General features: G+C 37.5%; 61 protein-coding genes (1 of these 61 running past the window's edge). 44 read left to right on the top strand and 17 right to left on the bottom strand.

Going from position 1 to position 57,671, the window contains the following annotated elements; genetic code table 11:
- Positions 1–190 carry the 3' end of an N-acetylglucosamine kinase gene (locus BLR86_RS19785; protein WP_090765599.1) on the top strand. It extends 764 nt beyond the left edge of the window, so 190 of the gene's 954 nt are visible here — the last part of the coding sequence; the start codon falls outside the window, past its left edge; it ends in the stop codon at positions 188–190.
- 190 nt (positions 191–380) lie between these two features.
- Here BLR86_RS19785 and BLR86_RS19780 read toward each other — a convergent pair whose 3' ends face one another.
- Together BLR86_RS19780 and BLR86_RS19775 are read right to left on the bottom strand one after the other, a co-directional pair.
- Positions 381–833, bottom strand: coding sequence for a YaiI/YqxD family protein (locus BLR86_RS19780; RefSeq protein ID WP_090765596.1), 453 nt, complete (start codon positions 831–833; stop codon positions 381–383).
- 119 nt (positions 834–952) lie between these two features.
- On the bottom strand, positions 953–1,642 hold the full coding sequence (locus BLR86_RS19775; RefSeq protein WP_090765593.1) for a glycosyltransferase family protein: 690 nt from the start codon (positions 1,640–1,642) through the stop codon (positions 953–955).
- Between the two features lie 300 nt (positions 1,643–1,942).
- Between BLR86_RS19775 and BLR86_RS19770 the strand changes: the two genes are divergently transcribed.
- Positions 1,943–2,500 carry a class I SAM-dependent methyltransferase gene (locus tag BLR86_RS19770; RefSeq protein WP_254782386.1) on the top strand — a complete coding sequence of 186 codons (558 nt, stop codon included), beginning with the start codon at positions 1,943–1,945 and terminating at the stop codon, positions 2,498–2,500.
- A 48-nt stretch (positions 2,501–2,548) separates the two neighbouring features.
- Here BLR86_RS19770 and BLR86_RS19765 read toward each other — a convergent pair whose 3' ends face one another.
- A complete protein-coding gene (locus tag BLR86_RS19765) occupies positions 2,549–3,679 on the bottom strand; it encodes an NADH-dependent flavin oxidoreductase (RefSeq protein ID WP_090765590.1) in 1,131 nt (376 codons plus the stop codon).
- Positions 3,680–4,089: 410 nt separating this feature from the next.
- On the opposite strand from BLR86_RS19765, the gene BLR86_RS19755 reads away from it, so the two are divergent.
- Positions 4,090–5,004: a VOC family protein gene (locus BLR86_RS19755; protein ID WP_090765584.1), complete on the top strand. Its 915-nt coding sequence runs from the start codon at positions 4,090–4,092 to the stop codon at positions 5,002–5,004.
- Positions 5,005–5,223: 219 nt separating this feature from the next.
- Here BLR86_RS19755 and BLR86_RS19750 read toward each other — a convergent pair whose 3' ends face one another.
- The gene (locus BLR86_RS19750; protein ID WP_217642403.1) at positions 5,224–6,066 is read right to left on the bottom strand and encodes an FkbM family methyltransferase; all 843 of its coding nucleotides are present in this window, start codon (positions 6,064–6,066) and stop codon (positions 5,224–5,226) included.
- A gap of 125 nt (positions 6,067–6,191) precedes the next feature.
- Positions 6,192–6,326: a BA3454 family stress response protein gene (locus BLR86_RS25745; protein WP_139185666.1), complete on the bottom strand. Its 135-nt coding sequence runs from the start codon at positions 6,324–6,326 to the stop codon at positions 6,192–6,194.
- A 259-nt stretch (positions 6,327–6,585) separates the two neighbouring features.
- Here BLR86_RS25745 and BLR86_RS19745 point away from each other — a divergent pair, with 259 nt between their 5' ends.
- From BLR86_RS19745 to dacB, 8 genes are all read left to right on the top strand, one after another.
- On the top strand, positions 6,586–6,780 hold the full coding sequence (locus BLR86_RS19745; protein ID WP_090765578.1) for a YbxH family protein: 195 nt from the start codon (positions 6,586–6,588) through the stop codon (positions 6,778–6,780).
- A 74-nt stretch (positions 6,781–6,854) separates the two neighbouring features.
- Positions 6,855–9,428, top strand: coding sequence for a helicase-related protein (locus BLR86_RS19740; RefSeq protein ID WP_090765575.1), 2,574 nt, complete (start codon positions 6,855–6,857; stop codon positions 9,426–9,428).
- Between the two features lie 138 nt (positions 9,429–9,566).
- Entirely contained in the window at positions 9,567–9,905 is a 339-nt protein-coding gene (locus BLR86_RS19735) for a hypothetical protein (RefSeq protein ID WP_090765572.1), read from the top strand.
- A gap of 137 nt (positions 9,906–10,042) precedes the next feature.
- Positions 10,043–11,086 carry a P-loop NTPase family protein gene (locus tag BLR86_RS19730; RefSeq protein ID WP_090765569.1) on the top strand — a complete coding sequence of 348 codons (1,044 nt, stop codon included), beginning with the start codon at positions 10,043–10,045 and terminating at the stop codon, positions 11,084–11,086.
- Positions 11,087–11,323: 237 nt separating this feature from the next.
- A complete protein-coding gene (locus BLR86_RS19725) occupies positions 11,324–12,667 on the top strand; it encodes a 3' terminal RNA ribose 2'-O-methyltransferase Hen1 (RefSeq protein WP_090765567.1) in 1,344 nt (447 codons plus the stop codon).
- On the top strand, positions 12,667–15,267 hold the full coding sequence (locus BLR86_RS19720; protein WP_090765564.1) for a polynucleotide kinase-phosphatase: 2,601 nt from the start codon (positions 12,667–12,669) through the stop codon (positions 15,265–15,267). The genes BLR86_RS19725 and BLR86_RS19720 overlap by 1 nt, the downstream gene beginning before the upstream one ends.
- Positions 15,268–15,366: 99 nt before the next feature.
- Positions 15,367–16,632: a glycosyl hydrolase family 18 protein gene (locus BLR86_RS19715; protein ID WP_090765561.1), complete on the top strand. Its 1,266-nt coding sequence runs from the start codon at positions 15,367–15,369 to the stop codon at positions 16,630–16,632.
- 188 nt (positions 16,633–16,820) lie between these two features.
- Entirely contained in the window at positions 16,821–18,275 is a 1,455-nt protein-coding gene (dacB, locus tag BLR86_RS19710) for a D-alanyl-D-alanine carboxypeptidase/D-alanyl-D-alanine endopeptidase (RefSeq protein WP_090765840.1), read from the top strand.
- A 27-nt stretch (positions 18,276–18,302) separates the two neighbouring features.
- Here the strand turns inward: dacB and BLR86_RS26215 are convergent, their stop codons facing one another.
- On the bottom strand, positions 18,303–18,461 hold the full coding sequence (locus tag BLR86_RS26215) for a hypothetical protein (protein WP_175492976.1): 159 nt from the start codon (positions 18,459–18,461) through the stop codon (positions 18,303–18,305).
- Positions 18,462–18,887: 426 nt separating this feature from the next.
- Here BLR86_RS26215 and BLR86_RS19705 point away from each other — a divergent pair, with 426 nt between their 5' ends.
- A complete protein-coding gene (locus tag BLR86_RS19705; RefSeq protein WP_090765837.1) occupies positions 18,888–20,318 on the top strand; it encodes a purine-cytosine permease family protein in 1,431 nt (476 codons plus the stop codon).
- A gap of 170 nt (positions 20,319–20,488) precedes the next feature.
- The gene (locus BLR86_RS19700; RefSeq protein WP_254782385.1) at positions 20,489–21,214 is read left to right on the top strand and encodes a CBS domain-containing protein; all 726 of its coding nucleotides are present in this window, start codon (positions 20,489–20,491) and stop codon (positions 21,212–21,214) included.
- Between the two features lie 37 nt (positions 21,215–21,251).
- Here BLR86_RS19700 and BLR86_RS19695 read toward each other — a convergent pair whose 3' ends face one another.
- From BLR86_RS19695 to BLR86_RS19685, 3 genes are all read right to left on the bottom strand, one after another.
- Positions 21,252–21,989, bottom strand: a complete 738-nt coding sequence (locus BLR86_RS19695) for a hypothetical protein (protein WP_090765558.1) — start codon at positions 21,987–21,989, stop codon at positions 21,252–21,254.
- Positions 21,990–22,154: 165 nt separating this feature from the next.
- A complete protein-coding gene (locus BLR86_RS19690) occupies positions 22,155–22,586 on the bottom strand; it encodes an acyl-CoA thioesterase (RefSeq protein WP_090765555.1) in 432 nt (143 codons plus the stop codon).
- Positions 22,587–22,601: 15 nt separating this feature from the next.
- A complete protein-coding gene (locus BLR86_RS19685; RefSeq protein ID WP_090765552.1) occupies positions 22,602–23,063 on the bottom strand; it encodes an SRPBCC family protein in 462 nt (153 codons plus the stop codon).
- A 287-nt stretch (positions 23,064–23,350) separates the two neighbouring features.
- On the opposite strand from BLR86_RS19685, the gene BLR86_RS19680 reads away from it, so the two are divergent.
- From BLR86_RS19680 to cls, 4 genes are all read left to right on the top strand, one after another.
- Positions 23,351–24,532 (top strand): multidrug effflux MFS transporter, encoded by a 1,182-nt coding sequence (locus BLR86_RS19680; RefSeq protein ID WP_090765831.1) that lies wholly within the window; start codon positions 23,351–23,353, stop codon positions 24,530–24,532.
- A 195-nt stretch (positions 24,533–24,727) separates the two neighbouring features.
- Complete coding sequence (locus tag BLR86_RS19675; protein WP_090765551.1) at positions 24,728–25,462, top strand: DsbA family oxidoreductase; 735 nt, start codon at positions 24,728–24,730, stop codon at positions 25,460–25,462.
- A gap of 95 nt (positions 25,463–25,557) precedes the next feature.
- Positions 25,558–26,202 (top strand): SDR family oxidoreductase, encoded by a 645-nt coding sequence (locus tag BLR86_RS19670; protein WP_090765549.1) that lies wholly within the window; start codon positions 25,558–25,560, stop codon positions 26,200–26,202.
- Positions 26,203–26,484: 282 nt separating this feature from the next.
- Positions 26,485–27,933: a cardiolipin synthase gene (gene cls / locus BLR86_RS19665; protein ID WP_090765546.1), complete on the top strand. Its 1,449-nt coding sequence runs from the start codon at positions 26,485–26,487 to the stop codon at positions 27,931–27,933.
- A 162-nt stretch (positions 27,934–28,095) separates the two neighbouring features.
- On the opposite strand, the gene BLR86_RS19660 is transcribed toward cls, so the two are convergent.
- A complete protein-coding gene (locus tag BLR86_RS19660) occupies positions 28,096–28,404 on the bottom strand; it encodes a hypothetical protein (protein ID WP_090765543.1) in 309 nt (102 codons plus the stop codon).
- A 288-nt stretch (positions 28,405–28,692) separates the two neighbouring features.
- Here BLR86_RS19660 and BLR86_RS19655 point away from each other — a divergent pair, with 288 nt between their 5' ends.
- The 11 genes from BLR86_RS19655 (at position 28,693) to BLR86_RS19605 (ending at position 38,683) form a co-directional block, all read left to right on the top strand.
- Complete coding sequence (locus BLR86_RS19655) at positions 28,693–29,535, top strand: pentapeptide repeat-containing protein (protein ID WP_090765540.1); 843 nt, start codon at positions 28,693–28,695, stop codon at positions 29,533–29,535.
- Positions 29,536–29,644: 109 nt separating this feature from the next.
- Positions 29,645–30,388 (top strand): type I methionyl aminopeptidase, encoded by a 744-nt coding sequence (gene map / locus BLR86_RS19650; RefSeq protein ID WP_090765537.1) that lies wholly within the window; start codon positions 29,645–29,647, stop codon positions 30,386–30,388.
- Between the two features lie 225 nt (positions 30,389–30,613).
- A complete protein-coding gene (locus BLR86_RS19645) occupies positions 30,614–31,834 on the top strand; it encodes a DUF438 domain-containing protein (RefSeq protein WP_090765535.1) in 1,221 nt (406 codons plus the stop codon).
- A gap of 97 nt (positions 31,835–31,931) precedes the next feature.
- On the top strand, positions 31,932–32,084 hold the full coding sequence (locus BLR86_RS19640; protein ID WP_090765533.1) for a YpzG family protein: 153 nt from the start codon (positions 31,932–31,934) through the stop codon (positions 32,082–32,084).
- 421 nt (positions 32,085–32,505) lie between these two features.
- Complete coding sequence (locus BLR86_RS19635; protein WP_090765530.1) at positions 32,506–33,681, top strand: ABC transporter substrate-binding protein; 1,176 nt, start codon at positions 32,506–32,508, stop codon at positions 33,679–33,681.
- Positions 33,682–33,770: 89 nt separating this feature from the next.
- Complete coding sequence (locus tag BLR86_RS19630) at positions 33,771–34,649, top strand: branched-chain amino acid ABC transporter permease (protein ID WP_090765527.1); 879 nt, start codon at positions 33,771–33,773, stop codon at positions 34,647–34,649.
- A gap of 13 nt (positions 34,650–34,662) precedes the next feature.
- Positions 34,663–35,601 carry a branched-chain amino acid ABC transporter permease gene (locus tag BLR86_RS19625; RefSeq protein WP_090765524.1) on the top strand — a complete coding sequence of 313 codons (939 nt, stop codon included), beginning with the start codon at positions 34,663–34,665 and terminating at the stop codon, positions 35,599–35,601.
- A complete protein-coding gene (locus BLR86_RS19620) occupies positions 35,597–36,385 on the top strand; it encodes an ABC transporter ATP-binding protein (protein ID WP_090765828.1) in 789 nt (262 codons plus the stop codon). Before BLR86_RS19625 ends, BLR86_RS19620 begins: the two co-directional genes overlap by 5 nt.
- Positions 36,378–37,085: an ABC transporter ATP-binding protein gene (locus BLR86_RS19615; RefSeq protein WP_090765521.1), complete on the top strand. Its 708-nt coding sequence runs from the start codon at positions 36,378–36,380 to the stop codon at positions 37,083–37,085. The genes BLR86_RS19620 and BLR86_RS19615 overlap by 8 nt, the downstream gene beginning before the upstream one ends.
- Before the next feature lie 248 nt (positions 37,086–37,333).
- Positions 37,334–38,125 (top strand): HAD family hydrolase, encoded by a 792-nt coding sequence (locus tag BLR86_RS19610; protein WP_090765518.1) that lies wholly within the window; start codon positions 37,334–37,336, stop codon positions 38,123–38,125.
- A gap of 276 nt (positions 38,126–38,401) precedes the next feature.
- The gene (locus BLR86_RS19605) at positions 38,402–38,683 is read left to right on the top strand and encodes a hypothetical protein (protein WP_090765514.1); all 282 of its coding nucleotides are present in this window, start codon (positions 38,402–38,404) and stop codon (positions 38,681–38,683) included.
- A 50-nt stretch (positions 38,684–38,733) separates the two neighbouring features.
- On the opposite strand, the gene BLR86_RS19600 is transcribed toward BLR86_RS19605, so the two are convergent.
- Positions 38,734–39,186, bottom strand: coding sequence for a S1 domain-containing RNA-binding protein (locus BLR86_RS19600; protein WP_090765511.1), 453 nt, complete (start codon positions 39,184–39,186; stop codon positions 38,734–38,736).
- Between the two features lie 170 nt (positions 39,187–39,356).
- Entirely contained in the window at positions 39,357–39,947 is a 591-nt protein-coding gene (locus BLR86_RS19595; RefSeq protein WP_090765508.1) for a guanylate kinase, read from the bottom strand.
- 366 nt (positions 39,948–40,313) lie between these two features.
- On the opposite strand from BLR86_RS19595, the gene BLR86_RS19590 reads away from it, so the two are divergent.
- The 6 genes from BLR86_RS19590 to BLR86_RS19565 all read left to right on the top strand — a co-directional run bounded on the left by BLR86_RS19590 (position 40,314) and on the right by BLR86_RS19565 (position 45,279).
- Positions 40,314–41,759, top strand: coding sequence for a DEAD/DEAH box helicase (locus tag BLR86_RS19590; protein WP_090765505.1), 1,446 nt, complete (start codon positions 40,314–40,316; stop codon positions 41,757–41,759).
- 74 nt (positions 41,760–41,833) lie between these two features.
- Positions 41,834–42,025: a hypothetical protein gene (locus BLR86_RS19585; RefSeq protein ID WP_090765502.1), complete on the top strand. Its 192-nt coding sequence runs from the start codon at positions 41,834–41,836 to the stop codon at positions 42,023–42,025.
- 26 nt (positions 42,026–42,051) lie between these two features.
- On the top strand, positions 42,052–42,984 hold the full coding sequence (locus tag BLR86_RS19580; RefSeq protein ID WP_090765499.1) for a D-2-hydroxyacid dehydrogenase: 933 nt from the start codon (positions 42,052–42,054) through the stop codon (positions 42,982–42,984).
- Positions 42,985–43,207: 223 nt separating this feature from the next.
- Positions 43,208–43,567, top strand: a complete 360-nt coding sequence (locus tag BLR86_RS19575) for a DUF3147 family protein (protein ID WP_175492975.1) — start codon at positions 43,208–43,210, stop codon at positions 43,565–43,567.
- A 17-nt stretch (positions 43,568–43,584) separates the two neighbouring features.
- Positions 43,585–43,995, top strand: coding sequence for a DUF3147 family protein (locus BLR86_RS19570; protein ID WP_090765496.1), 411 nt, complete (start codon positions 43,585–43,587; stop codon positions 43,993–43,995).
- 192 nt (positions 43,996–44,187) lie between these two features.
- On the top strand, positions 44,188–45,279 hold the full coding sequence (locus tag BLR86_RS19565; RefSeq protein ID WP_090765493.1) for an FAD-dependent monooxygenase: 1,092 nt from the start codon (positions 44,188–44,190) through the stop codon (positions 45,277–45,279).
- A 173-nt stretch (positions 45,280–45,452) separates the two neighbouring features.
- Here BLR86_RS19565 and BLR86_RS19560 read toward each other — a convergent pair whose 3' ends face one another.
- Both BLR86_RS19560 and BLR86_RS19555 read right to left on the bottom strand, forming a co-directional pair.
- Positions 45,453–45,893 carry a GNAT family N-acetyltransferase gene (locus tag BLR86_RS19560; protein ID WP_090765491.1) on the bottom strand — a complete coding sequence of 147 codons (441 nt, stop codon included), beginning with the start codon at positions 45,891–45,893 and terminating at the stop codon, positions 45,453–45,455.
- A 168-nt stretch (positions 45,894–46,061) separates the two neighbouring features.
- Positions 46,062–47,630, bottom strand: coding sequence for a hypothetical protein (locus tag BLR86_RS19555; RefSeq protein ID WP_090765488.1), 1,569 nt, complete (start codon positions 47,628–47,630; stop codon positions 46,062–46,064).
- A gap of 170 nt (positions 47,631–47,800) precedes the next feature.
- Between BLR86_RS19555 and BLR86_RS19550 the strand changes: the two genes are divergently transcribed.
- Both BLR86_RS19550 and BLR86_RS19545 read left to right on the top strand, forming a co-directional pair.
- On the top strand, positions 47,801–48,541 hold the full coding sequence (locus BLR86_RS19550; protein ID WP_090765485.1) for a DUF2161 domain-containing phosphodiesterase: 741 nt from the start codon (positions 47,801–47,803) through the stop codon (positions 48,539–48,541).
- Positions 48,542–48,705: 164 nt separating this feature from the next.
- Entirely contained in the window at positions 48,706–48,906 is a 201-nt protein-coding gene (locus BLR86_RS19545; protein WP_026568674.1) for a cold-shock protein, read from the top strand.
- Positions 48,907–49,110: 204 nt separating this feature from the next.
- On the opposite strand, the gene BLR86_RS19540 is transcribed toward BLR86_RS19545, so the two are convergent.
- Both BLR86_RS19540 and BLR86_RS26850 read right to left on the bottom strand, forming a co-directional pair.
- Positions 49,111–50,040 carry a DMT family transporter gene (locus BLR86_RS19540; RefSeq protein ID WP_090765482.1) on the bottom strand — a complete coding sequence of 310 codons (930 nt, stop codon included), beginning with the start codon at positions 50,038–50,040 and terminating at the stop codon, positions 49,111–49,113.
- Positions 50,037–50,168: a hypothetical protein gene (locus BLR86_RS26850; protein ID WP_302847232.1), complete on the bottom strand. Its 132-nt coding sequence runs from the start codon at positions 50,166–50,168 to the stop codon at positions 50,037–50,039. Before BLR86_RS26850 ends, BLR86_RS19540 begins: the two co-directional genes overlap by 4 nt.
- A 52-nt stretch (positions 50,169–50,220) precedes the next feature.
- Between BLR86_RS26850 and BLR86_RS19535 the strand changes: the two genes are divergently transcribed.
- The 5 genes from BLR86_RS19535 (at position 50,221) to BLR86_RS19520 (ending at position 54,506) form a co-directional block, all read left to right on the top strand.
- Positions 50,221–51,762, top strand: coding sequence for a spore germination protein (locus BLR86_RS19535; protein ID WP_090765479.1), 1,542 nt, complete (start codon positions 50,221–50,223; stop codon positions 51,760–51,762).
- A 6-nt stretch (positions 51,763–51,768) separates the two neighbouring features.
- Positions 51,769–52,872, top strand: a complete 1,104-nt coding sequence (locus tag BLR86_RS19530) for a GerAB/ArcD/ProY family transporter (RefSeq protein ID WP_090765476.1) — start codon at positions 51,769–51,771, stop codon at positions 52,870–52,872.
- Complete coding sequence (locus tag BLR86_RS19525; protein WP_090765473.1) at positions 52,847–54,094, top strand: Ger(x)C family spore germination protein; 1,248 nt, start codon at positions 52,847–52,849, stop codon at positions 54,092–54,094. Before BLR86_RS19530 ends, BLR86_RS19525 begins: the two co-directional genes overlap by 26 nt.
- A gap of 1 nt (position 54,095) precedes the next feature.
- Entirely contained in the window at positions 54,096–54,257 is a 162-nt protein-coding gene (locus BLR86_RS26210; RefSeq protein WP_175492974.1) for a hypothetical protein, read from the top strand.
- A gap of 72 nt (positions 54,258–54,329) precedes the next feature.
- Positions 54,330–54,506, top strand: a complete 177-nt coding sequence (locus tag BLR86_RS19520; protein WP_090765470.1) for a DUF2187 family protein — start codon at positions 54,330–54,332, stop codon at positions 54,504–54,506.
- A gap of 88 nt (positions 54,507–54,594) precedes the next feature.
- On the opposite strand, the gene BLR86_RS19515 is transcribed toward BLR86_RS19520, so the two are convergent.
- Positions 54,595–54,789, bottom strand: a complete 195-nt coding sequence (locus BLR86_RS19515) for a hypothetical protein (RefSeq protein ID WP_090765467.1) — start codon at positions 54,787–54,789, stop codon at positions 54,595–54,597.
- 152 nt (positions 54,790–54,941) lie between these two features.
- Here BLR86_RS19515 and BLR86_RS26205 point away from each other — a divergent pair, with 152 nt between their 5' ends.
- The 3 genes from BLR86_RS26205 to BLR86_RS19505 all read left to right on the top strand — a co-directional run bounded on the left by BLR86_RS26205 (position 54,942) and on the right by BLR86_RS19505 (position 57,497).
- Positions 54,942–55,097: a hypothetical protein gene (locus BLR86_RS26205; protein WP_175492973.1), complete on the top strand. Its 156-nt coding sequence runs from the start codon at positions 54,942–54,944 to the stop codon at positions 55,095–55,097.
- Between the two features lie 88 nt (positions 55,098–55,185).
- Complete coding sequence (locus BLR86_RS19510; RefSeq protein WP_090765464.1) at positions 55,186–56,295, top strand: cysteine desulfurase family protein; 1,110 nt, start codon at positions 55,186–55,188, stop codon at positions 56,293–56,295.
- A gap of 143 nt (positions 56,296–56,438) precedes the next feature.
- A complete protein-coding gene (locus tag BLR86_RS19505) occupies positions 56,439–57,497 on the top strand; it encodes an LLM class flavin-dependent oxidoreductase (RefSeq protein WP_090765461.1) in 1,059 nt (352 codons plus the stop codon).
- Positions 57,498–57,671 lie beyond the last annotated feature (174 nt).

Below are 57,671 nucleotides of genomic sequence, written 5' to 3'. Positions count from 1 at the left end.
GATTGAAAAAGCTGAAATCCAGCAGGACGAATTTGATGTGATTATTCAAGGTGGTGTTTTCCATCATAATTACTACATTAAAAATCAAGTTTGCCAAAGAATCCAAGAAAGTACGGCCAAAGTGAAAGTCAGAACTACCACCGAAGAACCGATTTGTAATATTATTAAACGTGGTTTGGTATTAAAATAACTGTCGAGAATAAAATTTAAGCATTCACCTACGATGTTTGTGGGTGTTTTTATTTTGAGTAAAAAAGCTAAAATGGTAGAATTTAGAATCAGTTAACAGAGTAGCCTTAAACAAGAGAAATTTTATAGGGAATAGGGTACACCAAGATGAAAAAAAAGCAGCTATCGTTGCTTTTCTTTCATCTATAAAATCATAGTAAACTCGTATTGGAAATTACTCTTTTAAAAAGCCCCCTAAATTGCTCCTTATCTTCTGATGTAAATGGTTTTGGTCCCTTTGTGCGCTTACCGCTTTTTCGAGCCATTGCACTCAAATAACGTGTTTGTAATAATTGGTCAATGTTTTCATTTGTATAACTATATCCAGTATGGTGTAGAACCGTACACCCTTTTGCTAAACCGAGCGAAGCAAGTCCATAATCTTGGGTTACGATAATATCTCCTTTTTGTGCTAACTTCATGATCCGATAATCCGCGGCGTCTGCACCTGAATCAACATAAACGGTTTCCACTCCTGACGGTTGTTCCGTAGTAGAAAAATGCGAAAAGCTAGTAACAAGGGTAATAGGAATTCCAGCCTTAGTACCTTCAGAGATAATAATATCTTTTACCGGACAAGCATCAGCGTCAACCAAAATTTTCATCTTTTATTCTCCCGTAAATAAGTTTGAGTTGATGATAATGGCAGATTCAGCTTTTGTCAAACGATATAGATGCTTTTAACGATGATTGCACCTCTAAAGTAAACCGTTACATAATTTTTTTATTGAACATATTCCAACCTATCGACAATTTTCACCGCTTCCTTAATGGAACCTTTATAATTAAAGTCATACACATATCCATCGCCTGTTTCCCAAGAAAAACTTGTGTATGCTTCTTGTCTCGTGCCAAGTATGCTGATATGCCCTTCAATTATGTCTTTGTTTTTTAACCAATTCACTTTTTTCATGTATTTGAACAACTCATCTGCCTGCTGATACGGCTCATCCCCGTTATCACCATCAAAATGCATTGTCCATGGTCCACGCTTTGCATAAATCAATGATCGAATCCACGGTTGGACCCATAACTTAACACCATCTTTCTTTTTATAAAAAACAAAATCATACGGACGGTCGCTCGGCATCATCGTTCCAACATAACCGGATAGTCCTCCGATACGACTAGATTCAGGAGGTTGAAATAACGCTGGATCATTTGCTCGATAAGGTTTATCTGTAGATAAAAAATAAATACTATACCTATTTTCATGAGCTGTCACCTTAACTGACGTATATTTTCTAGACTTTCTCTGATGTTCGCTCCAGTATGTTGGTAATAATACCGGAACATTCGTATTTTGAATCAGCCCTTTTGCGACAGGTTGTAAAAACGGCACGACCTCCTGTGTCTTTATTAATGCTGTGAGAAATAACAAACATGTTAAAGATAGCAGAGCTAGTTTTTTCAAATAGAACCCTCATTTAACCACATTTTTTTTATTATTCTTCACTTTAAAAATTTGAATTATTTATATATCGAAACATTTTGAAGGCTTAATTTTATTGTAGTTAAGGTTTATACTGTTGAAGAGAATTCACAAAAATTAAGAAGGGCTGGAAATTTAATTGACTTTTTACAGTTCACTAACACCTTTTTATGACGAAATTTTTCCTACTAATGTGAAAGCCGTTAACTTTTTAAAATCTAATTTTAAAGAGGGAGGATTACTGCTCGACGTTGGGGCAGGTACTGGTAATATGGCACTCACTTGTCAAAAGAAGGATTTAAAGTTACAGCCACGGAACCAGAAGAAGCAATGGCTGATCAAATTCGGGAAAAGGCAACCAATCATTCAGTAAAAGTATTTACGAAGTCAATGCAGCAACTAGAAGAATTTAAAGAAACGTTTGATGGTATTTATTGCATTGGAAACACGCTTGTTCATTTAAACAATTTAGAGGAAATCAACGAATTCCTTCAACAAGTATACAGAAGGTTAAATGAGGATGGCGTATTTATTTGCCAAATTGTTAATTTTGAGAAAGTTTTAGAAAACGAGGATTTTACATTTCCTATCATTCAAAAGGAAATATTTGAATTTAAACGCCGTTATGACCTTGCAGGAGAAAAGGTTTTATTCACTACTACATTAACATCAGCTGGACAATCCTTTTCTAACACAACTTCTTTGTATCCTGTCACGTCAAAGCGATTACTTCCTATTCTAAAAGATAATGGGTTTCAAACAATTGAAATTTACGGTAACTTTGAAAAGGGTGCTTATTCCGTAAATTCACCTGCATTAATTGTTGTTGCCAAAAAATAAAGAAGAAACTCCCAAATCCAAACACTAGGTTTTGATTTGGGAGTTATTTTAATCTTCCATTGGAAACCATCCAGGTCTATTGACAATCATTTGCCAAAGAGAATTTGGCACAACAAGACGAGATTGAGCGTCTTTTTTTAGTTTTGTTTCAATTTCAGATTCTTTTCCTAATTTAACTTTTTCAACCCAATCAGGGTCAATAATAAGCTCTCGTCCGAGTGCAATCATTGAAACACCAGTTTGAATTGCTTTTAACGCATCGTCAGCTGTATAAATGGAGCCGACACCAATCACTGGAACACTTTCCCCAACTCTCTCCTGAATCATTTCAAGACGAGAACGTGAATCTTCCGCACCGCGTCTTGGAGTTGACCAGAACTCCAATGTGGAAACATGCAGATAATCAAGCCCTTTATTTGCTAAAACATCCACTAAGGCAAGGGTATCAGCCATTGTTATTCCGGGTGTTTCAGGTTCCTCTGGGGAGAATCTATATCCAACGATGAATGGTTGTTTCGCATGTTCAGCTACTACCTTTTTCACTTCATCAATAACGGCAATTGGAAATGTTAATCTTTTTTCCAAACTGCCGCCATATTGATCTTCACGGCGGTTGGAATATGGTGAGAAGAACTGATGAATTAAATATCCATTCGCTCCATGTAATTCAACCCCATCAAATCCTGCTTGAATTGCTCGCCGGGTTGACTCGCCAAAATCACGAATAATGGATTCAATTTCTGTCTCGGTCAAAGCACGAGGAACTTGATTGGATCCTGTCCCTTGTTCTCCAGGAACAGCGCTGGCACTAACAATTTCTCCATTTGGAACTAACTCTGGTGAACACTTCCTGCCGCCATGGAAAATTTGCAGGACTGCTTTTGCTCCTTGTTCTTTAATGGCAGAAGCTAGTCGGCGTAAACCTGGAATAAAGTCATCGTGATCGCTTCCAAATCCACCATGAAATGCTTTTCCGCTAGCTGTGACATATGCACAACCTGTAACAACCATTCCGACTCCTTGTGATCGGCGGCTATAGTAGGCTACTTCTTCATCTGAAACGGTGTAATCATCATTACTCGACCAAGTCGTCATGGGTGCCATAACGATACGATTATCTAATTGAATTCCGCTGCGCAAGATAATGGGCTGGAATAGTGCTGTATATTTGAGATCCATAAGTATTTACCTCCATATCTTAGTGAACCCTTTTATCTTACTTTTATGATGTAAAAAAAGCATTAAAAATGCTTGATAATAGAAAGTCCCCGAATAACTTCTTTAGTTATTGAGCTAACTATTTTTCAACAAAATCAGTTAAATATTGGATAATTGTGTTAAGGCACGTTATTATACTAAATAGAGAAATAGATGCGGATGGCGAGAAATACTGGCGGATAGGGGAAAATAGTTGCGTATGGCGAGAAATAGTTGCGTATGGCGAGAAATAGTTGCGGATGGGGGAAAATACTGGCGTATAGCGAGAAATACTGGCGGATCACGAAAAATACTGGCGTATAGCAAGAATACTTACATAAAAGCAACTGTCTCAATCATAAATGTTAAAGAAAATTTAGGAGGAATACACAATGTCAAAAAAAAATCAAAAAATTGTTCCGCATTTATGGTATGACAAGGAGGCAAAAGAAGCAGCTGAGTTTTACACCTCCATATTCCCAGATTCAAAAATTACAAATATAACATCTATCCATGACACGCCCTCTGGGGACTCTGACATCGTCTCTTTTGAGCTATGGGGGCAGAAGTTCATGGCAATCAGCGCAGGACCATATTTTAAAATCAATCCATCGGAATCTTTCATCGTTAATTTTGATCCATCGCGAGAAAAAAATGCGAGTGAAAAAATAATTGAGGTTTGGAACAAATTATCCGAAGGTGGAACAGCTTTAATGCCACTTGATAAGTATCCGTTCAGTGAAAAATATGGCTGGATTCAGGATAAATATGGATTGTCTTGGCAGTTAATGCTTACTAATCCAGAAGGTGAAGAGCGTCCCGCAATCGTGCCCTCACTTTTGTTTGTCGGCGATCAGTGCGGCAACGCGGAAGAGGCGGTTAATTTTTATATATCTGTATTTAAGAACGCAAAGCGGGGGCATATCGCCCGTTACCCGAATGGCATGGAGCCTGACAAAGAAGGAACCATCATGTTCTCAGATTTTAGCTTAGAAAATCAATGGTTTGTCGCAATGGATAGTGCGCACGAGCATAAATTTAGTTTTAACGAGGCAATCTCATTTATGGTGTACTGTGATAGCCAAGAAGAGATTGATTACTACTGGGAGAAGCTCTCTGCCGTTCCTGAAGCCGAGCAATGCGGTTGGCTGAAAGATCAGTTTGGTGTATCTTGGCAAATTGTGCCAAGTGAAATGGACGAGATGATGAGCAAGAGTACACCTGAGCAACGTGCACGTGTAACACAAGCATTTCTAAAAATGAAGAAATTTGACCTTGTGGAATTGAGGAAAGCATACGAGGGATGAATATCGAAGAGACGGCAAACTTCAAGAAAAACAATAAAGCATTTTAAAAAGTAAAAATTTTTAAACCAAAAAGGAAAAAGAACATTACTAACATGGCGTTTCTACAATAAGTGGAGACGCTTTTTTTATCCCGAGTGCGTGTCTCTTAATTATTATGCAAATAACCACACTGACCATAAAAGCCAAAATAAGCACCCATAACCAGTGCTCATTCTAACACTATGAGGCTGAAGCAAGCTGGAAAATATCTATTTGCTTCTTTATATTTTTCACCAATATCATATCTGTATGTACATAATTTGACCCAAATAGTTTGTGTAAATCGGAGAGAGAGAATTGACTTCCATTTACAAGCTCATTTTTGTAATAGATGTAAATGGAGAAATTTTGTTGTAACAAGCGCAAAAAGTCATTTAAATCTACTCCGGATTTAACCATATACTCACTATTAAACTCAATAAAACCTAAAGCAGAACCACTTTTCAGAATGAGTTCAGCCATTCCTCTTAAAACAAATGCTTCATATCCCTCAACATCAATTTTAAATAATATATTTTTATTCATAACATTCTCTTCGATGATTGAATCAATCGTAACAGAACTAACTTTTGTTTGTTCTATCATTTCGTGTGCTGGACGATAGGCTGCAGAAGATGTACCAGACCAATGTTTATCAACATAGAATGTTTTTTCTTCTTCTTTATCTGACGCAAAAACATTTAAGATCTTCATTTGGGCTTTATTTGGGTGAACCTCTCTTGATTGATGAATATACGTTAACAAATCTCGATTCGCTTCGATTCCATAAATTTTTGTGTGGTTTGGATAATTGGTCGAGAAAATACATTCTCCATAGTTTACGCCTACATCGATTACCAAATCGGGTGAATAATCATTCACAGCTTTCGTCCAAAAACTTGTCAAACGCTTCTGAGTCATACCATTGCTGATCAACAACGCTCTACCACGATTTTCTTCTGAATTGATAAAAATCGCATTAGAGGAAGGAAGCACAATTTTATTTGGAATTTTACTAGTATTCAAGGTCTTGTATTTAAGCATTACCCCTAAATCAATGAAAAACTTCCACGTCCTAGGGTAATTTTCCCACATTTTTAAAAAGAAAGTCTTTCCCACAAATGCTCTTTTGATCATTTTTCAGCTCCCTAATCAAATTACGACATTGTTTAATTTGCCCATTGTTTCAGAACTTGTTCTTTTGCTATTTGGTAAATTTCTTCTTCGGATTGGTTTTTATTCGCAATTACTTTGGTTTGATATTTTTTTCCATTGAATGGTACATAAATAGTATATTCCCACATTTTGATCTTTCTCCTTTCTGTATAGTAATGAGCTACAGTTATATTGTAAAAGCCTTTCTTTAAGTTTTGATGGATTTTATGTAAAGATTTATTATGATTTTCCCTACTATCATGTAAATTTAGGTTAGAATCGAAGTGACGACGACCATTAGTATAACGAAATAAAGTTTGATTTTATTATGAGATGGGGACTCTTTTTTGAGGTTAACGATGGATTTATGGTAAATACTAAAAAAAACTTTTAAAAAGGGGATTCATCATGGGAGCGATTGAACGAAACGGGTTTCGGTTTGTACCAGAATTCAGTGTCAGCCACCAAAACGGAGCTATTCATGTTTATAATAATAAAGAGCGTTTCATTGAAGAAATCAAGTTTGAGTTTTCAGGGGATTTTCCTGGACTGGATCAAATAGAGGATTTAGTGAATGAGTACTGCAATCAGAAACAAATCTAGAGACCGAATATTTGTTCGGTTTCTTGTTTTTTGTTATACTTAAATTAAATAGTTTTGGATAAGGAGGGAAGAAGATGAATAAATTAACCGCCGTATACCCTCAAGCTGTTGAACACACAAGGAATAAAGTAATCGAAGACATGAACCACTATTTAGAGACAAAAGATAGTTTGCCGTCCTTTAGCGAATATTTACGTGACCGTGGTCACTATCTCGAGCAAATTTGGATCAATGTTTGGTTAAATAAAGTCACGAATGACGTCTCGAAAAATGAAAAAAAAGAGTTTTTACATGAAAAAGGGTTTGAAGTCCAAGGAGTGGACCGCAAGCTGATTAATAAACTTTTTCGCGACGAAATGAGAGAATATCAGCCATTTAATGTAAGCGAATGGACGAAAGAAACATTTACTGGCAAAGAGGAGGAATGGGAACAAAGATATCAACAGGCCAAAGCTGATTTTGTAAAAAGACAGGAAATAACCCGGCTTAAAGAAGAACGCCAACATATTCGTGACACCATTGAAGAAACTGCGAGTGATATGCTCGAAAAGGATTATGCCCAGTTTTTTCTATATGTTCGCCATTTTACCGCCATTCAATTAGCAGCAGACCTCAAGAACAATGTGAAATTTCAATCGGTCGATACCTTTGCACTTGAAGAAAAATTGGTCGATGAGGGACATTTTAATCCAGCCTGCTACACTACGGTTGCAACATTTTTTGAAGAATTAACAGGTGATATTCACAAAACGGTGAATTGGGGCCGGAGTTTGTATGAGTATCAAACGTATTTTTTTGTATATGAAAGCTTAATCTCTGATTACCTGTCAGAGCTGATTCCACAAAAAGTTGTCGAGAAGCTTCCATTCGAGATAAAGGAGCAGTTCCAGGAAACTTTTAGTGAAAAGCTGACTCCGTCTTTTATTAAGGGCAGTATTCAGGAGCTCCTTTATGAAGTGGAAGACTATTTTATTGAAGATATTCAAGAGGAATACTTGTCAGATTTATTGAAAATTGCTGAAATTCCTTTTGACCTTTCCGTCCATCAGAAAATTTTCAAAAAGGTTTTTGCTAATAGAGAGCAAAAAAGGGCGGAAGAAGAAGCTGAATTACAACGAAAAAGAGAAGAAGAAGAGCGGATGATGGAGGATATTTTCGGTCAGGAATACAATCCAACGTTTGGGAGACGCGTCCGTTATGTTCTTCATATTGGTGAAACGAATACTGGGAAAACACACCATGCACTCGAGCAAATGAAGCAAGCAAACAGCGGCTTATATCTAGCTCCTCTAAGATTATTAGCATTAGAGGTTTATGATAAATTAAATGCGGAAGGAACACCATGTTCTTTAAAAACAGGGGAAGAAGAAAAAATTGTTCTCGGTGCCAAACATTTCTCATGTACAGTAGAAATGTTTCATGAGAAAGAAAACTATGAGGTAGTCGTCATTGATGAGGCACAAATGATCACCGATAAAGACCGTGGCTTTTCCTGGTATAAAGCAATCACGAAAGCGAATGCACGTGAAGTACATATTATCGGCAGCCGAAATTCAAAGCCCATGCTATTGCAGCTGTTAGGTGAATCCAATATCGTAATCCACGAGTACAGCCGTGAGATCCCACTCGAAGTGGAATCGAAGGAATTTCATATTAAACATGTGAAAAAAGGGGACGCATTAATTTGTTTTTCAAGGAGACGGGTGCTTGAAACGGCTTCTAGACTGCAAAATGATGGTCATTCTGTCAGTATGATTTACGGCAGCATGCCGCCAGAAACAAGAAAAAAGCAAATTGAACAATTTAACAGCGGACAAACAAAGGTAGTAGTAGCAACCGATGCGATTGGAATGGGTTTAAATCTGCCAATTCGCCGGATTGTTTTTTTAGAAAATGAGAAATTCGATGGAACGAGAAGACGGCTGTTAACTTCACAGGAAGTGAAACAAATCGCTGGGCGTGCAGGCAGGAAAGGGATTTATGATGTTGGAAAGGTTGCCTTCACAAAGGATATTCGAATGATGAAGCGATTGCTAAATCAAGAGGATGAGCCTGTTCATACATTTGCGATTGCCCCAACGAATTCTGTTTTTGAACGCTTCCAACGTTATTACCGTGATTTAGGTACGTTCTTTGAGCTTTGGGGGAAGTTTAACAGTCCACCTGGAACAAAGAAAGCCTCACTCGCAGAAGAACGCTCACTTTATCATTTAATTGCAGGTACGGAAATTGAAGCCCGATTATCTTTAATGGACCTTTATGGGTTTTTACACCTTCCTTTTTCAAAAAATGAATCTACCTTAACAAGGCAATGGGAAGAAACGATGTATGCGATTATCCAAGGCACTCCACTTCCGGAACCTCCTTACAAGGAACGAAGTTTAGAGGATCTCGAATTGGCTTACAAGGCACTAGGTTTGCATTTACTCTTTTTGTATCGGTTAGGTGAACGGACCGAGGCGATTTATTGGGAGCGGCAACGTGAGGAAATGAGTGACAAGGTACAGGATAAATTAAAAACCGATAATAAAAAGTTCGTCAAGAAATGCAAAAACTGTGGAAAGAATCTTCCCTGGGATCACTCGTTTCCAACTTGTGACGCCTGTCATCATGCTAAATATAGAAGACGCTTTGCAGAAGATTTCTAAAAGTACCAATAAAGGTTCAAATCACTCATGATTTGAACCTTTTTTTTTCTTAAAAAAAGAATAGGAAATTCTTACAGAGAATTCACGTTAAATGAGATATAATTTTCCTAAAGGAATATAGAAATAAATGGGGGTACTATGAGGAGAATTATTTGGTCGGTTATTACATTAGGTCTCATTCTTTTTGCGAATTGGGGGATAGCAAAACTTTTTAATAACCAGTTTCTTGATTGGTCCTTTTTGACTGGGCTTGCTGCAGTCGTATTGGTAAGGTTTTTTAATTCATCTGGTGGCATGGCATCAGAATTTGCTAATGCAAAACTACAAAGTGGAAATGAAGATAATGACCTTCAAGTGGAAGTTTGGACGAAAATAGAAAAGATTGAAAGGCGATTTAAAGCGACTCCTTCCTTTTATGTGGCAATAGGATATATGCTTATTGCAGGGATTGTTACAAGTATTTACTACCTTATTTAAATAAAACAAAGATTAAGCAGAGGATTTTTTTCTTTGCTTTTTTTACGTTTAGAATTAAAATAATTACTCTTTAGCGTAATTATTTGTTGCGTTTTAGAGTAAGATAAATTACTATTTAAAGTAAGGAGGTGGAAGTAATGGAAAATATCAGATTAAACGTTCCATTATTGCGAAGAAGGGTGCCAAACCTGACAAGTGCTGCGCGTGATGTAGGTTTACGACCTGCAACCGTATCAAATTTGTGCACGGGGAAAATTCCAGTTGGCAGATCTGAAGTTCGTACAATCGTAGCATTAGCAGAATTAGCACAATGTAGTCTTGATGAGCTGATTTTAAGAGGGGAGAATGTGGAGATGATTGAAACAAAAATTAAAACATTAGATTTGTTTGCGCCGGTTGTAAAGGGAGGAACCATAGGGCTTGTGGCTCGACCAGGAATGGGTCAGCTGGTTGTACTAGCGGAATTATTCTATCGGTTTAAGAAAGAGGGGTATGCAACCGTATTATTGAAACCAGAAGGAAATCACCCTGAAATTGAAGAGGTAACCGATGATGTAGAATATATTGCTGAAACGATTGAAAATGCTTTTTTAAAAATGTTAGTATTTGGAAAAAATAAAGAGATTATTTTTGTTGCTGACCGTTCGCATGTATTAACGGGGGAAATTTATGAACTTCAAGAAAAATTACATGATGTTGATATCAAGACAGTTACCACCTTCCTGCTCGACTTAAAAGGGGCATCTGTGGATGAAGACCTTCCATACGGTCCGCTTGAAACACTATGGCAGTTTGATATGGATCTTTCTGCTAGACATCGTTATCCTGCGGTAAACCCAATTTATTCTACTTCCTCTGTGTTGGAAGGCGCACATCTAGACCAAAATCATCTATCTATTCAACAAAAAGCACAAAAGCTATTACGCCGCTATCGCGAATTACGTTCGCTCGTAAATGTGAAGGGAATTGGCGGGATACCTGCTTCAGAAATTGAGACCTTTCATCGAGGAGAACGATTAGAAGCCTATTTGACACAGCCATTTTATGTTGCGGAAGAGTTTACTGGGATTAAAGGGGAAGAAGTTAGTTTGAAAGATACATTGAATGACGTTAGGAAAATTTTAGATGGTGCTGTGGATTCAAAAGATATTGCATCATTGAATTTTATTGGAACGATTTAATTGTGGAGTGACCGATGTAGATAATAAAAAGGCGTTTAGGTCAATGCAGGAGGCCTAGAGTGACCGAAACCAAAAATAACAAGGCATCTCGGTCAATGCACGCTATCCAACCCACAATAAAATTACACTTTTATTAAGGACATACTGAACTAGCGGGTATGTCCTTTTAAATTTTCCATTTATGTGCAATTATGGTATATAAGAGGAAAATACTTCAGAAGAAGTGGAGTGTAAAAAATGCAGCTATCTTTAACCGTTAGAGGGTCCAGTGCGGATGTCGTCTCTTATCTAATCGCCAAAAACCCCAATAATCCATATGAGCGGGATGAGAAAGGTTTTAAAGTTCGTCTCGTTTATCCTATTTTTAACAAAGAAGAGGTTCAGTTTATCATTTATGTGAAGCCAGACCCAATTGATTTAGTTCGAAATTCATCGGATTTATTTGATATAACCCACTACATAAACGATCGCGAGTTCGCCGTCAGCAGCTTGTTTATCACCACCATCCGCAAGGCATTAGGAACAGCGTTAAATGGAAAACCAGATGAAGCGTATCTGCCATGGGTAGAGCACACATTTGATATGGAACTGTCTTTTGGTCCTGTCTCTACCGATTTGCAGGACCAGGAGATTGCTGATTTGTTTGAACCTATGGGTTACAAAGTAGAAATTGAGCGTGGGGAAAGCGCCATTCGTGAAAAAAGCTCAGCACGTTTTGTCACGATATCTGGCAGGCAAAGTGTCCAAAATGCATTAAAGCATGTTTCTATTCTCATCCCTGTTATCGATAACTATAAGCACTATTTTTTAGATGAAAGAGAAGTGGAGAAACTAGAACGCTACGGAGAAGGCTGGCTAGAAACTCATCCGTTAAAGCAAATGATCGTCAAACGTGCCCTTCGATTTAATGCGTTAATTTCTCAATCTAAATACCATGAAAAGCAACATTATATTCGTAACAGGGAAGAGAGCCCGAAAACTCGCTTAAATGATCTGCGATATGAAGAAATCCTAAACGTTATTCGCACACTGCCGCAAAGGGAGACGATTGTCGACCTGGGTGCTGGAGAAGGAAGACTGTCTGTACAGCTGGGTTTTGCCGAAGGTGTCAAAGAAATTTTATCGATTGAGCCCTCGAACAAATCCCGGATTAAAGCGATAGAAAGATTTGAACAAGTGATTGATAAAGAGGGATATGTTCAACCACAATCACTTGCAGGATCGTTATTTTATTTTGATAGCCGATTGCAAAATAAAGATATTATCATTTTGTGTGAAGTGATTGAACATATAGACGAGGATCGGCTCCCTAAAATAGTTGATACCATTCTTGGTGATTATCTACCTAAGTCGCTGATTGTGACAACTCCAAACCAGGAATACAATGTCCTCTATGATATGGATGAAGCAATGCGTCATGACGATCACCGTTTTGAATGGACACGAGCGGAATTTGCTCAACATGTAGAAGCATGGGCGCAAAACTATCCTTACCAAGTTAGCATTCAAGGGATTGGCGAAGAACATCCAATCTACGGCCATCCAACCCAAATGGCAATTTTTAGAAAGGGCGAGGTCTGATGACAACACTACATTTACCACATGCCGGGATTGTCCTACTAGTCGGACCCTCTAATACCGGAAAAACAACCTTATTAAATCAGTTAATCCAAGAAAATCAGATTCTTGCCTCTGAAGTGGTCAGTTCTGATCAATTCCGCGTTCTTGTCAGCGATATTGAATTTATTAGCTGGAATGGGCGCCCGAAAGACGAGAGTGACGCGCTGTTTCATGAATACCAGCAAATATCAAGTGCTGCCTTTGATGCAATGGATTATATCATTTCAAAACGCAGTAAACTTAATAAATTAACATTTATTGACGCTACCCATTTACGTGAGGAAGAACATGATAAATACTTGCAAATGGGGAAAAAATATCATGTTCCCGTCATTGCCATCGTTTTGAATATTTCAGAAACTGAATTACTTAGACGAGATGCGGAGCGGGATTTTCCTCGGGGTAGAAACCGAATTAAGCAGCAGTATCAACATTTTAAAAACACCCTTCGCTTCATTAAAAAGAAACCTTACCGAAGGGTTTACCTGCTTGGTGAAGATGAACTTGAAGTATTGAATGTAAGCCGATTAGAAAACCCATTATTCATTGAGCTAGATAACGGGATCGATTTTATCGGTGATATCCACGGCTGCTATGAAGAATTTCTAGAAATCCTATCAAAACTTGGCTATCAAGAAAATGAAGAAGGCTATTATTTCCATCCAAAAGGGCGGAAAATTCTTTCCCTTGGAGATGTAATGAGCCGTGGACCAAGGTCGATCGAAACTCTACAATTTTTCCAAAAGCATGTAGCAGCAGGCCTTGCCTATATGATTGACAGCAACCATAGCTGGAAAATTGCCCGCTGGCTTGATGAAAAAAATGTAAAAATGGCACATGGGGACGAAAATGTGGCCGCTGAATTTGAAGAGTATGAAAAAGATTACGGAACAGAGGCTGCCACTGTTCTAAAGGAACAAATAAAAGAGTTATTGTTAGAAGCGAAATCTCACTATATCATCCGGAAAAATGGAATAAATGCTGTTGTCGCCGTCCATGCGGGAATCAAGGATCATTATATTGGGAAGCAATCTGCTCGAATTTCTGACTTTTGTCGGTATGGTGATAGTGAGGGACTAGATGAAAATGGAAAGCCGATTCGGAAAGACTGGTCCATTTCTCATAAGTCTAGCGAACTTATTCTTTGGGGCCATGATCCCAAGCCCCAGCCTTTACTGGTTAACAACACACTAAATATCGACCAAGGAGTAGTCTTCGGAGGCAGTTTAACTGCTTATCGTTACCCAGAAAAACAATTTGTTTCAGTGAAGGCGAAGCAGGATTATGCGAATGTTCCTAACAATCCATTGAAGGAATGGGAACGAAAGCGTCTGGCAGCTCCCAATATCATGAAATTCTTAGAAGGATATACTGTGTTAACGGAGCATTACGGCGAAATCATGATTTATGATGATGGTGTGAAGCCAGCTTTAGATGACTTATCCCATTACACACTGCCGCTTGAGGATATCGTCTACCTGCCGCCAACGATGAGCCCGACACCAAAAGCTTCTCATCTTGAGGGATACCTTGAGCATCCCGTGGAGGCATTTGAATACTATCAAACGAATGGTGTTGAAACCATGGTTGTTGAGAAAAAACATATGGGCAGCCGAGGAATTTTATTTTTATTTAAAAATAAGGAAGTTGCCAAGGAATATGTAGGCAGGGAAACATTAGGAACGATTTATACTCGAACAGGCAGGGCATTTTTCAAAAAGGAATTAGAAGAACAAATTGTTGGCGTTTTGAATAATGATCTAGTGAAGAGTGGCTATTTCGAAATGTACAATACAGATTTTGTGTTACTAGACGCTGAAATTCTTCCATGGAATTTAAAGGCAAAGGACCTGATTTTAAACCAATATGCTCATGTTGGGGAAATGGCGATGCTTGACCGCATAAAATTAAAAGGTTCCCTCCAACAGGCATTCGAAGGTGGAAAGGATGTTATCCGCTGGATTGAGGAAAACGATGTTGGAATGGAGAATGCCAGTGTATTTAACGCAGTGTATCAGAAATACTGCTGGGAAACTGAAGGCTTAGAGGGAATTCAAATTGCACCATTTCACACGTTAGCACATAGCACGGAAACCTTTTTTGATAAGCCGCACACATGGCATTTGGAGAAAAACAAAGAGTTCAGCGGAATATCTCGATTATTTGTAGAAACCGAATACCGTGTTGTAAGTGATGAAGCCTCGATGAAAGCAGCGATTGACTGGTGGGAAGAAATAACCGAGGATGGACATGAGGGATTTGTCGTCAAACCGGATTCGTTTACTACCCGCCACAAAGGAAAACTCCTGCAACCAGCAATAAAAGTGAGAGGCCGAAAGTATTTGCATATCATCTATGGCATGGATTATCTGCTGCCTGAAAATTTATATCGGTTAAAGAAACGGAATGTAGGCAAAAAGCAGCGTAACGCATTGAAGGAATTCGCTCTAGGTGTAGAGGCGGTTAATCGATTTGTAAAAAGAGAATCTCTAGAACGGGTTCATGAATGTGTGTTAGGTGTACTCGCTTTAGAAGCTGAACCCGTTGATCCAAGATTATAGGTAAGTTGACGAACTGGTGTCCAGTTCGTTTTTTTCATTTAAAGAGCAATATTCCAAGTGATTTCCCCATATGATGTAGGTAAAAAGGAGTGTGAGCGTATGGGGGTTCATGTGGTTGGTACAGGAGAAAATTTGTGGGCAATTTCAAATCAATATGGTGTCCCTATTCAAACAATTGTTGAGCTAAATAGTCTGCCATCGGCTAATGTCCTTGTCCCAGGTCTCGCATTGTACCTTCCCGACAACCAGCTCCCAATCCGCTCCTATCAAATCAAACCTGGTGATCAAATTTGGCAGTTAGCCCAGCAGTTCAACACTGGCATTTCCACTATTTTAGGGGCAAACCCAGGGATTGAACCGAATAGACTTTCCATCGGCCAAATGATTAACATCCCATCCCCGGTGAAATTAGAAATATCGACATTGGGGTTTCTGGTACCATCAGGGGCTAGCTCTGTTCTTGGGGTATTAGAATCATTGGCAGGGCAATTAACTTATTTAGCGGTAGTGGCATATTCGTTTACTTCAGAGGGGTATGCCTATAACTTAATTGAGGATACAGCGATTGTAGCGCGGAGCAGACAATTGAATATCATCCCTTTGCTGATGATTCGTAATTTTACAGGAGTAGATTTTAGTGCTGAGCTGGCTGGGCATGTGCTTGGAAACCCATCCTTCCGAAGAAATCTAGTTCTTAGCATTGTGAACTTAACAAGACATAGGGGTTTTGGCGGTGTCAGTATCGACTTTGAATTTATTCCGCCGCCTCAACGCAATGATTTTAATCTATTTTTAAGAGAATTAAAGGTTGCTTTGGGCGACTTGATTCTACATGTAAATGTGCATGCGAAAACGGCGGACCTCCCGACCAATCGAATTGTTGGAGCATACGATTATGCAGCGATAGGGAATGCTGCCGACATTGTGGCCGTTATGACGATTGATTATGGATACCCTGGCGGACCGCCTGATCCGATTGCTCCTATCTGGTGGATCGAGGAAGTGGTTCAATACGCCCTTACCAAAATGAATCCTCGTAAACTACAAATTGCGATGCCGCTATATGGTTATGATAAAGTCGTAGGAACGAATGTGACCCATGCGATGTCAGTGGTTTCAGCACAAAATCAAGCCATTTCGACAGGCTCGCCGATTGAATTTGATCAGAGGTCAATGTCACCGTGGTATCGGCATTGGAAGTCAGGAGTAGAACATGTCGTTTGGTTTGAGGATATAAGAAGCTTTATTGAAAAATATCGAGTAATTGATGTCTATAACTTATCAGGAACCACCTATTGGCAGATTAGTTTGGCTGCTCCGCAGAATTGGGTGTATTTGAGGCGGAATATTACTGTTGTGAAATAGTAGTTATTGGGTTATCGAGATATATTTTGATAAACGCAGATATATTTGAATGAACGCAGATAAAACTCAATTATCGCAGATATATATTTTTTTCGAAAAAGTAACTTGTAAATCTATCTGAAATTCGACAGAAAGTTAGTTTTTTGGGAAGAATTAATGAAAAAAGAGAAAGTTGGAAATTGATTTTGATGAAAAGATTGAATTCGATCATTATAATAGGATTTTTCGCTACAGTATTACCACAAACACAACCAGTTCTAGCGGCGGATAATCTACCTCAACAATTAAATCAGCTTTTAAATGAAGAACCTGATTTGCAAGGGGCGATTGCTGGAGTGAGTATACGAAATGCCGCAAACGGCGAGATCGTATATGATCATATGGGAGAAATCCGTCTGCGCCCTGCATCGAATATGAAGCTTTTAACAGCTGCCGCTGCATTATCGGTGTTAGGTCAAGACTACACTTTCAAAACAGAATTGCTCACTGATGGGGAAGTGAAGAAGAAAACACTGCTAGGGGACCTTTATTTAAAGGGAAAGGGCGATCCCACTCTCTTAAAGGAAGACTTCGATAAAATGGCTGTTGAACTCAAAACAATGGGGATACATAAAATCACCGGCAATTTAGTGGGCGACGATACCTGGTACGATGATATCCGCTATTCGGTTGATTTGCCGTGGAGTGATGAACAAACATACTACGGTGCGCAGATTTCTGCCCTAACTGCTTCACCAACCGAAGACTATGACTCAGGTTCTGTGTTGATTGAAGTCAAACCGAGTAATCATGAAGGTGAAAAGGCGGATATAACAATAACGCCAAATACTGACTTTGTAAAAATCATCAATCAAACCGAAACGGGTACTAAAGATGGAAAGAAGGAACTGACGTTTGAACGGGAGCACGCCAAAAACACGATTAGGATTTCTGGTACTTTACCTGTTACATCTACTGGTCAAAAGGAATGGATTGGTGTCTGGGAACCAACTCGGTATGCGTTAACACTTTTTAATCAATCGCTCACAGAACAAGGCATTCAACTAATGGGAAAAATAAAAACCGGCACGACTCCAGCTGATAGTAAAATTGTACATACTCACAGCTCGATAAAACTTTCGGAGTTACTTGTCCCATTTATGAAACTTAGCAACAACGGGCATGCCGAAACCTTGGTGAAAGAAATGGGGAAGGTGGTAACAGGAGAAGGCAGCTGGGAAAAGGGTCTCAAGGTCATGGAAGCCGAGCTAACCAAATTTGGAATCAACACGGAAACATTGGTCTTGCGGGATGGTTCCGGAATTTCACATGTCAATTTAGTCCCGGCAGCGCAACTCTCGCACTTGTTAGTTGCCGTCCAGCAGCAAATATGGTTTCCTGCTTTTCTTCATTCACTACCGGTAGCAGGTGAGAGTGAAAAAAAGGTGGGTGGCACCTTACGAAGTCGGATGAAATCGCAAAATGTAAAAGGAAAGGTATTTGCAAAAACTGGAACGATTTCTACAGTGAGTACTTTATCTGGCTATGTTCAAACCAAAAGCGGACAAACACTAATTTTCTCCATCATGCTAAATAATTTGATAGATGATTCTAAAGGAAAGAAAATTGAAGATAAACTAATTTCGATCATAGCCAGTCATTGATAAAAATCCACTTGAAAAAGTGGTTTTTTAATCACGCATTGCTCCTGCCTCTCGGGAGGTCATTGCACCATCTCCTTCGCTTAGATCTTTTTGAATTTCTTGTTTTACTTTTTGTGCATCCGTTCCAGCAAATTCTGGTTTCATTATAGAACCCAAATTCACTTTTGCTTGTTGATCAGGTTGCATACTAGGTCCTCCTTCATTCAATGTTTAACAATTTTATTATTTGCATGGATTGGAAGAAAAAAACCGACTTTTTTTTTTGAGTGCTTTTATTCTTCCTCTTTTTTATGTCAACCTAATCAGCGGTTTTGGAAAACTACAAAGCTGATATTTATACTAGATAATGTATAATTAAATTTAGAGACTCGAAATAATTTCTTGAATATTAAAGGTCTTTTGATACCCGCTTTTGACGATAACTTGATTATGTCAACTGATTGTGTATATAATAGTATATAAGCTATGGGAATTTGCTACAGAAACAGTGGCTTGTTTCCAAATAAAAAACACATTTTGTTGCCCTCTAAACAAGCATTCGGTCTTGAAAGGGGATAGTTGAATGTGAAAATTATGTTTAGAAAATGGGGACAGAAAAGAAAGGATGGTTGCATGAGTGTAAACCAAACTACAGGTCTCCAAGAAAAAGAGAAAGATGATTATTCATTTGAACAGGTTCCAGAAGCAAAACGGAATATGGGTTGGTTTAGTGTCACCAATATTACCTTTGGAATCGCCACAGCCATTTTTTATTTTCAAACAGGTAGTGTAATGGCCCTTAAATTTGGTGCAACAAACGCTATCATTTCAGCGATTTACGCAATTATTATTGCCGGCTTATTAGGTACAGTCATTGCTTATTTATCGGCAAAATCTGGAATGAATGTCAATCTCATGTCTAGGCAAGGGTTTGGCTATATAGGCGCCTCTTTAACTTCATTAATTTACGCATCGAATTTTATCATGTATTGTGCATTTGAAGGGATGATTCTCGTAACAGCAGTACATGCATATTTCCCCGCAATTCCATTATGGCTACTAATTATTGTATTTGGATCCATTGTTATTCCATTGAATTGGTTTGGTATTAAACAATTGGATAAGCTGCAAAAATGGTCGTTGCCGATTTTTGGCATTTTTTTAATTCTCACAATTATTGTGGCTTACAATACACCATCAAAATTTGCCGGTAATTTTTGGACTTACTTACCAGACGGTGTACAAACAGGTGGAACAGCCTTACTGTTATGTATTGGTATGCAACACGGGATTATGGGCTTAACCGCTCTAATAGCGTCAGACTATGCACGCTTCCTAAAGCCAAAGGACATTAAAATTGGCTCGATTATGATTGGATTTATTCCACAGATTTTTTGCTTTGGTGTCATGGGGTTACTAGGAATATGGTTTGGTGTCCGTTTAGCTGAATCTAATCCGGGGGTTTACATTGTCACACTTATTGGACTAGGTGGCGTAGTCTTTACGATGTTGACACAAATAAGAATCAATGTCACAAATATTTACAGTGCATCCCTGTCTTTGTCCAATTTTTTTGAAAATGTATTTCATTTCAAACCGAGTAGACGTTTTTGGGTTGTTGTCTCTGGTGTCCTATCGATTGCGTTAATGTTAGGTGGGATTCTTGATTATTTAGGCAGTGCGATGACATTCCAAGGGGTCCTATTGATGGCATGGGCGGCCATTTTAGTTACAGATGCCTTAGTCGTGAAAAAATTATTGAAAATTGTACCGATAGAATATGAAGCAAGACAAGAGAAATTATACAAATGGAATCCAGTTGGCGTTCTTCCATTAGTGGTATCAAGTGTTCTTGGAACGATAGCAGCCTTAGGGTATATGGGAACGTTCTTACAAAATACTGCCACTTTCTTTGCGGCCATTTTAGCTTCGGTCCTTACGGTAATCATTGCTATTTGCACAAAAGGGAAATATTACAGCAAAAGCGAATCTAAGAACATGATTCATAAAAAAACAAAGAAAAACAGTATTTCAGTAAAAGAAACAACAGTGGAGCAATTTTAATAGAAAGGTTCCAACGTTTAGATGGAGAGCCCAAGAATCTATCATTAATAAAATGATATCCTTGGGCTTTTTTCAGTTAAAATAATTTTGCTGCAGTAAAATGAATAGAAAACTAGTTAAATAATCACAATAAATATATAATGAAAGAAAAACATTTGGCAGGGATAGAGATGAAACAAATAAAAAAAGGACAAATCTTATCAGAACGTTTTGAGGTAGCCTTCAATCAAGTGCATGATGCGATGAAGGATATTGTCAAAATTAATGATGAGAGATTTGTTGTTTTGGTTAAGGTTGGGGCTAAGAAATATCAAATTATCGAAACATTTAAAAAAGACCTAGAGCAATATGCCAAGTTGCGGAATGCCATTGTCCATGAAAAGATGGAGATTGGCTATTATATTGCCGAACCGAATGCAAAAGTTGTTGAACATATTGAGAAAATCGCAAATATGTTTAACCGTCCCAATTATGCTTTATCGATTGCCACGAAAAATGTCGTTTACTTTGATTACCATGATCGTATCCTAAAGGTAACAGAGGGAATTCGTCAATTTAATTACTCCAAATTTCCTATTTATAAAAATAAAGAGTTTGTTGGGCTGTTAACAGCAGGTTCAATTGTAAAGTGGTTGGCACAAAATATGGTGAGTAGTTCTGTGAATCTAGCAGATATTCATATTTTTGATATTATGAAGTACGAAAAAGAACATCCGATTGACTTTGTCGCAAAAAGCACGAATATCTTCGATGTTGAAACGATTTTTGAGAAATCACATAAGGTAAAGAAGAAATTAGAAGCAGTTATCATTACTGAAAATGGCAGAAAGGACGAGACCCCGCTTGGAATCGTCACTCCGTGGGATTTAATAGAAATTGACTACACGGTTGATTAAAGGAGAGGAGCACACCAAAATTGGTATGCTCCTTGTTTTATGGCATATCATCAAAATTAAACTCACTTAATTGATCCATATGACTAGCAATCATCGCGATAATGGTACTCGCTTCTTCTTTGCTGAAAATGAAATGGGATTCATCTCTAATTAATTCATCATTTGTCGTCCAAATCCGGTTAATGCGTTTTAGAACACCGTCGCCTGTTTCAGAAACGACACCAAATTGATAGGTAACTTCGACTTCATTCCCGTGCTTGAAAGCCGTTACTTCCGGTGTGTTCCAGTCCACATCAATTTCTTCAAAAATATCATCACTATTTACTTGTTCAGCCTGGTAATACTCCACACCGTCATCATCAACCTCAACCATTTCATAACAGTCATCACTGTCTTCATACACTTCGTTTGAAGTTAGATACACACCGTCATCTGTGTAGTGATCATCATCGTTCATATAATCATGAAGGCTGATATGTACTTCATCGATGATTTCTTCTATGTCCGAAAGGATGATTTTAGCAGTATGCCCACTGTCAACATCAAAGGTATCGATGTAAAATTCTTCGTTCCCTGGGTCAAAGAACAATGTGCAAAAATAGTCTCTATCGATATCTTCTGTTTGAACATCTTCTGTTTCTACAAAAAACTCGATCCTCGGGTGTTTGGAAGCCCTTTCAATCGACATTTGACCAACCTGATTATACTCTTCACAAATAGATTCCAGGTGATCCTGCAGCTCGCTGCAAACTCTGTCAAACCATTCTAACGACATTAACATCCCATCCTTTCAAGGTAATCGAAGTTATTATCTCCAAAATGCACCCTAATATGTTTAATCACTGCATTTTTGTAAAAAGATGGATTCACCAGTGAAAAGTGTAAGTCTATATAATCTAGCGCCTAATGTGTTGGTCAATTAATAAAAATGAAAAATCCCTCATTTTTTAGAATGGGGAATACTTTGATACTCAAGTTCGAATTGTTCGATTCGTTCCCGCACAATGTCAGGAACCTGGCAGGGGGACAACGAATCGTGGTCAACGCTCACATAAATAATCTCTGCTAACAGAACGGGTTCCTCTTCATCTTCTCTCGTAATCATGAAGCTCATGGTCATGCTTTTGGTGCCGACTTTTTCCACTCGGCACCAAATAGTCAACCAATCGTTTAAGTAAGCCGATCGTTTATACTCGATAGTTGATTTTGCTAACACAAAGTCAAACTCTTCATCAGGCTGAAGTAGCTGCTGGAAATATTCTGTGACGGCCACATCAATATACGTAAGATAATGCGAATTAAAAACAATCTTTTGACCATCAATTTCCGAATAACGCACCTTTAATCGATGTGAAAAGCGATAATCATCCATTCTAGACTCCTTTCATTATTTCACCAACGCTTGTTCCTCTTCGGCTATTGCTTTTACCCGTTCAACGAATTTAACAACGGTCTTATCACTGGCAAACCATAAAAATAGTTTAAAGATTGCTTTTAATGGTTTATTCGTTGTCGTGTATTTGAAATGTGTTTTATCTTCATTTATTTTCGTTACTTCATAGCCAGCTGTAATTTCAAATAAATTGGCTAAGGTAAATCCAACCTTCATTTTTTTATGATCAGGAGTATTCAAATATTCTATCGTTTCAACATCATACTCCTCAATCCGCTTTCCTTCTTTATACTGCTGACGGTAGATTGTCCCAACGCCATCTTCTGTCACTTTTACCGGTGTATTCCCAACAACCTGTGGCATAATTTTTTGCATTTTTTCTAATGAACCATCAAATAAATCCCAAATCTTGTCGATAGGAACATCAATCTCTATTTCTTTTGTCCACTCTTTCATCTAGGAACACCTCTTTGTATATAATTATTTGAATTTTTCAAAAAAATAACAAGTTGAATTAATATTCTCTATTTATGTTAAAAATCCTTTTCATTGTAACAAACTCTTAGGGGGAATGTAGACTTTATCGTTATAGGAAATTCTCAAAGCTTTATCATTTGTATTATAAAAAGTATAATCGGAGAATAAGATAAATGTGTGTTGAAGGGGATGATTCAAATTTGGGTTCTTCATTAAATAGTTCAATAGACAATCCTGGTGCAATTACTCGTTCCAAACGTTTATGGATGGCTGTTGTGCTTGGTTCATTAGGGGCTTTTGCACCGTTATCGATTGATATGTATCTGCCAGCGCTGCCAATCTTAGCGGATTACTTTCAAACAAGCGCTTCTTTTATTCAGCTAAGTCTAACTTTTTTCCTGTTAGGAATATCTTTAGGACAGCTATTTGCCGGTCCCATTAGTGATATTCGCGGCAGACGAAAACCATTACTCATTGGATTAATTATTTATTTTATTGTTTCAATCCTATGTGTATTTAGCCCATCGATTTGGACCTTCATTTTGTTACGTTTTATTCAAGGCCTTGCAGGTTCATTCGGGATGGTTATCTCAAGGGCGATTGTCCGTGATTTATATTCAGGAATTGAACTAACCAAATTCTTCGCTCTTCTGTCATTAGTGAATGGGGCTGCACCCATTCTTGCACCAGTTGCAGGAGCTTTACTGTTAAGATTTATTCCGTGGCAAGGGATCTTCGTTGTGTTAGGTTTAATTGGTTTTATTATGTTTTTTGTTGTTCTTTTCGGCTTACAAGAAACCTTGCCAGCGGAGAAACGGGTAAATGCTGGTATCAAAAATACTCTTCGCACCTTTCAAAAATTGATTGGTGATCGGGGTTTCATTGGCTATGCACTTTCGCAGGGTCTAGTAAGTGCAACAATGTTTGCCTACATATCAGGCTCTCCCTTTGTGGTGCAAAGTATATATGGGGCTTCACCAGAAACCTTCAGTCTCATTTTTGCCCTCAATGGCATTGGTATTATGATTGCCAGTCAATTAACAGGCAGGCTATCTGTCAGATTCCGCGAGTCTAAGCTTATGACCTTCGGATTAGCCATGTCTGTTTTCGGTTCGCTGGTCTTACTAATCCTACTGCTGCTTGAGGCAAAGTTATGGCTCATTATGATCCCATTATTTTTCGTTGTATCCAGTGTCGGTGTTGTCAACACCGCAAGTTTCTCGCTCGCCATGCAGGAGCAAGGTAAAAATGCGGGCAGTGCCGCAGCGCTACTTGGAGTACTATCCCTATCAATCGGCGGTATAACTTCTCCATTAGTTGGATTAGGGGGGGAACAATCTGCACTTCCAATGGGGCTCGTCATTGCCTTTGCATCCATTGGAGCAGTGCTGATTTATGTATTTTTAGTATTGAAAAAAACAAGTCAAAGTAAAAAAACTGCGTCATAAAAAAAATCCATCTACTATAGGAAGTGGAGCATTCGGGTGCATACTGGCAACGAGTGCTCTTTTTGTAATAGTTGGAAAGAATTGTCCTTCACCAAACTGACCTCCTATTAAACATCTAAATGTGAGCATGACTTTTAAGTTTTTTTGAAGCGTATGTTACTATAAAGATGAATCGTAGAAAAATGAGGTGTATTTATGAAAATTGAAGTTTGGTCTGATTTTGTCTGTCCATTTTGTTATGTAGGGAAACGTCGGTTAGAGGAGGCTCTATCTCAATTTCCACATAGTGACAATGTTGAAATAGAATTTAAAAGTTTTGAACTAGATCCTAATTCTCCACCATATAGTGGCAAAAGTATTCATGAATCATTAGCTTCAAAATATGGGATGAGCATCGAACAAGCAAAGCAAGCGAATCAAAATGTTGGTCAGCAAGCCGCTGGAGTTGGATTAACGTTTAATTTTGATAACATGAAGCCAACCAATACGTTTAACGCTCATCGCTTGGCGAAGTTTGCAAAAACACAAGGGAAAGAAGCGGCTATTACTGAAAAACTTCTATATGCCTATTTTACTGAATCCAAAAACGTGGGTGATGTAGAAACATTAGCCGATATTGCGGAGGCTTCGGGGCTTGAGCGTGAGGAGGCATTAAAGGTTCTCCACGATGAAAAGGCATATGCAAATGATGTCCGAATCGATCAATCAATTGCACAGCAATATCAGATAACGGGCGTTCCATTTTTTATTATCAATCAAAAATATGCCATCTCTGGTGCGCAACCAACCGCAACGTTTTCAGGAGCACTGCAAAAAGTATGGGAAGAAGAAAATCCGGCCCCCGTGCTGCAGGACCTTTCTACCGTTAGTGCAGAAGATGCAAGCTGTGTGGATGGAAATTGTGTTATTCCTGAAAAAAAAGAAAAGTAATGCCATTGGTCACTCCAGCCCACCTGGAGTGACTTTTGCATAAGTTGAGTACACAATGAAATAATAGTGGTAAATAAGGTAAGGAGCTAACATCTATGAACGTATTAGTGGTCGGAGCAAATGGACAGGTTGGAAAGCTTCTAGTTAATCTACTAAGAGACAATAAAGAACATACTGTCAAAGCATTGGTCAGAAAGGAAGAACAAGCTGATGCTTTGAAAAAAATGGATATAGAAGTGTCTGTTGCCTGTTTAGAACAAAGTGTGGAAGACATTGCTCAAGCAGCAAGAGGCTGCAATGCCATCGTATTCACCGCAGGTTCTGGCCGTCTTACAGGCTATGATAAAACATTACTCATTGATCTTGATGGAGCTGTGAAAACCATCGAAGCAGCTGAATTAATAGGAATTAAACGCTTCATCATGGTCAGTGCGATTCAGGCACACAGAAGAGAAAATTGGCATGAAAAGATGCTTCCCTATTATGCCGCAAAATACTATGCCGACAAAATGCTCGAACAAAGTGAACTAACATATACAATTATCCGCCCCGGTGGGCTATTGAATGAGCCGGGAACGGGGATGATTACAGCAGCGGACGACATTCGAAGTGGAAAAATTCCTCGTGAGGATGTGGCAAATACAATTATCCAATCATTAACAGAAGAAAATACATATTACCAGTCATTTGACCTTGTTGCGGGGAATGTTCCGATTCGAAAAGCTTTAACATTGCTCTAAACAATTATTACTTTGGAAAAAGCATTTGAATTTTCAAATGTTTTTTTCGTTTGAAATAAGGTTTTATTTCTACCTCCTGAAAATATAGTAAATAGAAGAAGATGCCCCAATTTGAAACTTTTCTGGCTTCTGAACGTAAAAGTATAAAGTTACTTTTCATCAAATTTTTTTTTCCTTATTGCCCTTGAAAATATATTCCCTCCTATCATTGTCATCATAGGGTGGCAGAGAAAAAGAAGATACTAATATGAATTTTTTATGTCAAAAGAGAGGGTTTTTGCCATGGATATTATTTCTATATTATTAGGTTTACTTCTTGTCTTGAATATCATATTGGCCCTCTTTGTCATTTTTCAAGAAAGAAGAGACGTTGGTTCTACTTGGGCATGGCTGTTAGTTCTATTTTTCATTCCTATCCTCGGATTTGTTTTGTATTTATTATTAGGACAAAATTTAAGTCGAAAACGTTTATTTCAATGGGATGATCTTAAAAAGACTGGTTTCGAAAAAACACTTGAAACACAGCTTGACAAGCTTCGAACAAATCAATTTAATTTTCTAAGTGCTGCAGCAAAAGATAACAACGATTTAATTTATATGCATTTAATTAACAACCAGGCGGTATTAACAGAGGATAATGCTGTTGAAATCTTTACGGATGGTAAAGAGAAATTTGATCAGCTATTTAAAGATATCATGGCAGCAAGGAATTATATTCATATTCAATACTACATTATCAAAAATGATAAATTGGGTAAAAAACTAATCGAAGCGCTGACAACAAAAGCGAAGCAAGGGGTAAAGGTTCGAATCCTTTATGACGAATTAGGGTCACGCAGCTTGCCGAAAAGATCCTTTAAAGAATTTCGGAAGGCTGGAGGACAGGTGGAAGTCTTTTTCCCATCTAAATTTCGTTTTATTAATTTACGGATGAACTACCGCAACCACAGAAAATTAGTCATTATAGATGGGGAAATTGGTTATGTCGGCGGTTTCAATGTTGGGGATGAATATCTTGGTCTGAATAAAAAGTTTGGCTATTGGCGAGATACACATTTACGGATTCAAGGAACTGCAGTATATGAGCTTCAGACCCGTTTTATCCTTGATTGGAATCAAGCCTCTGATGATCAAGATGTTGATTATGTTCCAAATCTTTATCCAGAAGATATCTCTCATGGGAATATCGGGATCCAAATTGTTACAAGTGGACCAGATTCTGAATTTCAACAAATTAAGAATGGCTATATTAAAATGATTATGTCGGCAAAAAAATCTATATATATCCAAACCCCTTACTTTATTCCAGATGCAAGCTTGTTAGATGCCCTTCGTATCGCCTGCCTGTCGGGTGTTGAAGTCAATATCATGATTCCCAATAAACCTGATCATTTGTTTGTCTATTGGGCAACGCTCTCCCATGTTAGTGAATTATTAAAAGTGGGCGCAAATGTTTTTATTTATAATAATGGTTTCATCCATGCAAAAACACTTGTGGTTGATGAAGAAATTTCATCCGTTGGCACGGCGAACATAGACTATCGAAGCTTTAAACTCAATTTTGAAGTGAATGCCTTTTTATATAATGAAGAGATTTCTAAAAAGCTAACAGAGATTTTTAAAGAAGATATAAAAGTGTCGAAGTTATTAACGTTTGAAAACTATCAAAAACGTTCATTAGAGGTTCGTCTTAAAGAATCGATTTCTAGATTACTTTCTCCGATTTTATAAGATAGTTAACCATCATGTTCATTGAAGAACTAGCTTCAGCCTATCCCATAAGGATAGGCTGTTTTTCATGATGAATCATTCGTAGCATTGAGAGATCAGATGGAAAAACGCTTGGATCTATAAGTACCCCAAGCGTTTTTTCATATATGTTGCTTTAGTGGATTACCGCTTAATCCTTTTAAGCACTTTTTCCTCGAATTCTGCTTGCTCTATATCTAAACCGATTACTTCATTTCTAAACGACTTGAAACGTCCATTTTCCACTTCAAGGGTGAAATATCCCCTTGGACTAGAAAGATTAATATCCCCAATGATGTTTTTCCGTACAGAAGGGTCAAATAGGTTCACTAAATTAGGATTGCTTGGATGAGGTTTAAACCGACAGCCCTGTTCGACGCAAACTCTCACAATATTACGTACCTTTGGATGAGTAATGCTTTCAATTCTTTTAATTACTTCCTCATTAGACATAGGTGGGATTCTCCTTTCCATTCTTACAAACAGTATGCGGTTGTTGTTGAAAATATGCATTAAGATTGAAGCAACATATTAGTCTATGTACTCATTCAAAAAAAAAGAATAAATTTCGCTAGTTATATAAATAAAACCCATACAGGACTGTAAGGTAATCAAATTTTTGAGAAAATCAATCAGAAATGAGAAAAAGACATATTTGTATATATATGATAAAATAATACAGGTTTTATTTTTCTAAATAACAATTTTCTTGCAAGGTTTTTTAAGAAGGAAGTGTGATTCGTGTCTAATACAAGAACGTTAGACGACAATAAATTAAATCATTTACGTGCTGACTGTGAAAAATGCTTTGGATTATGCTGCGTTGCCTTACCATATGCAAAATCGGCAGACTTCGCAATTGATAAAGACGGGGGTACTCCCTGCAGTAATTTACAATCCAACTACCTATGCAGTATCCATATAGATCTTCGTAAAAAAGGGTTTCGCGGATGTTCGGCTTATGAATGCTTTGGTGCTGGTCAAAAGGTATCTCAAGTCACCTATAATGGCAAAAATTGGCGCACAAACAAAAGTATAGCTCAGGAGATGTTTGCAGTTTATCCGATTATACAGCAGCTTCAAGAAATGCTTTGGTATTTAAATGAGGTCCTTATGATAGGAGCTGCAAAATCGATTCATAAAGATGTACAGAAAATGATTGAAGAGACTGAGGCGCTAACTTTTCATAGTCCTGAAATTATTCTGACAATTGATGTTAGTGGCCACAGAGCAAATGTAAATAAGTTATTAATTCGTGCGAGTGAATTAGTACGTGATCAAGTCAGTAACAAACATAAAAATACCCGCCGGGCCATGGACTATTTAGGTGCGAAGTTGAGAGGCGCAAATCTAAAGGGAGCAAACTTAAGGGGTGCTTTATTAATAGCTGCTGATCTAAGAAATGCGGATCTCCGCTGGAGTGATTTAATAGGTGCGGATTTTAGAGATACAGATATCAGTGGGGCTAATCTTACTAATAGTATTTTTCTTACCCAAGCACAAGTAAATGCTGCCAAGGGTAATAAACATACAAAACTACCATCAGCCTTAGTGATGCCTGCTCACTGGAATCACGAGGACTAAATTCTGTTTTATACAAAAAGTAAACATACTTGAATTTTTAATATATATAAGCCTAAAATAAGAGAATGGAAAGTTTCCAACGATAAAATATGATAAGTAGGGAAAACAGATGATCGCAAAAACAGAAGAAGATATTAACGCATTGAAAGAAATCGGCAAAATTTGTGCCGTAATTAGAGATGAATTGGTACAAAGAACGGTACCTGGCATAACAACAAAAGAACTGGACGATATAGCTGGACAGCTTTTTGAAAAGGCAGGAGCGATCTCTGCTCCAAAGGGTGAGTACGATTTTCCTGGTTTCACATGTATCAGTGTCAATGAAGAAGTGGCACATGGGATACCAGGTAAGAGGGTTATTCAAGAAGGTGACATCGTCAATATTGATGTCTCAGGATCAAAGAATGGCTATTTTGCGGATACGGGTATCTCGTTTGTAGTGGGTGAAGGTGAAGCTATATTAACGAAAATTTGTGAGGTTGCAAAATTAGCATTTGAAGCAGGTCTTAAGAAGGCAAAACCTGGTTCAAAGAAAAGTGGCCTTGGAAAAGCTGTCATCCAAACGGCTCGACAGCATGGTTTAACGGTCATCATGAATTTAACCGGCCATGGGATTGGTCGAAGAATCCACGAAGCACCTGATCATATTTATAATTATCATGACACCTGGGATGACGAGCTTTTAAAGGATGGAATGGTGATCGCATTTGAACCTTTTATCTCAACGAAAGAAGAAGAAGTATTTCAAGTTGAAGGTGATGACTGGACTTATGTGACTGAGGAAAGTTTTGTAGCTCAATATGAGCATACGATAATCCTTACAAAAAACGGACCTATTATTACAACACTATAAAAGTAAATGAAGTACCAGCGATACTCTCTCGCTGGTACTTTTTATTTTTTACATAAGTGTTTTCGTAACGTACAAATTTGTTCTTATATTTTTCACAATTTCAAAGTATTTTCTATAACAATGATGTTAATCACAAACTGCTTATTCAAAAGCTGTTATTTTAGTTGTATGAGATTCATTATCATTACTATGAAATCAAAGTTCCAATAGAAGAGGAGAATCCCTATGAGCGAAATTATTAATAATCGTGAACAACTAACAAACACTTCAAATAAACGTCAAGCAATTTTAAAACAAATTTTTAAAGATCTTCATGATGGAAAAAGTGTCACGGAGGTAAAAGCACATTTTGACGCTTTTATTGGAAAAATAACTATAGAAGAGATATCACGGCTGCAGCATGATTTCGGAGATTTATCTGTTGAAGAAATGCACAGATTGCACTCAAAGCATACAGAAATCTTTAAAGACGCTATTGAGGAAATTGAAAAAACGAATAAGCCTGAGGAGCAGCCTGGCCACCCTATTCACACTTTTATATTAGAAAATAAAGAGCTGGATAAGCTTGTAAATGATCAAATGCAAAGGCATGTACATGAATTTCAGATTGAAGATAATTCTGATAATGTATTTACTTTATTGGAAGATATAAACCTTCTTTTTGATATTGATAAGCATTATAGCCGGAAAGAAAATTTAATTTTCCCTTATCTTGAGACATACGGCATTTTTGGACCGACTACAAACATGTGGCGCATTAACGATTTTATCCGTGATGCCATTAAAGATGCTAGACTGAAGTTAACTTCGTATAATGGAGATAAACAGGCAGTAATGGATGTATTAAATTTTGTTATTCAAGAAGTTACTACCATGATTTATCGAGAAGTGAATATTCTTTTCCCTATGGCCTTGAACAATTTCACCGAAGATGAATGGGTGAAGATCGCTCGAGAAAGTGATGAAATTGGCTATTGCTTGATCGCACCTACAGAGGTATGGAAACCTGAAAGACATGAGTTAGAAGAGAAAGCAATGTCTGAAGGGTTTATCAAGATGGAAACAGGAATACTCTCATTAAAACAATTAGAGCTTCTGTTAAATCATTTACCTGTAGATATTACTTTCATTGATCAAGATGATGTTGTCCGATACTTTTCACATGGAAAAGATAGAATTTTTGCTCGTACTAAAGCCATTATTGGCCGTACGGTTCAAAATTGTCATCCGCCTAGAAGTGTACATGTAGTAGAAGATTTATTGGCTGACTTCAAAGCTGGTAGGAAGGATACAGAGGACTTCTGGATTAAGTTCCGTGATAAATATGTATACATTCGTTATTTTGCTGTAAGAGATGAGAGTGGTAACTACATTGGTACACTTGAATTTACACAAAATATTGATCCAATCAAAGCGATTGAAGGAGAAAAAAGGATTTTATCTTAATGGGGTATTTTTAAATATAAAAATCAAATACTATAACTGATATTCCTGTAATATCACGTTTCAGAGTATCCTATCCTAACTATTGAGGTGATTCGTTGTGAGTTATCAAGATAATTTGGATCCACAGTCTCAAAAGTTTCATCATAATTGGACACGGCCTAAGCGTGTAACTACACAGGTAAATGGACAAACACAAAGATCTCAACATAACATTATATTGAGATCAAACGCAAAGGCACATAAGTGGTAAAGGGTATATCTGATTAGGAAGAAAGAAGACGAAATCGGTCTTCTTTCTTTTTTTTTATCGCTCTTTTCTTACACTTTGTTTCTTAATGTGTTACTCCTCCAATCAAGATAAGCACCACCAAAATGGAACCAAAGGAAATTCCCATAATTTTGTATAATGGTATTAATATATCACAAACATTCTTTTCCTATATTTTCTATGAAATTCATTAGAATATTATAGAAAACAAAAGAAAGCGCTTCAATATTAAAAATATAGATAAAAATCAGAAATGTTAAAATAATATACTAGACTAATGATAAAAAAAGTACTACAATAACTTTATTCTTTAATTTAGGTAGTAAACAAAATTCATGGGTCAACGAAGATACTAAATTACGGTTACTAGTATCAGAAAATTCGAATAAAGGGGGATGTTTCCATGAAAAAGAAATTAGCAAGTGTGTTTATGGCTTCAACCATCTTTGCGGGAATGTTAGCAGGATGTGGAACAGCGAAAGAGGGTTCAGGTGGAAATTCAGATACCATTAAATTGGGAGTGAATCTAGAACTTTCAGGTAATGTTGCTTCTTATGGTGAATCAATGGCAAAGGGAATTGAAATGGCTGTTGATGAGATAAATAAAAGCGGCGGTGTAGATGGCAAACAGTTTGATATCGTGAAAGTGGATAACAAATCTGAAACGTCTGAAGCGACAAACGGAATCATAAAATTAACAAGCCAAGATAAAGTAACGGCTGTAATTGGTGCTGCAACAAGTGGAAATACTGTAGCCCAAGCACAAATTGCTAATGATACAAAAACAGTTCTAATGGCTCCAGGTGGTACAAGCCCAACTGTTACCGTTGATGAAAAAGGTAAAGTAAGAGAGTTCGTTTTCCGTACTTCCTTTATTGATCCGTTTCAAGGGACAGTAGCTGCCAATTTTGCATCAGATATTTTAAAGGTTAAAAATGCTGCTATTTTAGCTGACAATTCAAGTGACTATGCCAAAGGTTTATCGGCTTCTTTTAAAGAAACCTTTAAGGCAAAAGGCGGTAAAGTGGTCGCGGAAGAAGCATATGTAGCAAAGGACACTGATTTCCGTGCTACACTCACTCGAATTAAGGCGAAAAATCCTTCATTCATTTTTATCCCTGGTTATTATGAAGAAGTTGGCTTAATCGTAAAACAAGCGCGTGAATTAGGGATCGATGTTCCATTAGTGGGTGCTGATGGCTGGGATTCTCCAAAGTTGGTTGATTTAGCTGGAGCAGAAGCATTAAATAATACTTACCTTATTAACCATTACTCATCTGAAGATCCTGACGAAAAAGTGCAAAACTTTGTAACAGCATTTAAAGAGAAGAACAAAGGTGAAGCACCTAATGCCTTCAATGCACTTGGTTATGACACAGTTTACTTTTTAGCGGATGCCATTAAACGTGCAGGCAGCACGGATTCAAGTAAAATTCAAGCAGAATTAGCGAAAACAAAGGATTTAAGCCTCGTTACAGGTGTAGTAACAATTGATAAAAATCATCATCCAATCAAAACTGCGACCATCTTAGAATATAAAGATGGTAAACAAGTGTTTAATACAAAAGTAAATCCTTAATAATACTAAAAAAAGTAGAATGGAAGGATACAATCCTTCCATTCTACTTTTCTAAATAGTTAAAACTGGAGTTTAGAGGAGTGATAACAATGGAGTGGCTACAACAATTGATAAACGGAATTTCACTCGGTAGCATCTATGCCTTAATCGCATTAGGCTATACCATGGTTTATGGAATTATTAAATTAATTAACTTCGCTCATGGTGATGTTTTTATGGTAGGTGCGTTCGTCGGGTTTTATGCGATTAAGGGATGGGGTCTAGGTTTCTTTCCGGCGTTACTATTTTCAATGGCTTTTTGCGCAGTATTCGGCGTGTTAATTGAAAGAATTGCTTATAAGCGTCTACGAAATGCGACGAGAATTGCTGCTTTAATCACAGCAATTGGAATGTCGCTATTAATTGAATATGGTGTTATTTATGCACGTGGGGCACAGCCAGAGGCTTATCCTGATAACGTCTTGCCGAGCACAAGCTTTAACTTGTTTGGTGCACAAATTAGCAGTCAGTCCCTGTTTATCCTTTCAGTTTCTGTCGGGTTAATGATTATTTTACAATTTATTGTTCATCGTACAAAGATTGGTAAGGCAATGCGTGCTGTTTCACACGACATGGATGCAGCTCGTTTAATGGGTATAAATGTAGACAGAACGATTTCTTATACCTTTGCGATTGGTTCTGCGTTAGCAGGGGCAGCAGGTGTCATTTTTGGGGTATATTATACAAAAATCGAGCCATTAATGGGGATTATCCCTGGATTAAAGGCATTTGTCGCAGCTGTTCTAGGCGGAATCGGAATCATTCCTGGCGCCATGGTCGGCGGTTTAATATTGGGAGTGGTTGAATCAATCGTAAGTGCATTGGGATTTTCCTTATGGAGAGACGCTGCAGCGTTTGTCATATTAATCCTTATCCTTATTTTTAGACCTTCAGGCATCTTTGGTAAAAATACAAGAGAGAAAGTGTAGGTGAGATAGACAGATGAAAAAAGTAAATAGATTCTGGCTATTTCTCATTTTAGCAGCGGTTGTATATGGAGTTGGTCAGATTTTAATTCAAACAGGAATTTTAAATGCCTTTTATAGCAATATGCTGATTCTAATGAGTATCAACATTATCTTAGCGGCCAGTCTTCACTTGGTAATTGGCATAACAGGACAATTTTCAATTGGACATGCAGGGTTCCTCGCGGTCGGTGCTTATGTCTCAGCGATTATTACGATGAAATTTGAACTGCCTTTCATCGCAGCGATCATCATCGGAGGAGTTGTCGCAGCATTAGCAGGTCTGCTTGTCGGAATTCCAACATTAAGACTGCGTGGAGATTATCTTGCTATTGCGACACTAGGATTTGGTGAAATCATTCGAATTGTTTTCTTAAATATTGACTATGTTGGCGGCGCTTCTGGGATGTCGGTTTCCAATATGACTACTTGGACAAGTGCATTTGTTGGTCTCGTCATCACGATTTTAGTGATAGCGAATTTTACAAACTCACGTCATGGAAGGGCATGTATTGCCATTCGCGAAAATGAAATTGCGGCCGATGCGATGGGAATCAATACTACGTTTTATAAAGTTGCTGCTTTCGCCATTGGTTCATTTTTTGCAGGAATTGCTGGAGGATTATTTTCTCATAATTTTTATATTATCCAGCCTACTAATTTTGGTTTCTTAAAATCATTTGATATATTAATCTTTGTTGTTTTAGGCGGACTTGGCAGTTTATCTGGTTCTGTTATTGCTGCGATCCTTTTAACCATTGTATCAACGTATTTACAGCAATATCCAGAGACGCGGATGATTATTTACAGTTTAGTTCTAGTTGTTGTGATGTTATACCGTCCTCAAGGTTTAATGGGTACACGTGAGATAACAGATTTCTTTGGTAAAAAGAAAATGGCGAAAGGAGGAAATTAGTGTGGGAGCATTATTACAGGTTAAAGAGGCTGGGATCCAGTTCGGTGGCTTAAAGGCTGTATCAGGCTTTAATATGGAACTCAATCAAGGTGAATTAGTTGGTTTAATCGGTCCAAATGGTGCAGGAAAAACCACAAGCTTCAATTTGTTAACCGGTGTATACGTACCGACAGAGGGTGAAATTAGGTTCAATGGGAAAAAGCTAAATGGACTTGCACCCTATCAAGTAACCCGAAAAGGAATTAGCCGTACTTTCCAAAATATCAGACTTTTTAGTGAATTATCTGTATTAGACAATGTTAAAGTTGCGTACCATTCCTTAGCAAAGCATTCCATATTAAGTTCCATCTTCCGCCTGCCATCCCATTTTTTCGAAGAAAAGGTGATGGAGGAAAAATCACTAGAGTTTTTAAAAATTTTTCAATTGGATCGTTTTAAGGATGAAAAAGCAAAGAATTTACCATATGGGCAGCAGCGTAGATTGGAAATTGCCAGAGCATTGGCTGCCGGTCCAAAATTGCTTCTTCTCGATGAGCCCGCTGCTGGTATGAATCCACAGGAAACTCATGAACTTATGGAGTTAATTGCTTTTATTCGGAAGCAGTTTGATTTAACCATTCTTTTAATTGAACATGATATGGCGTTAGTTATGGGAATTTGTGAAAGAATTTATGTACTTGACCATGGACAATTGATTGCCGAGGGAACTCCGGAAGTAATCCGTAACCATCCAAAAGTAATTGAAGCATACCTTGGCGAGGAGGTTTCGAGCGATCATGCTTAAAGTAAATGGGATTAATGTTTATTATGGAAATATTCATGCTCTAAAGGGTGTTTCTTTAGAAATAAATGAAGGTGAAATTGTAACCTTGATTGGGGCGAATGGGGCTGGGAAAAGCACGCTTCTGAAGACACTATCTGGACTCTTAAAACCAAAGACTGGAACCATCGAGTACTTAGGTGGTTCGATTTCAGGGAAGGCTCCACAGTCAATTGTTAAGTCAGGAATTTCACATGTTCCGGAAGGACGCCGTGTATTTGCTAATATGAGCGTTGAGGAAAACCTCGAATTGGGTGCCTATATTAGGAATGATAAGAAGGGAATCCGAGAAGACATTCAGCGAGTCTATGCGCTTTTTCCGAGACTACATGAGCGCAGGAAGCAGTTATCGGGAACACTTTCAGGTGGAGAACAGCAAATGCTGGCGATGGGAAGAGCCATTATGGCAAAACCTAAACTGCTATTACTAGATGAGCCTTCAATGGGATTAGCTCCGCTAATGGTCAAAACGATTTTTCAAATTATTAAACAAGTCAATCAGGACGGTACAACGATTCTGTTGGTGGAACAAAATGCGAATATGGCTCTATCGATAGCAGACCGCGCATATGTTATTGAAACAGGCAGGGTCGACATCTCCGGAACAGCTGCAGAGTTACAAGCAAGTGAAGAAATTAGAAAAGCGTATCTTGGTGGACTGTAGCAAAGTTCAACATCTAACTATAAAAAAAGTAACAATAAAATTTATGTTTCCAACTGGGTAGAACTAAAATAAGAAGGTGCACGCATTGCTGCGAGCATTTTATTTTCGGAAAATGAGTAGTTGGCAGAGAGTATTTTACTAGATGCAAAACCATGATACTTTATTATTATTAAGAATGAATATTCTTTTAATTCTAAAAATGTTAAACTAGTAAAATAGATAATTTTGGCGAAGTGAGGCTTGAGATAATGATAAAAGCTATTTTTTTTGATTTAGATGACACGCTGCTTTGGGATCAAAAAAGCATAAAGGAAGCATTTGTTGCAACATGTAAAGTAGCGGAGGAACGATATGTGGTTGATGCAGATGAACTAGAAGAAGCCGTCCGCGAGGCTGCTAGAAATCTATACGCCTCCTATGAGACCTATACGTTTACACAAATGATCGGGATTAATCCGTTCGAAGGCTTATGGGGCAATTTTTTAGATGATCATGATGAATTTAGGAAAATGAAAGAAATTGTTCCTGGCTATCGCAAAGAAGCGTGGATTGCGGGACTAAAGGCAATGGGGATAGATGACCCCGGATTTGGGCATGAACTTGCGGAAAGATTCCCGCAAGAACGCAGAAACCTGCCGTTTGTGTACGAGGAAACCTTTAGCATATTAGATTCTTTAAAAGGTAAGTATCAACTGCTTCTATTAACGAATGGTTCACCAGATCTACAGCATACCAAACTATCGATTACACCAGAGCTTGTCCAGTACTTTGACCAGATTGTCGTTTCTGGTGCGTTTGGAAGAGGGAAGCCTGACCCATCGATATTTGAGCATGCGCTGTCACTCATGTCATTAGAGAAGGACGAGGTTCTGATGGTAGGGGATAACTTAATGACCGATATACTAGGTGCAAATTCAATTGGGATTAGGTCCGTTTGGATTAACCGCCACAATAAAGAGCGAAATGAAGTTATTCCAACCTATGAAATTGAACACTTAGAAGAACTTTTTCCATTGTTGGATGAGTTGAGTAATAAATAAAGGAACATGCAAAGGCTGTTTAGCAGGCTGTAATTTAATTACCTGTGGAACAGCCTTTATAGTGCCGTAAATTTAAGAACAGCGATTTCCGGTAACCATCACTTAATATGTACGATAGGGTAAAAATATTTTATGTTTGTCTTCCTAACAAAACAGTTGTAGGTTGCCTGTTCTTGTGCATATAATCAGAATCACACTATTATTCCATTGTAGGGGCTATGATTTATCAAAGCAATTCACTTGTATTATGTTTAAAATGATAAAGGAGTGAATAATGTGCTTAAGAGTAAAGAGGAAGTTCATGTGTTTCTGAAAACTTTCGAGGTCTTTGCCAATTGGAATGGAAAAAAACATTTTCTCACAATGGAAACAGACAATCCAAAGGGGATCCTGACGATACTGAAATCCCCAGATGGAGAGTTTTATTACCACCGAAAAAATGAACTGTACTGGGACATAAAAGAAATAATGGTTGAAAAAGATATCTTAACAGATATCATTTGGGCATTTAGGACGGCAGTAAACAAATCCATTAATGAAATGGCAGTTTCCAAATGAATGAACAAAGAAAGGCAAGCCATTCCTGGCTCGCCTTTCTTTATCTATAATTATCCTCGTCTTCCGCCTCTACCGCCACGTTTCGTTTCGGTGCTGCGTTTTAAGCTGGATAGATTTTCTTCACTCGCTTTTAAGAATTTAGCCATTTTATCTTCAAAGTTTTCTTTTGGCTTAAAATTACCGCCTTTTGCCCGGAAGTCCTTTGATGGCCTATTATCTCTTCCTTGGCGTTGTGGACGCTGTGAATAGGAAGAAGTCTGTCCTTCTGGCTTATCAATAGCCTTTTTAATGGACAAGGCAGTTTTTCCGTCCTTCTCACTAATTACCTTAACTTCAACTTGATCTCCTACTTTTAAATGGTCATTAACATCCTTAACATAGCTATCAGCTACTTCACTGATGTGCACAAGGCCAGTTGTGCCTCCTGGTAGTTCTACGAATGCTCCAAAATTAGTAATACCCGTTACTTTACCTTGTACTTTGCTGCCTACTTCGATCGACAAAAAGAGTTCCCCCTATATAATGTTTTCAACACTTAATTTTACACTAGTTTAATCATAATTTCAAGTTATTATCTATTTTCATTGATCATTTATAAACTCAATTATTATTTATAAAAAAGACCATTAAAAGGATAAAAATCCCGTTAATGGCCCTTTTTTTTGGTGTAGGTTTAATAATCGGTAACAATTCTATTTCGATCAAGAAATGCTTCAATAACTTCACTCACTTGAAAAGAAACCTGCGGTGAATCGTAGTTTTCAAATACATGTTCACAATTATTTTTATAAGCCATTGTTTCATCATAATGGGAAAGATGTCTTTGGATATCTTCTTCCGTATCGTTACGAGCTTTATGTCGCTTAATTACTGTATCACGGTTTGCAAAGATGAAAAAGCGCATGACACGATCGCCATACATCTCTTGTAACTTTTCAGTGCCTTCTGGATTTAACGTAAGGTAGACTAGATTATGATGTTCAAATGCTTTGACAATATCCTCTTCACGGATTCCATAATGGATTCCATCGATATCAACCGTTTCCAGGAATTCTTGGTTGGTTTGCATTTTTTGGAAGGCTTCTTCCGTAATAAAATGATAGTCTACACCATCTTGTTCATAATGACGGGGAGGACGTGTTGTGTATGAAAGCACAGTTTCCATATCAAAAGCGGTTGATACCATCTTAGCAATCGTTTTTCTTCCCGATCCATCAGGACCCGTGAAAATAAAGAGTTTTTCCTTATCTTTGATTTTATACATAGATAACCTCCTATTAGAAATATTGTTTAAATAAAAAAAGAGTATACAGTTGAATTAGCATGCTGTCCGTTACGTAAATAATAGTATCCCTAGAACAGGATAATTTCATTATAACAGATTTTGCGTCGATATTTTTGATATTTCCGATTTTTTTACAAAGATTGCTACAAATTTCCTATATATTGTGAAATTGCATAATCATGTCTCTTTGGTCTTGTGAAGCTGTTGTGTAACAGAGATTCGAAAATAAATTCTCGAGAGCCCAGTTTTTCAAGTATAATAAACCTATTCAGATTTTGCATATGATATTTCTTTGAGAGAAATCCTATATAGAAGTTGGATAATTTAATAAAATGAGGTTAATACATGAGTGAGAAGAATTTTGAGGATTATCATTTAGGTGAAGAAATAACAAGGGCTCTGACCGTTTTAAAATATGATCATCCCACAGAAGTACAAGAAAAAGTGATCCCTAAGGCATTGGAAAAACAGGATTTGGTTGTCAAATCGCAAACTGGTTCTGGTAAGACGGCTTCCTTTGCCATTCCAATTTGCGAATTAATGGATTGGGAAGAAAAAAAGCCGCAAACGTTAATTCTTACACCAACCCGAGAACTCGCCGTGCAAGTTCGCGAGGATATTACCAATATTGGTCGATTTAAAAGGATTAAAGCACTAGCTGTCTATGGCAAAGAACCTTTTTCAAAACAAAAGGAAGAATTAAAGCAAAAAACACATGTTGTTGTTGGGACTCCTGGTCGAATGAAAGATCATATCGAAAGGGGAACTATTGAATTAGATCATATCAACTATTTGGTCATTGATGAAGCGGATGAAATGCTCAATATGGGTTTTATTGAAGAAGTTGAATCCATCATCAAGGAACTTCCAGAAGACAGAGTCACGATGGTTTTTTCGGCCACCTTACCGAAGGATGTGGAAAAACTTTGTCATCAATATATGAAAGATCCCATCCATATTGAGATGGCTACCACTGGGGTAACAACGAATACGATTGAACACGCTGTTATTGAAGTAAAGGAAGATGAAAAGATTTCACTCCTTAAAGATATTACCGTTGTTGAAAACCCAGATAGCAGTATAATTTTTTGCCGAACCAAAGAAAATGTTGAAAATGTCTATGCTGAATTGGAAGAAGCCAATTATTCTTGTGAAAGACTCCATGGTGGATTAGAACAAGAAGATCGATTCGGGGTTATGGACGGTTTTAAAGCAGGGAATTTCCGTTATCTTGTGGCAACGGATGTGGCAGCACGTGGAATCGACATTGATAATGTGACATTGATTATAAATTACGATGTGCCAATGGAAAAAGAGGGCTACGTTCACCGCACGGGAAGAACGGGTAGAGCAGGTAATAAAGGAAAAGCGATTACCTTCGTAACACCGTTTGAAGGGAAATACCTTAAAGCAATTGAAAGATACGTCGGCTTTGAAATTCCTGTAATGGATGCCCCGACGGAGGATGCAGTGAAAAGTGGACAAGCGGCGTTTGAGGAAAAACGAAGTGGCCGCAGAGTGGTCAGAAATAATAAAACGGCACGGATCAATAAGGATATCACCAAGCTTCACTTTAGCGGTGGTAAAAAGAAAAAGCTTCGCGCGGTAGATTTCGTTGGCACAATCTCAAATATTCCTGGAGTTACCTCCGACGATATTGGCATTATCACCATACAGGACAATTTAACTTATGTTGACATCCTTAATGGTAAGGGTTCGCTAGTGATACAGGCAATGGAGAATACAACCGTTAAAGGGAAGAAGCTGAAGGTTAGCGTAGCTAAAAAGTAATGGATTCTTAAAAAAGGACGATTTATTTTACATAATCGTCCTTATTTTTATAAAAAAGGATGAGAAAACTCCCAATGAAGTATTTTAAAACACAAATGAAACAGTTAGTAAAAGAAAATAAAGACCTGCAGAAGCATTTAAAAGAATTGATCAATGAGCACGAATTAGAAAAAAACTTTGCCCTTAAGGCATTATACCATTCAGAAGTAGCCGATGGCGGGAAATACCAGGCTGCTTATCAAGCGCTCGACGTACCTAAAGGTTGAGTCTTATTAATAAAAGAGGTGAAAAGATGAACATATCAACTATTTTAGTAGTCAGTCCCATGTATAAAGAACTTCAAACAATAATCGAAAAGAAAGTCCCGCAAAAGACTTTTCGTTTTATTCCTGAGGATAAATTGACACAAAATGATATAAACTGGGCAGATGCACTAGTTTCCTTTAACCTTAAAGCTGACTATGAGTACAGCAATGTAAAATGGATTCATTCTCTTGGAGCAGGGGTTGACCGTTTCTTATATAAGAAGAAATGGAATGAAGCGGTTTTATTAACAAGAACGATTTGTTCTTTTGGACAAAGAATTGCCGAGTATTGTTTAAGCTACATCTTAAAGGATTTACAATTACATGATGTTTTCCAAAATCAACAGGAGCAAAAAATTTGGAACCAGTTAACGCCGAAATTAGTAGGTGATCAAAGTGTTCTTGTTTATGGTACTGGCGAAATTGGTCAAATGATAGCGAAGGTTTTTTCGGGATTAGGTGTTGACGTCTATGGGGTTTCTTTAAGCGGTCAGGAAAAAGCTTATTTTAAAGAGGTCGTGAAACTGGATTCTCATTTTTCCCGATTAAGTGAAATGAACTACATCATCAACACCTTGCCACTTACGGAAAAAACCGAAAAGTTTTTTAACGGAACAATCTTTAACCATTTATCCAATACAGGCTTTATTAATGTCGGTCGAGGTGCTTCGGTAGATGAAGAAGCTTTACTACAGGCATTAACGGGAAAGCAAATTAGATTTGCAGTTCTCGACGTTTTTTCACAAGAGCCACTACCTGAAAATAATCTATTATGGAGCCACCCTAGAGTTCAAATTACTCCTCATGTTTCGGCCGTTACCACTCCACAAGAAGGGGCGGCTTGTTTTCTTGAAACACTTATGAATATTGAAGAAAACAAACCTCTTAAGAATTTAGTTGATACAAAAAAAGGATATTAAAGGATATAATTCATTTGAAAACCCGAAATAAAGGGTTTTTCTTTTTTTGTTGAATCCTCTAACTTTAGTATGGTAACGCTTTAAAAAAAGTAAAGAAATGTTCACTTGTTAAGAAGCAAAAATGAGGTAGAATGAAGGTATTAAATTCGTTATGTGAAAAAGTTCACATTCATCAAAAAGGAATCGGTCAGCTAAGAAAACTAACTATTAGAGGTGAAAGGCATTGGTAGATTTATCAATAGGTGCGTTACTCCTTAGATTTGTTTTAGGAGGAGGAGCGGTAGTAATTTCAACACTTGTTGCCAGGAATTTAGGTGAAAAAGCCGGTGGCATATTTGCTGCTTTTCCTGCTGTTTACTTAGCTGCTTTATTAACGGTCGGTTTGGATTTTAGGGGAGAGGAATTAGTTGCTCATTCAATCTTATTATCTAAAGGTGCGATTGTTGGAATGGCAATCAACATACTAGTAGCCATATTAGCTGGTTATCTCCTGCCAAGACATGGATGGAAACGAGGTCTCGCGCAGGCAATGGGATTTTGGCTTGTCGTTTCAATGGCTGTGGTTTTGATTACTACTTACTAATGGGAAGGGTGCCAGTTATGTATAAAGATCTACTTATTCGCTTTACTCTCGGGGGAGCGGCTGTGATGATTAGCTATTTGATAACGGTCTTATCTCCATGGAAAATCCTCGCTGGAATCTTTGCTGCCTTCCCAGCCGTGATGATAACTGCGGTGCTGATGATGGGAATTGCGTCTGGATCTAAAAAAGCGGCTAAAATTGCCAATGGCTCTGTGTTTGGAATGATTGGCGGCGTTGTTTGTGTAGCAACCGTGTGGACGGTATTACATGTTAGCGGCAACTGGGCTTTAAGTATCGTATTAGGATTACTGTTCTGGCTGGGCAGCTCGATTATCGTTTCTTCTTTAAAGGATAGGCTTAGTGTCAGACACAACAAAAGAAGTATTAAACTAACTATTCATTCTGGAATACACTTAAGACATAAATAAATGATTAATGAAAAAAACAAAACGGCATATCCCGCCTTGTTTCCATAATATTTTGAAATTTGACCAGTTGTTCTAAATTTGTTACTCTATACTTAACTTTTTTTCTTATAAAGAAACTTTTTAAACCGAACAATTGATTGAAAAATACGGTTATACTATATAAAGAAAAAACTACATTAGAAGGTGGGTAACATGAACTTACAAGCAGATGTGTGTATCGTTGGCGGCGGACCTGCAGGGATATTACTCGGACATTTATTAGCTAAAAACGGTGTATCAACCATTATTATTGAACGATCTGCTGGAGTTAATAGACAATTTAGAGGCGAGCATATTAACGCTGAAACGGAATCAATCTTAAAGGAACACAAATTATTTGAAAAGATAGAAGAGCTTGGACTTCTAAAAATGAAAAAAGTAGAGTACTTCGCGGGAAAAAATATCGTCAACAGTATAACACCAGGTGCCCATGAAGACCATGTCGGAATCCATGTCCCCCAAACACATTTACTAAATGCGATCATCCACGACTCAGAGGGAAATAAAAATTTTCAACTATTATTTAGTACGACTGTTAAAGAATTAATTCAGGATGATAAAGGATTCTATACCGGGGTTAAGGCGATCAGGGATAGGGAAGAAATCCACATCTCAAGCAAGGTTACCATCGGAGCAGATGGTCGTTATTCAACCGTAAGAAAGCTAGCAAAGATACCGACAATTGAAATGACACACGGGTATGATGTATTGTGGGCAAAAATTCCTGCACCAGTAGGATGGGAACCATCAACAAGAATGGTCCTTGTTAATGGTCATCAACTAGCATTGTTCACACAAACTGGGGGTCTCATCCAAATTGGCTGGAATATAGCAGAGGGCTCTTTTCCTAAATTACGGAAAGGTTCACTGCAGCCTTTTCTTGAGCCATTGGTTGAAAGTTTTCCAGAACTTGAAGAGAGCGTCAATGAGCACCTGCGTACTTGGAACGACTTTGTTTGTTTAAAGGTACAAAGCTCGCGTAGTGAAACTTGGGTTGAGGACGGATTAGTCCTCATAGGTGATGCCGCACATACCATGACACCAACCGGTGCGATTGGAATTAACTGTGGAATGAAAGACGCTCATGTCCTAGCACCAATCCTAACCCAAGCGCTTATAGAAAATAATATAAGCGCAGAGCAATTAAAACTCTTCGAAATGAACAGAAAAAATGAAATCAAAACACAACAAATCATGCAACTAAAACAAGAAACATCCATTTCCGAGAAATTTGCTTATAAATGATAAAAACATCGGTGACAGGCACCAAATATACAAAAATTGCTGATTATGCAGTTTTTCTTGTATATTCGATGCCTGTTTTTTTTATTTTGGGATTAGTAGGATTGTGGTGTATGGGAAATTATATGTTTATCCGAAAAAGGGGATAAACAAGATTTCAAGCTTGAATGCTTTCACTACAATAAGTTTTTCGTCATCAAAGTAGTAATATCTTTAAATCCTAGCTTTTCATAAAGTTGCTTCGCATGATTTCCTGCATATACATTTAATTGGACTTTTTTATAGCCTTTAGCACGTAATTGACTAAATGCAGCCTGACATAATTTTTTAGCTGCACCTTGATTGCGATAGGGTGGGAGTACATACATTTCATTGATAAAACCGACAGTTTCATCCGTATTCTGATCAATGATTTGCCCTAAACCAACCCATCCTTGTATCATATTATTTTTTATTTGAACAAGGTAATAACCACCGCCATGTAGAAACGGGGACATGAGTTCCATTGCCTTTTCTCGGCTTGGCGTAACATAACCCATTGTCGCTTCTTTTAATACTTCCAAATGGTAATTTAAGATTCTTTGAGTCTCTTCATAAGTTGCTCTCCTAATAGTCATTTATCTTTGCATCTCCTTCGAAATCCAAGAAAATTCATTGTATGTCAGCAGGTCGAATATCTAACCTATAGTATGAAAATAGGCTGCTTTTGTTTCGTTACCACATTAAATCAAGAATTAATTCTATATAAAAAAACTCCATTTCAATTTGAAATGGGGTTTTTAAAATTAAATAATATAAGGCCCAAAAAATATTGTAAGAAGTAAAACATGTAAGCCTACAAAATAAATTATTCTTGTTGTGCCACTCCAATCATTAACTCGCTTTGCATGAATCGCTAAGCAATACGCAATGATGGCAAAAACGATCATATAAAAATACGAACTGCCGGTAAAGGTTAAATAATTCGGTGCTTTTGAATAAATACTGTCAACAAAAAATCGATCTCTCCATATGACTGCTGCAAGTATATAAAGTCCAATTCCAGTATAAAAGAACCAAGTTGGATCACGGTCAATGGTTCTATGCTTAAAGAAATACATTACCACTATAAAAATAATTGGCCATAAAAACCAAATTACAGAAAGTGCTATCCCAAAAAAGGATGTGGTTATCATACCAAGCGTTTTTCCAAGGGCATTTAGCCAGTCACCTTGAGTAATCTTGATTAGGTCGCTGACTTTATCAATATCAGCTGTTGAAATGTTGATTTTATGCACTTCTGCGCCTAATTCTAACCATGCAATCGTTTCGTCATTAATCCATTGAGGGTTAGTAGAAATCTCTGGAGTATTGCTGCGTCGCTCTGTTTTCGTTGTACCATTTTCGGTTATTACAGCAGTGTAAATATTAAATGTAGTATTGTCATTGTATCGGGTTTCTGTCCGTCCATTTGCTTTAAATAAAATGGTAGGTTTTCCATTGCTGTATTTAAAAACGACGTCAGAAACTTCTTTCAAGCTGTGACTCCCGGCTGGATCTTCAAAGGATAATTTGTGTAAAGGTTGCGCGTCCTGATTGGTCAAACTTGTTTCCATATAATAGGTGAAGAACTCTGGTTTTCCTTGGGTTTGTTCAAGTTCTTCCTGTAGTAATAAAGCTAGTTTTTGATCGTTTAAAGCAAACGCGATGTCGTTGACAACTTTTCCCGGATCTACTTTTAATCTCGTTTGGTATATCGTATTCATTTTTCCATTGATAAATTGTTGTAGGGAAATATCGACTCCATTCGTATCTGATGTATAGACTAGTATTTTTACTCCCACTTCGTCTTCTTGGAGGATGATATCAAGTTTATTTAGGTCAGCATCCATGATTTTTTCAGATTTCATATTTTCTGGTGTAAGCTGATAGAGTTCTTTTTCTTTTAGATAAAAAATGGTCGTCCCTAAAGGATAGAATTTCTCAACATTTGAGACAATAATATTCCTATTCATATCATAAATATTTTTAAAATCAAAATAGAGAATTGTCTCTTCTTTCTGAAATACTTGTGTCCACTTATCCACTGGAATGTCATACGACTTCTGATCTTGAATAATAAAATCCTTATTCATTGTAGTAGTTGCTAGTTTGCCATTTTCAAATCTAGTAAAAATGAAGCTTCCATCTTCTGTTTTTTTCACAGGAGGTAATTTATTGATATCTGTTTTTCCAATAAATAAAGCTCTACTCCAATCTGGCGCAGGTGGTTCTGTTACTTTTGAAAAGTTTTGATAAGATAATAACAAAAAGCCAAAAATCATAATGACGGTGGGTATCACCCAATATAGATGTGTTAAGAGTTTTCTGTTCATTTTCTCCCCCATGATACACGTTATGTACTTTATTTTTTTGAATAAAATAATATTACCATAATTCTGACAGATTATGCTATTTCCAGCTCAACGCTTTAAAAATCTCAATAAACTATAACGAGTTTCATGGTAAGATAACGATACGATTATTTTTACAGTAGGAGATTCATATGAAGGAAAATAACAAGCTACAAGAGGTAGATTTATATAAACCAATTCAAAATTATTTTTCGCTTGAAGGCTATGATGTCTACGGTGAAGTAAAGGACTGCGACATGGTGGCAGTAAAAGAGGATACGTTGGTTATTATTGAACTGAAGCTCACGTTAAGTGTGGATCTTCTGATACAAGCTACCAAACGACAAAGATTAACGGATCAAGTGTATATTGCGATTCCAAAACCAAAAACTCGGATGAATTCTAAACAATGGTCAGATAAATTCCATTTAATCAAAAGGTTAGAGCTGGGATTGATTGTGGTTTCCTTCCTGGGAAACCGTGCGAATGCAGATATACTCATTCATCCTGCTCCTTTTAAACGTAAAACAGGAACGGGCAGACAAAAAAAGAAAAGAGAAGCTATTCTAAAGGAAATTAGCGGGCGCAGTGCCGATTTCAATGTTGGGGGAAGTAATCGCACAAAAATCATGACCGCCTATAAAGAAAATTGCATTCAAATTGCCAGTTACCTAAATACAATGGGACCATTATCACCGAAGGCTTTAATTCAGATGGGAACAGGAGATAAAACGCCCTCCATCTTAACTAAAAACTACTATGGTTGGTTTGAGCGAATCAAAAGAGGAACCTATATGATTAGTGATAAGGGAAAACAAGAGGTAGAGGAGTTTCAAGATCTTATTATTTATTATTTAGGAAGAATAAAAAACGACGGGAATGATTCCATTTGAAAAAAATTCCCCATATTCATTTGCATTAATTTAATATCTCTGATATAGTAAAGGAGAATTATTTTTGTCAGTCAGTTTGATTAAAAAGTTTACAACTTTACGTCTAAAGAACTGAGCAAGGATAGTAACACAATGTGTGCAAAGCACACGAGGAGGAAACAAAAATGGAACAAGGTAAAGTGAAATGGTTTAATGCAGAAAAAGGCTTCGGATTCATCGAAAGAGAAGCAGGAGACGATGTATTCGTACACTTCTCAGCTATCCAAAGCGAAGGTTTCAAAACTTTAGACGAAGGTCAAGCAGTTACTTTTGAAGTAGAACAAGGTCAACGTGGACCACAAGCTACTAACGTTCGTAAAGCTTAATTTGAAACGACATATATGAAAAGACTCTCTTGTAGAGTCTTTTTTTTGTCTATAAATTTAATTTTTGTAATAAAGAGCGCGCAAAAAACCCTGCACCATTATTGGCGCAGGGCGGGTACTTGAAAAACGTAAAACGTAAAGCAAATGGTAGAAACAGTATAGTACACATTTATTGCAATCCCTACTCTTTTTATAAAAAAGTTTTCAATGAGTTTCAGCAATAGGAACAGCAGGTATTTTCCTCTTAAATAACCTCGTATTAGTTCCAATATATACTCCTGATAATACTAACGCCGCTCCAACACCGTGAGCCCAATTGAAAGTTTCCCCTAAATAGATGGTTGCCATTATTACTGCCGATACAGGCATAACATTAATAAAAATAGATGCTTTTGCAGCACCAACCTCTTTGATCCCATAATAGTACATAATAAAGGAAACAACGGTCACAAGAATGCTCATATGGGCAATTGCGATCCAGGTAGAAAAAGTAGCTTGGGTAATATCCTGCCACGAGGTTTCTGCAAATGCAAATGGTGCTAAAAATACCGTTCCAAAAGCAACGGCGTAGGTGGTTGATTCCACAGCACTATATTTTTTTAAGACCACTTTTCCTACCACACTGTACAATGCCCAGCTAATTACAGCTCCAAGTAAAACAAAATCAATCGTTTCAAAGCCAAGTTTGAACAAGGTGAAAATGTGACCATCGGTAATAATAAAGGCAGCACCTGTAAGAGCGATCACCATGCCTATTATATGATTCTTTGTTATTTTCTCTTTTAAAAATAAACCTGATAACAGGACAATCAAAACTGGGTTTGAAGCAATAAATAAAGAACTTTTAATCACTGGTGCTTGTTTCGTTGCGATAAAAAAACAAATATTATAGAGCGCAATACCAGTTAAGCCTAAAACTGTAAATAATCCATAATCCTTAAATGTAGGTTTCTTTCGATTTTTTTCCATGATTGACATAAGCGGAAACAATAGGACCGCAGCGCCTAGAAAACGTAAAAAAGCTACTGTAGCTGGTTCAAAACTTTGTACGGCGATTTTACCTGCAATAAAGGCACTACCCCAAGTGGCCGTTGCGAAAAACAACATTCCATAAATGATCCATTTCTTTTTCATTTCAATCCCCTATTTAATAATATTTTATTATCTTGTATTTTACCATTTTTTTCGATTTGCGAAATATTAATTTCATCCAAGTGGTTCTCAATGGCGTTATATATATTTTTTTGGTAGCTACGACTCATACATAAAACTCCTATTAATAGATAACGATATAAAAACTGGGAGGGGTAAAGAATGCGAAAAAAAATCACCAAGTCTTTGTTTAAAAACCTTAACTCTGAACCAGAATTTAAGGAACAATCCAATACTGAGGCTATTGAATTAAAAAAACAAGATATAAGCTCACGTCTTGATCAGAATTTAGCAACATTTAAGTCAATTTTTAGTGTCCCTCTAAACACGGACATTATGGTACGTGAGTTTACTATCCGTTCACTAAATCGCCGTGCCTTCATCATTTTCGTCGGTACAATGGTTGACCTAGAGCACATAAAAGAAAGCATCATGGAAAAACTCTTAGGAAACGAGCAAAGTTCAACAAAGATTCAAGATATTGTTTCCTTTCCAATTGCAAAGATGGCCACTAATATTGGGGAAATTACTGATTTTATTTCGGGTGGAATCACCGCACTTTTTGTGGAAGGCGATTCTGAATGCTATTTATTCGAAACGACCAAAATTCATGGCCGGTCAATTGAAAAATCTGATAATGAAGTAATTGTAAAGGGTGCAAAAGAAGCTTTTAACGAAAACGTGGTTGATAATATTGCCTTAATCCGTAAAAAGATTAAAAATGAAAATCTAATTGTTGAATCGAAGGTCATTACAAAGCGTTCAAAAAACAGTGTGTTCTTAGTTTATGAAAAAGATTTAGTAAATGATGAGCTGCTTCTAACAATAAAAGATAAGTTGGCTTCGTTTAATAGTGATAAGATTATCGATTTAAGTATATTGGAACAATATCTAGAAGAACATCCAAGGTCCATATTTCCAACAATGTTATATACGGAACGTCCAGATCGAGCTGCTGCTTTCATTGAAGAAGGCCACATTGTATTATTAATGTCAAATTCACCAAGTTGTCTTATTCTTCCAACAACCTTTTGGGCACTTATGCATTCACCTGAAGATCACTATTTGCGGACACCATATGGAAATTTCATCCGATTATTGAGATTTTTTGCTTTGTTTATCGCGATGTTTGCCTCACCTTTTTATATTGCCATCACTAACTATCATGTAGGGATGATTCCGCCCGATTTATTAATGGCCATGGCTGGTTCCAGGGAACGAGTACCTTTTCCGTCGATCATTGAGATTTTAATGATGGAAATTGGCTTTGAACTTATACGAGAAGCTGGTTTACGCGTTCCATCGCCTATTGGTCCAACGATTGGAATTGTTGGGGCATTAATTTTGGGGCAGGCTGCAGTTCAAGCAAATATCATTAGTCCAATTGTCATCATCGTTATTGCCTTAAGTGGCTTAAGCTCTTTTATTATTATTGATGGGAGCATGAATTTTGCCATTCGTATAAGTCGATTTTTGTTTGTTTTTTCAGCAGGTTTTTTCGGCATTTATGGGGTTATGGCATTATTTACGGTAGGCCTTTTTTATTTAGTTTCGTTAAAATCTTATGGAATTCCTTACTTTGCGCCGATGACACCACATTTCGCATCTTCAAAGGACCTACTTATTCGTCATATCCCAATAAAGGAAAAGTTTAGGCCAGGATATTTAAAACCAAAGGATATGGTCAAACAAAGAAAGGGATAAGCTCATATGGAATCTAGAAAACTTGGTATGCGTGAATATATGGCCATTGCTATTATAATGGTAGGGGCAAAAGCAACGGATAGTAACCCAGCGCTTCTGTACAGTAATGTACAAAATGCTGCGTGGATGGTTCCCCTTCTTTCTGCAGTTATTTTCTTTGTTGGAATCTTTTTATTATTAAAAACGATGGAGCTATTTCAAGGGGAAAACTTGTTTTCCGTTATCCAACAATTACTCGGAAGGTATTTAGGCTTCTTTATTTGCCTTGTAATATTTCTCATCAGTTCTTTCGCCATTTCGTTTGATTCTAGAAATTATACAAATATTATACGATCCTTTTATTTCACAACAACTCCTAATCTTATCATATACGCTGTTTTAATGGTTATTAGTGCATATGGAGCGAAAAAAGGAATTCAAAATATCGGATCGGTTGGTTATCTAATCGTTTACTATACGCTATTATCCTTATTTCTCGCATTAATATTAAGTACTCAGCATAGCACGATTCAAGCAATATTTCCGATTTGGGGTCCTGGAAAGCTTGTGATTTTAAAGCAAAGCATTCTAAAAATAACACTTTTTGCAGAGTTTTTTCTGCTTACCATGCTCATACCAAATATGAACTCAACGACAGAGTTTCGAAAATCCACCTGGTATGCATTAGCTTTCGTCAGCTTCCAAATTAGTGTGGCCATAATCAGTTTTATTTGTATGTTTGATACATCTTTGAGAGGAATTGGATATCCATTCCATACATCCATAGGTTTTCTTTCCCTCGGAACCTATCTGCCAAACATAGAAATATTCTTTTTTGTGATATGGATTCTGGCAATATTTGTTCGTTTTGCCGTTTTTTTATATCTAAATGCGCTAATGTTTGCTCATATCTTCAAAATAAATGAACTTGAATTCTTAATTCCAGCTCTTGCGACGATTTATTTATTAATCGGTAGTATTCCGGAAAATCCACTTGAGGTTGCTTTTATATTTAAACAGTCCATAACAAATATAGCGGGTCCTATGTTTTTTGTCATTTCACTACTTTTATGGTTGGTTGCACTGGTAAAAGGAGAATTTAAGCATGCAAAAAACAGAAACAGTATGTAAATTATTGATATTAATCATCATGGTTTGCTTATTATCAGGCTGTTGGGATCGAAAAGAGCTTGAAGCTAAAGCCTATGTAATCGGGCTAGGCATTGATGCTTCCAAACATAAAGGGAATATCAACGTCACCATGCTACTTGCCAATCCAGAAGTAGGGAGCATGCAAGGCGGTGGTGGGTCTACCGAGAAGCCCAGGGAAATCATCACGTTTGAAGCCAATGATTTCATTGCAGCAAAGGCTACAGCCAATGCAATTATCTCAAGAAGTATTAGTTATGAACTGTTAAAAATTATTGTTGTTTCCGAGGAATATGCAAGTGATAAGGAATTTATTAAAACCATTTATGACACTCTAAAAGATAAAGAAATTCGTTTGAATAGCTATCTAGCGGTATCGAAGGAAAAGGCAAGTGAGTATTTTCTGAAAAATCGACCAAAAATGGAAACAAGACCACACAAATATTATCAATTCATGGTCGAACACGGAATCGAAAATGGGCTTATTCCTGATTCGACTCTCCTTCGTTTTTTTAAAACAATAGAAAGAGGGACAGACCTTTTTTTGGCAATGTATACAACAGCCATAAGGCAAAAGAATCCCGAATATAAAAAAGAGGATGAATACATAGCAGGGCAAGTGGGTGCAACAGGAGAGCTTGATGATACACAATTTATGGGGTCAGCGGTCTTTAGGAATGGAAAGATGATAGATAAGCTAACCGGTGAAGAAACACGTACTGTCAATATTCTTGATGATTCAACCAATATAAAAGATATATTGGTGGATATACCTAATCCATTTCCAGGCAGTGACAAACAGATGTCGGCAAGAATGTTTAAAATAGGTAATAATAAAGTGGAAATGAATGTAAAGGGTGCCAGGCCAAAGATTTTTATTACCGTACCATTACAATATGAAATCTTGTCAAACCCATCGATGGTCAACTTTGCAGTGAAAAAAAATCAACAAATTTTAAAAGAAAAAGTTAGGGAAGATTACAGAACAATAAACGAAGATTTTTTTAAAAAAACACAAACTGAATTAAAGGGTGTCCCATACTCTTTATCTATCTCTGCTCGTAAATATTTTGGAACTGTTCAGGAATATAAAAAATTTAATTGGGCAAAATCGTATCTTAAAGCAGATATTCATGTAATACCAGAAATAGAAATAGTTGATTATGGAAAACAAGTAAGAAAACCTTTGAAGATGGGGGATTAGGTTGAAAATAGTAATCATCCTTGCGCTAATCATAATAGCGGTGTATACTTTTGGATTCGGTGTCATCCTTTGGAAGGGCAGAAAAAAAATGAGTGCAGCAGCCGTTTTTTTTCTAACCCTTTCAATTATTGTCCTTCCGTTTTTCTCAATCCTAAGACAGTGAAAACCGGATTGTTCAAGCTTTATAAAGTATTAATTAAGGTAATTATGGAAAATTTAAAATCGAGGTGATAGAATGGCTAACGCACAAATTGGTGATAAGATTTCCTTTAAACGTGAAGGGGATTCTTTAGAAGGTGTCGTTACAGGTATTAGAGAAAATTCTGTTATGGTCCAGTATGGTGTTTCAAAGGATAAAGATGAACCACTTATAACGATTGTTAACCATAAGAATTATAAAATAATGAAATAAAATAACTATCCATAGTAAAAAAATCCCTTTATATCAAAGGGGTTTTTTTACTATGAAATATAACGACTGTTTAATAGCGTCTTATTCTTTAATCATGATTTCGTTGGCCCTTTTCGTTTCCATTGCGAGTTACATTATTTACAACGTTTTTAGCGGCATCAACCGTATTCATAGCGACATTTTCAGTTGTTTCTAAGGCACTATGAAGAGTATGGAAGGCTGCTCCAGCTGTTTCTTTAATCCCGTCTGCAACACTTTTACTATTTTGATTTTTATTAGACATATATTTCACCTCCAAACAGCAATAGGTTATGTAATAAAGGTTGGATTATTCGGTGAATGCTGGGAAAAAATTAGCCTGAAAGATATTTCCATATCATTCTTCTGTTGTTTAGGGGAAAGTAAATGTGATAACGAGCAATAGGGGGTAATAGGATGGACAAGTTTGAAAAAATGGAAAAGCTGCTTCGTGAATATGGCTATCCTGAAAAAGCAATTCCAAGACTAATGAAAGAAATCAGTACGATGAACTATGATCGAGTGGAAAAGCTAATCCTGCCATATGACGATATGACTGCCAATCGAACCTAACGATTGGCTTAGAAGCAGTATTAGTAACATTTTAAAGGCAATTTTGATACTATTATCCTAGAGATATAGTTGGGAGAGGAAGAGCCTGATGAAAAAAGTTTATTTTGATTACAACGCTAGTACGCCATTGGCACCTGAAGTGGTAGACACCATGCAGCCGCTACTGAATGATTTCTATGGGAATCCATCAGCACTCCATTGGGCTGGAAGACCAGTAAAAGAACTACTACATAACGCAAGAAAACAGGTTGCAGAGATAATTGCCTGTTCTCCAAGTGAAATAACGTTTACCTCTGGTGGAAGTGAAGCGAATAACTTGGCATTAAAAGGTTTCTTTTTTAAAAACCAGCATAGAGGTAAACACATTATTACCTCTAAAATTGAACATCCGGCAATAATCAACCCATGTAAGTTCCTTGAAAAGGTTGGAGCGAAGGTAACGTATGTTGGCGTTGATCCATTTGGGAGGGTATCACCTTCGGAAATAGAAAAAGCAATTACAAAAGAAACGATTCTCATTACGATCATGCATTCAAATAATGAAACTGGTACCTTACAGCCAATCAACGAAATTGGGGAAATTGCTGATCGGTATGGAATTGTATTTCATACGGATGCTTCACAGTCAATTGGGAAAGTACCAGTCAATGTGAATGAGCTAAAAGTAGATATGTTAACCATAGCTGGTCATAAACTTTATGCTCCGAAAGGAATTGGCGCCCTTTTCATTCGTGATGGAGTAGAACTTGAACCACTTATTCATGGAGCAGGGCATGAAAAGGGGATGCGAGCAGGGACGGAAAATACGTTACTGGCAGTTGGGTTAGGAAAGGCATGTGAAATCGCTGGGACTCCATTAGAAAAAATAAAGGAGTTAACAGACTATTTTTGGAATCAATTAAAAAATGAATTTGGTGAAATGGTTGTCTTAAATGGGCATCCGGAAGATCGTTTACCGAATACCTTGAATGTGAGTTTTGTCAGGAGGATAGGTCAAGATTTATTAGATAAAATCCCGCATCTAGCAGCCTCCACAGGCTCTGCATGCCATGCTGGCAGCATTGAATTATCACCTGTATTAAAAGAAATGAAGGTGCCTGAAGAGGTGGGAATGGGTGCAATTCGATTTAGTTTAGGAAGGTATACGACAAAGGAGGAAATAGATACTGTCATAGAAAGCCTTAAAGCGAGTATCTAAATTAATGACTAGAAAATGAGGGTCGATGGAGTTGGTCCTTATTTGCGAATTGGAGGTTAAATCCTTTGTGAATTAGGGATAGAGGTTTAAGATAAGGATATAGATACATTATCTTAGTTCGATATACATAGGGGGAAAACATAGTGGAAATTGGGTTAAGTACGTTTGTGGAAACAACACCGGATGTTAAAACTGGTGAGGTGATCAGTCACGCACAACGGATCCGTGAAGTCGTTGAGGAAATAGTACTCGCGGATCAAGTAGGACTTGATGTATACGGTGTAGGAGAGCATCATCGAGAAGATTATGCGGTCTCTTCTCCTGCAATTGTCCTGGCTGCAGCGGCGTCCAGGACAAATCGGATTCGACTAACTAGTGCGGTTACCGTCCTGTCTTCTGCGGATCCAGTTCGAGTTTTTCAGGATTTTGCAACAGTCGATGCGATCTCGAATGGGCGTGCCGAGATTATGGCAGGTCGAGGTTCCTTCATCGAATCTTTTCCACTGTTTGGCTACGATTTAAAGGACTATGATCAGTTATTCGAGGAGAAACTTGAGTTGCTGTTAAAAATACGGGACTCCGAGAAAGTTACTTGGAAAGGTGGGCATCGACCTGCTATTCAAAATCGTGGTGTGTATCCAAGACCAGTTCAGAATCCACTGCCAATTTGGATAGGCAGCGGCGGAAGTCAAGATTCTATTATCCGTGCAGGTCTACTCGGATTACCACTTGTTCTTGCCATCATTGGTGGAAGTCCACACCATTTTGCACCACTCGTCCAACTTTATAAGAAGGCTGCAGAACATGCGGGGCATGATGCTTCAAAGCTGCCGGTTGCTTCCCATTCACATGGGTTCGTTGGTGAAAGTACAGAAGAAGCTGTTGCGAAATTTTTCCCTTCTACTCAACAAGCCATGAATAAATTAGGACGCGAGCGTGGATGGGGAAGATATGATCAGTCAACCTTTGATACAGCGCGAAGTTTACAAGGAGCCCTGTATGTCGGAGACGTCAAAACAGTAGCAGAAAAAATCATTAACCTCCGTAAGAACGTGGGAATAACACGATTTATGCTACACTGCCCAGTCGGGACCATGCCTCATAAAGATGTCATGAAGTCAATCGAACTGCTAGGGAAAGAAGTAGCACCGATTGTTCGTGAAGAAGTGGCTAGGTGGGAAGCTGAAACTGGAGATAATTAAAGATCATTACAGGAAACATTAAACCGAATTGTCGCTTCACTCAAGATAATAGTATCAAAAACAAAAAGCTCGGCAAATTTGGAGACTGCTGAAAATATAGGCAATCTAAATTTACCGCAATAAAAATTAAAAAGATTAGGGATGTTTTTGAACATTCCCTAATCTTTTTTCGTG

It is taken from the genome of Bacillus sp. OK048 (assembly GCF_900103525.1).
In the GTDB taxonomy this organism is placed as follows: domain Bacteria; phylum Bacillota; class Bacilli; order Bacillales; family Cytobacillaceae; genus Neobacillus.
Note: the sequence above shows the minus strand (reverse complement) of the source record. Positions and strands in the feature narration are given on the sequence as shown.

Coding starts and splice junctions, on each gene's coding strand:
- BLR86_RS19780 (WP_090765596.1), bottom strand. CDS start 833: ATGAAAATTTTGGTTGACGCTGATGCTTGTCCGGTAAAAGATATTATT.
- BLR86_RS19765 (WP_090765590.1), bottom strand. CDS start 3,679: ATGGATCTCAAATATACAGCACTATTCCAGCCCATTATCTTGCGCAGC.
- BLR86_RS19755 (WP_090765584.1), top strand. CDS start 4,090: ATGTCAAAAAAAAATCAAAAAATTGTTCCGCATTTATGGTATGACAAG.
- BLR86_RS19750 (WP_217642403.1), bottom strand. CDS start 6,066: ATGCTTAAATACAAGACCTTGAATACTAGTAAAATTCCAAATAAAATT.
- BLR86_RS25745 (WP_139185666.1), bottom strand. CDS start 6,326: ATGTGGGAATATACTATTTATGTACCATTCAATGGAAAAAAATATCAA.
- BLR86_RS19745 (WP_090765578.1), top strand. CDS start 6,586: ATGGGAGCGATTGAACGAAACGGGTTTCGGTTTGTACCAGAATTCAGT.
- BLR86_RS19740 (WP_090765575.1), top strand. CDS start 6,855: ATGAATAAATTAACCGCCGTATACCCTCAAGCTGTTGAACACACAAGG.
- BLR86_RS19735 (WP_090765572.1), top strand. CDS start 9,567: ATGAGGAGAATTATTTGGTCGGTTATTACATTAGGTCTCATTCTTTTT.
- BLR86_RS19730 (WP_090765569.1), top strand. CDS start 10,043: ATGGAAAATATCAGATTAAACGTTCCATTATTGCGAAGAAGGGTGCCA.
- BLR86_RS19725 (WP_090765567.1), top strand. CDS start 11,324: ATGCAGCTATCTTTAACCGTTAGAGGGTCCAGTGCGGATGTCGTCTCT.
- BLR86_RS19720 (WP_090765564.1), top strand. CDS start 12,667: ATGACAACACTACATTTACCACATGCCGGGATTGTCCTACTAGTCGGA.
- BLR86_RS19715 (WP_090765561.1), top strand. CDS start 15,367: ATGGGGGTTCATGTGGTTGGTACAGGAGAAAATTTGTGGGCAATTTCA.
- dacB (WP_090765840.1), top strand. CDS start 16,821: ATGAAAAGATTGAATTCGATCATTATAATAGGATTTTTCGCTACAGTA.
- BLR86_RS26215 (WP_175492976.1), bottom strand. CDS start 18,461: ATGCAACCTGATCAACAAGCAAAAGTGAATTTGGGTTCTATAATGAAA.
- BLR86_RS19705 (WP_090765837.1), top strand. CDS start 18,888: ATGAGTGTAAACCAAACTACAGGTCTCCAAGAAAAAGAGAAAGATGAT.
- BLR86_RS19700 (WP_254782385.1), top strand. CDS start 20,489: ATGAAACAAATAAAAAAAGGACAAATCTTATCAGAACGTTTTGAGGTA.
- BLR86_RS19695 (WP_090765558.1), bottom strand. CDS start 21,989: ATGTCGTTAGAATGGTTTGACAGAGTTTGCAGCGAGCTGCAGGATCAC.
- BLR86_RS19690 (WP_090765555.1), bottom strand. CDS start 22,586: ATGGATGATTATCGCTTTTCACATCGATTAAAGGTGCGTTATTCGGAA.
- BLR86_RS19685 (WP_090765552.1), bottom strand. CDS start 23,063: ATGAAAGAGTGGACAAAAGAAATAGAGATTGATGTTCCTATCGACAAG.
- BLR86_RS19680 (WP_090765831.1), top strand. CDS start 23,351: ATGGCTGTTGTGCTTGGTTCATTAGGGGCTTTTGCACCGTTATCGATT.
- BLR86_RS19675 (WP_090765551.1), top strand. CDS start 24,728: ATGAAAATTGAAGTTTGGTCTGATTTTGTCTGTCCATTTTGTTATGTA.
- BLR86_RS19670 (WP_090765549.1), top strand. CDS start 25,558: ATGAACGTATTAGTGGTCGGAGCAAATGGACAGGTTGGAAAGCTTCTA.
- cls (WP_090765546.1), top strand. CDS start 26,485: ATGGATATTATTTCTATATTATTAGGTTTACTTCTTGTCTTGAATATC.
- BLR86_RS19660 (WP_090765543.1), bottom strand. CDS start 28,404: ATGTCTAATGAGGAAGTAATTAAAAGAATTGAAAGCATTACTCATCCA.
- map (WP_090765537.1), top strand. CDS start 29,645: ATGATCGCAAAAACAGAAGAAGATATTAACGCATTGAAAGAAATCGGC.
- BLR86_RS19645 (WP_090765535.1), top strand. CDS start 30,614: ATGAGCGAAATTATTAATAATCGTGAACAACTAACAAACACTTCAAAT.
- BLR86_RS19635 (WP_090765530.1), top strand. CDS start 32,506: ATGAAAAAGAAATTAGCAAGTGTGTTTATGGCTTCAACCATCTTTGCG.
- BLR86_RS19630 (WP_090765527.1), top strand. CDS start 33,771: ATGGAGTGGCTACAACAATTGATAAACGGAATTTCACTCGGTAGCATC.
- BLR86_RS19625 (WP_090765524.1), top strand. CDS start 34,663: ATGAAAAAAGTAAATAGATTCTGGCTATTTCTCATTTTAGCAGCGGTT.
- BLR86_RS19615 (WP_090765521.1), top strand. CDS start 36,378: ATGCTTAAAGTAAATGGGATTAATGTTTATTATGGAAATATTCATGCT.
- BLR86_RS19610 (WP_090765518.1), top strand. CDS start 37,334: ATGATAAAAGCTATTTTTTTTGATTTAGATGACACGCTGCTTTGGGAT.
- BLR86_RS19595 (WP_090765508.1), bottom strand. CDS start 39,947: ATGTATAAAATCAAAGATAAGGAAAAACTCTTTATTTTCACGGGTCCT.
- BLR86_RS19590 (WP_090765505.1), top strand. CDS start 40,314: ATGAGTGAGAAGAATTTTGAGGATTATCATTTAGGTGAAGAAATAACA.
- BLR86_RS19585 (WP_090765502.1), top strand. CDS start 41,834: ATGAAGTATTTTAAAACACAAATGAAACAGTTAGTAAAAGAAAATAAA.
- BLR86_RS19580 (WP_090765499.1), top strand. CDS start 42,052: ATGAACATATCAACTATTTTAGTAGTCAGTCCCATGTATAAAGAACTT.
- BLR86_RS19570 (WP_090765496.1), top strand. CDS start 43,585: ATGTATAAAGATCTACTTATTCGCTTTACTCTCGGGGGAGCGGCTGTG.
- BLR86_RS19565 (WP_090765493.1), top strand. CDS start 44,188: ATGAACTTACAAGCAGATGTGTGTATCGTTGGCGGCGGACCTGCAGGG.
- BLR86_RS19560 (WP_090765491.1), bottom strand. CDS start 45,893: ATGACTATTAGGAGAGCAACTTATGAAGAGACTCAAAGAATCTTAAAT.
- BLR86_RS19555 (WP_090765488.1), bottom strand. CDS start 47,630: ATGAACAGAAAACTCTTAACACATCTATATTGGGTGATACCCACCGTC.
- BLR86_RS19550 (WP_090765485.1), top strand. CDS start 47,801: ATGAAGGAAAATAACAAGCTACAAGAGGTAGATTTATATAAACCAATT.
- BLR86_RS19545 (WP_026568674.1), top strand. CDS start 48,706: ATGGAACAAGGTAAAGTGAAATGGTTTAATGCAGAAAAAGGCTTCGGA.
- BLR86_RS19540 (WP_090765482.1), bottom strand. CDS start 50,040: ATGAAAAAGAAATGGATCATTTATGGAATGTTGTTTTTCGCAACGGCC.
- BLR86_RS26850 (WP_302847232.1), bottom strand. CDS start 50,168: ATGAGTCGTAGCTACCAAAAAAATATATATAACGCCATTGAGAACCAC.
- BLR86_RS19535 (WP_090765479.1), top strand. CDS start 50,221: ATGCGAAAAAAAATCACCAAGTCTTTGTTTAAAAACCTTAACTCTGAA.
- BLR86_RS19530 (WP_090765476.1), top strand. CDS start 51,769: ATGGAATCTAGAAAACTTGGTATGCGTGAATATATGGCCATTGCTATT.
- BLR86_RS19525 (WP_090765473.1), top strand. CDS start 52,847: ATGCAAAAAACAGAAACAGTATGTAAATTATTGATATTAATCATCATG.
- BLR86_RS19520 (WP_090765470.1), top strand. CDS start 54,330: ATGGCTAACGCACAAATTGGTGATAAGATTTCCTTTAAACGTGAAGGG.
- BLR86_RS19515 (WP_090765467.1), bottom strand. CDS start 54,789: ATGTCTAATAAAAATCAAAATAGTAAAAGTGTTGCAGACGGGATTAAA.
- BLR86_RS26205 (WP_175492973.1), top strand. CDS start 54,942: ATGGACAAGTTTGAAAAAATGGAAAAGCTGCTTCGTGAATATGGCTAT.
- BLR86_RS19510 (WP_090765464.1), top strand. CDS start 55,186: ATGAAAAAAGTTTATTTTGATTACAACGCTAGTACGCCATTGGCACCT.